Here is a 56452-nt window from a genome sequence, read left to right as displayed (position 1 = left end):
ATGGTCAGGACCACGTTGTGCTCGTGCAGCACCTTGTTGTGCTTGAGATTGTGCAGCAGCGCGGTCGGCACGAAGGAGGGATCGCTGGTCAGGAACACCGCGGTGCCCTTGACGATGTGCGGCGGCCGCTTCTCCAGGCTCCGGATCAGATCGTCCAGCGGCACCTCGATGCGGCGCGTTTTCTGGATCAGGATCCCCGACCCTCGCCGCCAGGTCCAGATTGTCCCGGCCATGATCACGCCGAACAGCAGCGGCACCCAGGCGCCTTCGAGCAGCTTCAGGAGGTTCGCGCTGAAGAAGCTGATGTCGACCACGACGAAGGGCAGGATCACCGCTGCGGCCGTCGCCGCGCGCCAGTTCCACAATTTCCAAATCACGATGAAGCCCATGATGCCGTCAGCAACCATGGTGGTGGAGACCGCAATACCGTAGGCCGAAGCCAGATTGGTGGGGGTGTGGAACAACAGCACCAGCAGCATCACACCGATCAGCAGCAGCCGGTTTACACGCGGCAGATAGATCTGGCCGGCATGAGTTTCCGAGGTGAAGCGCACCTCGAAGCGCGGCAGGAGGCCGAGCTGCACTGCCTGATAGACCAGCGAATAGGCCCCTGTGATCACCGCCTGGCTCGCGATCACGGTCGCCGCGGTCGCAAGTCCGACCAGCGGCAGCACGAAATGCTCGGGCACCATACGATAGAAGGAGTGTTCGATCGCACTGGGATCCGACAGCACCAGTGCGCCCTGCCCGAAATAGTTGATCAGGAGCGCAGGGAGCACGAAGAACATCCAGGCCGACTGGATCGGCTTGCGGCCGAAATGGCCGAGGTCTGCGTAAAGCGCCTCGCCGCCGGTCACCGCGAGGAACACCGCACCCAGTGTCACCAAGCCGATCGTGCCGTGCGACAGCAGGAATTCCAGCGCGTAATAGGGATTGATTGCTGCCAGCACCGACGGATCGTCGGCGATGTGAACGGCGCCCAACACGGCAAGGACGGTGAACCAGACGACCATCACCGGCCCGAAAGCCGAGGCGACCAGCGCCGTCCCCTTGCTCTGGACCGCGAACAGCAGCGCCAGGATGAGAACGGTCAGGGGAACGACGTAGTGCTCGAAGGCGGGTGTTGCGAGCTTCAGACCCTCGACCGCCGACAGCACCGAGATCGCCGGCGTGATCATGGAATCGCCGATGAACATGGAGGCGCCGACCACGCCAAGCGCCGTCAGGAACCAGCTCCGCCGCCCGAGCGCGCGCTGACCGAGCGCCATGAGGGAAAGCGTGCCGCCCTCCCCGTTGTTGTCGGCGCGCAGCAGCAGCAGAACGTATTTGGCGGTGACGACGATCAGCAGCGCCCAGAGGATCAACGAGAGCACGCCGAGCACCATGACCCGCGAGACCGGCTGACCGTGGGCCGCGCCCCTGACCGCCTCGTGGAATGCGTAGAGCGGCGAGGTGCCGATGTCGCCGAAGACGACGCCGATGCTCCCGAGCGTCAGGCCCCAGAAACCCGAGCTGACCGGTCCGTCCGGAGCTTCGGTCGATGTGATGCTCGCCGTCATATGAAACTGGAACGCTTTTGCCCGAGAATTGATCCGGCGCCTTTTGACGGTTCCGGCGCCTCTGTCAATCAGCACATCACCATAGCAGGCGCCGGGGCAGATGCTGTGACGGCGCAGCAACGGTCGTCGCCCACGCGACGACATGCCTCAGGTAAGACGGTGGCACAAGAGCCCTGAGCCTTTCCGTCCCCGATCGAAGGGGAATTGACTCTACATCCTTGTTTTGTCGCGGTTTCTTCGCGGGAAACAGGGCCCGCTTCGCTCGAATGCGCCCTACGGCTTCAGATTCGGTGGCAGCGGCGGATCTTCGCGCATCAGGGTGATGGTCACCCGCCGGTTGGCTGCGAGCGAGGGATCGTCCGGAAACAGCGGCTGGGTATCCGCCTTGCCGGCGACGGCGAAGACATGGGCGGCCGGCAGGCCCTCGCGTTCGAGGATCTGACGCACGGCATTGGCGCGGTCGGCCGACAGGTCGAAGGCGCCGTAGTCGCTGCGGGTCGGCACGAATCCAGCCGCGGTGTGGCCGGCGATGGAGACGCGCAGCGGCGTCGCCTTGAGCGGGACAGCGAGCTTCTCGATCAGGCGACGGGTGCGGTCATAGGGCACCTTGGAGCCGTCGGCGAACATCGAGCGGCCGTCCTGGTCCACGATCTCGAGATTGAGGCCCTGCTTGGTCTCCTCGAACATGATGTGCTTGGACATCTCGGTCAGTTCCGGCATGTCCTGCAACGCCTGGCGCAGCGAGGCCGCCGCCAGCGCAAAATTGCGGTCGACCTTGATCTTGGCGCCCGACGTGCGGTCCCGATCCTCCTGGTCCGGCGTGGGCGTGTTGGAGGAGTCCTCGGGCTGAATGTGATCGACGTTCTTCAGCCGAGGGCGGGTCGGCAGGCCGTCGGACTCGACGATACCGGAATAGCGCGCTTCGGTCTGGACACCGAAGGCGTCGCGCATGGAGCCTGCGACGACCTTGAGCTTGTTGGCATCCTGCGTCGAGAACGCGACGAGCATCACGAAGAAGCTCATCATCAGGCCCATCAGGTCGGCGAAGGTCACGAACCAGCCGTGACCGCCTCCGTGTGAATCGCCGCGCTTCTTCTTGGCCATGTCTCAAATCCCGACGCGCGGCCTCAGGCCGGCACCGGCTCGCCTTCGGCGTGGCGGTGCTTCTCGGGCAGGTAGGCCAGCAGCATTTCGCGGACCAGCGTCGGGCTCTTGGAGTCGCGGATCATCAGGATGCCGTCGATGATCAACGTGCGGTTGGTCTCTTCGTCCAGGAGCTTGCCATGCAGCTTGTCGGCGATCGGGGTACAGAACAGGTTGGCGACCAGCGCGCCGTAGAGAGTCGCGAGCAACGCGGTCGCCATGAACGGGCCGAGCTTTGAGGGGTCGGTCATGTTGGCGAACATCTGCACCATGCCGATCAGCGTGCCGACCATGCCGAAGGCCGGGGCGCAGTCGCCGATGGCGCGGTAGATCTTGCTGCCTTCGTCCAGATGCATCAAAAAATTATCGCGGTCGCGCTCGAGATTGTCGCGAATGAAATCAAGGTCATAGCCGTCGGCGACGTAGCGGATGCCCTTGGCGAGGAACGGCTCGTCGGTCTCGACTTTTTCCAGCCCCACCGGGCCCTGCTTGCGGGCGATCTCGGCGATACGGGCGAGCTCGTCGACCAGATCGTGCGCCGACAGACGGCTCATCGTGAAGGCAAACTTGGCGCCGAGCGGCAGGCCGTGGATCAGCGTCGAGAGCGGAAAGCGGATCATGGTCGCGGCCGTCGAGCCGCCGAAGATGATGATCATCGCATGCTCGGAGACGAACATGTGGAGATCGCCGCCCAGCAGCATCATCGTCGCGATGACGACAATACCCGCCACGAGCCCGATGCTCGTCATGATATCCATGGGAGACTCCAACGCGAACGCAACAACGGCCGTCCTGGCCGATGGCGCGGCCCAACCCCGAACCGCATCGGAAACCCTAGTGAGCCGCGATTAAAGACGCGTAAAGGTTAAGTTGAGCCGGCGCGCCTGGCGGCCGCAGCGCGCTGAAAGGCGCCGACTTTTGCCGAGTGCCGACAGGGATTTCAACATTTCGCTAACCATAGGGCGTTGCGCGCACCCCATCACCCAAGGCCGTGCGCGCGCGATCCCTTCGGCTGCGGCCCTGCGCCACATCGGGGCGACCCGATCAGTTGGTATTCTGGAGCGGGCCGGCTCCTCAGGGCGGAAGGCATCGCAATGGTGACGCTGTTCAGTCTTCTCACCGCGCTTCCCGCAGTGCTGGCGCTCCACATGCTCGAACCCGGGCTCGTCCTGCCGGCGTTCAGCGTGCTGCTCTTTGTGGAGGCGGCCCTGGCCGTGATCGCAGCACGCCTGATCCACATGCCGGACAATGCGGAAGATATCACCCTGTGGGATTTTGCCGGCGGCTTCACCTTGATCGGATGCGCTGCCGCGGTGCTCGGCGAGCCGGATCAGGCCGCCTTGTTCCTCACGGAACAGGGCAGCCTGCGAGCGGCTTCGCAACCGTAGATCATTGCGGTCCCGCCGTTAGTGGATCTCCGCTGAGCGCTTCAGCGCGGCCTTGAGCTTTTCCAGCGAGAAGTCGGGGCTGCGGGCGATCTCGAGGATCGGCGTCTCGCGACGGCCGCAGAGCTCGGCAGCCTCGGGCAGCTTTGCGGCGATATCGTGCGGGATCACGATGGCGCCGTGCTGGTCGGCATGGATCAAATCATCCGACTTGACGGTCATGCCGGCGACGCGCACTTCGCCGCCAAAGCTCTCGGCGTGCACCCAGGCATGCGACGGGCCGATCGAGCCGGCCAGTGCCTGGAAGCCCGGCGCCCATTGCGGAATGTCGCGGATCGAACCGTCGGTGATGACGCCGAGGCAGCCGAGCGCCTTGTGCACGTTGCTCTGCACCTCGCCCCAGAACGCGCCGTAGCCGACGTCGGGACCGTCGATGTCCTGGATCACCGAGATGCGCGGACCGTGGCCAGTCCCGACATATTCGTAATAGTCGATGCGGCGCTTGGACTGCTCTTCCGGCGGTAGCGAATTTTTCAGCACCGAGCGGATCGCGACCGTGCGGGCATAGCCGACGATCGGGGGCAGATCGGGAAATGGGCAGACCAATGGCTTGGTGGTGTAGCCGATTAGCCGGCGCTCGGGCGCCACGATCTCCATGGCATTGCAGATCGTCGGCGTGTCATAGCGGCCCAGCGCTTCGAGGACGGAAGCGGGCAGCGGCCCGGTCGCAGTATTCGTCACGGCGTTCTCTCCCAGATTGGCGGCCGCTGTTGGCGCGGTGCCGCCGGCACCGGGCGATATAGCCGAGATCGGGCCTCAACCCAACTCAGGGCGCCTCATGGCAGATATCCAGTCTCGCTGTTCAGCGCCTTGCTGCTTGGCCGTTCAGTGCAGCCGGTCGGGCCGGTCGTCTTCGCGCGGCGGCTCCGACAGGTTTGCCAGCGTCGGCGCCGACGGCGGCGAAGAGACCTCACCTCCAGCCGGCGCGGTGGCTTCCATCGCGCGCGCCTGGTCGCGATAGGATTTGTAGCCGAGCGGCAAAGCGAGGAGATACAGCACCGTTCCGATGGACAGCACGTGCCAGGGATAGGCGATCAGGATCGCGATGAACACGACCACCGCGACGAACGCCGGCAGCACCAGTTCGGGCGGCACGCGCATGCGCTTGGTCTTGCCGGAGAACACCGGCAGGCGCGACACCATCAGGAAGGCGATCAGCAGCGTATACGCAGCCGTCACCGCCGCAGGCAGCCGGCCGAGATCGAGGAAAGCGACATAGATCGGCAGCAGCACCGTGATCGCGCCGGCCGGCGCCGGCACGCCGGTGAAGAAATTCGCGGCAAAGGCCGGCTTGTTGGGATCGTCCATGGTGGCATTGAAGCGCGCCAGGCGGAGGCCACCGGAGATCGCGAACACCATGGCGGCGATCCAGCCGGCATTGCCGAGCTCGTGCAGCTGCCAGAAATACAGCATCAGGCCGGGCGCCACGCCGAAATTGACGAAGTCGGCGAGGCTGTCGAGCTCGGCGCCGAACTTGGACTGCCCCTTGATCATGCGCGCGATGCGGCCGTCGATGCCGTCGAGTGCCGCCGCGAACACGATGGCGTAGACCGCGAGCGACATCCGCCCCTCGATCGAGAGCCGGATCGAGGTCAGGCCGGCGCAGATCGCCAGCAGCGTGATGACGTTGGGCACCAGCATGCGCACCGGGATCGGGCGGAACCGCCGGCGGCGCACGTCTGGATCTCTAGAGTCATAGGGCGTCATGGCTCGTCCTCACCTTGGGGCGAGATATAGCAAGCCGCGTTCCCCTCCGCCATTGCGGCGGAAGGCCCCTCAGGACCGACTTATTGGTTAATTGGCACGGTAGGCGCGACTCGGGTCGTCTCCGGCGAGATCGGCCAGAATCGTCTCGCCGGCGATCGCGGTCTGGCCTTCCGAGACCAGCGCCTTGGTGCCCAGCGGCAGATAGACGTCGAGCCGCGATCCGAAGCGGATCAGGCCGAAACGCTCTCCGGCGCCGATCGCCTGCCCCTCCTTGACGAAGCAGACGATGCGCTTGGCGACCAGACCCGCGATCTGGATCACGCCGATCCGCGCCGTCGGCGTCGTGATCACCAGCGAGTTGCGCTCATTGTCCTCGCTCGCCTTGTCCAGCTCGGCATTGATGAACAGGCCGGGGCGGTAGGCGATACGGTCCACCCGGCCCGCGATGGGGCTGCGGTTCACATGGCAGTTGAACACGCTCATGAACACCGAGACGCGCGGCAGCGGCCGATCGCCGAGCCCGAGCTCGGCCGGCGGCAACGCCATAGTGATCATCGAGACGCGGCCGTCGGCGGGCGACACCACGAGCCCCTCGCGCACGGGGGTCACGCGCACGGGGTCGCGGAAGAACAGCGCGCACCACACGGTCAGGATGGTGCCGATCCACCCCAAAGGCGACCACAGCCAGAACAGGAGGAGGCTTGCCAGCGCAAAGCCGCCGATGAAGGGATATCCCTCCTTGTGGATCGGTGGGATCTGACGCTGGATCGAATCGAGAATGGACATCGCTATCTGCCGCTCAGGGTTGATGGCGCAGGTCGTCCCGCGCGGTGGTGTTGTTTAGGCCAGAGTTGGGACCGGAGACAAGGTCACTCCGCCGCCGCAGGCGTCGTCAGGACATCGGCGACCGGCGGTGGCTCCCGGTTGGGCGCCTCGTCAGGGTCGGCCATCCTGGCCAGTTTCTCGCGCGCCGCCTCGGCCTCGCGCTGCCTGTTCCACATGCTGGCGTAAAGCCCCCCCTCCGCGAGCAGTTTTGCGTGGGTGCCACGCTCGGCGATGCGGCCCTGGTCCAGCACGATGATCTCGTCGGCGCCGACGATGGTCGAGAGCCGATGGGCGATCACCAGCGAAGTGCGGTTCTTCGCCACGCGCTCGAGCGCACCCTGGATTTCGTGCTCGGTGTGGGTGTCCAGTGCGGACGTCGCCTCGTCCAGCACCAGGATCGGCGGCGCCTTCAACACGGTGCGCGCGATCGCGACGCGCTGTTTTTCGCCGCCGGACAGTTTCAGGCCGCGCTCGCCGACCTGGGTCTCGTAGCCTTTCGGCGCCATGCGGATGAAATGATCGATCTGCGCCAGCTGCGCTGCCTGCTCGACCTCGGTATCGCTGGCGTCCCAGCGACCGTAGCGGATGTTGTAGCGGATGGTGTCGTTGAACAGCACGGTGTCCTGCGGCACCATGCCGATGGACGCGCGCAAGCTCGCCTGCGTGACCTCGCGAATGTCATGGCCATCGATCAGGATGCGGCCGCCGGAGATGTCGTAGAGGCGGAACAGCAGCCGCGAGATGGTCGATTTGCCGGCGCCGGACGGGCCGACGATCGCCACCGTCTTGCCGGCCGGCACCTCGAAGCTGATGCCCTTCAGGATCGGGCGCGCAGGGTCATAGGCGAAGCGCACGTCCTCGAAACGCACATTGCCCGCTGAGACCACCAGCGGCTTTGCGTCCGGCGCGTCCTTGATCTCGGCCTCGCGCCCCAGCACGTTGAACATCTTCTCGATGTCGATGATCGCCTGCTTGATCTCGCGATAGACCATGCCCATGAAATTCAAGGGCTGGTAGAGCTGGATCATCATGGCGTTGACCAGCACGAAATCGCCGACCGTGTTGGTGCCGTTGCGGACGCCGATCGCGCACATCAGCATGGTCGCGGTCAGCCCCAGCGTGAAGATCACGGCCTGCCCGGTGTTGAGGACTGCAAGCGAAGTATAAGCCTGCACGCTCGACTCCTCGTAACGCGCGACCGATCCTTCGTAGCGCTGCGCCTCACGGGTCTCGGCACTGAAATATTTGACGGTCTCGTAGTTGAGCAGCGAGTCGATCGCCTTTGTGTTCGCCTCGGTATCGGCATCATTCATCTTACGGCGGATACCAATCCGCCACTCGGTCGCGATGTAGGTGTAGTACATGTAGACGGCGACAGTGACGAGGGTCGCGAGCACGTAGCGCCAATCGAACTGCCACAGCAGCACGGCCATCAGCAGCGAGACCTCGACGATGGTCGGGATCAACTGCAGGATCACCATGCGCACGATGACCTCGATGCCCTCGCGGCCGCGCTCGAGCACGCGCGTCAGGCCGCCGGTCTTGCGCTCCAGGTGGAAGCGCAGCGACAGCTCATGCATGTGGATGAAGGTGATGGTGGCAAGCTTGCGCACCGCGTGCATGGCGACGCGCGCGAAAATGCCGTCGCGCCATTGCGTCAGCACCGCCATCACGATGCGCATCACGCCGTAGCTGGCGGTCAGCAGCAACGGCGAGGCAATCACCCAGAGGTGCCAATTGTCGGCCTGAACCGGCGCCGTGTTGGCGCCGGTCAGCGCGTCGGTCGCCCATTTGAAGCTGAAAGGAACCGTCAGCGTGATCAACTTGGCCGCGAGCAGCAGCACCATGGACCAGACCACGCGCATCTTCAGGTCGAAACGGTCGCCCGGCCAGATATAGGGCCACAGATGCGCCAGCGTGCCCATCAGCGTGGCCCGCTCCAGCGGCCCTCCGGCGGGATCAGGAACGTTGGGGCCGGCGGGCGATTGAGCTTGGTCCATCAAGAAGCCTGAAAAGCCCGTCGGATGCGGGCTGCGTTGCCATTAAGGATTTTCGTTTGTCATATAGAGCCTTACCGATGCCCATGCACCCCGCCAGATGGCGAATCTTCGATTGTTCGCCGTCGTTTACCGGTAGATTTCCGGAAGTCCCGAATCACCGATTGGGCTTGACGCCTCTCCGCTGCAATGCATCATGGCACCAATGAGCACGATCAAAACCGTCTGTGTCTATTGCGGCTCCGGCCCAGGAACCAATCCACGTTTCACCGAAGGCGCCAAGGCGTTCGGCAAGGCGCTCGCCGAGAACAACATCCGCCTCGTTTACGGCGGCGGCTCGCTCGGCCTGATGGGCTCGGTCGCGACCTCCGTGCTCGATCACGGCGGCACCGTCACCGGCATCATCCCCGACTTCCTGCGGATGCGCGAAAACGCGCTGACGCGCGTGCAGGAGATGATCGTCACCCCCGACATGCACGAGCGCAAGCGCTTGATGTTCGAACGCTCCGACGCCTTCGTGGCGCTGCCGGGCGGCGTCGGCACGCTGGAAGAGCTGGTCGAGCAATTGACCTGGAAGCAGCTCGGACGTCATGCCAAGCCGGTGCTGCTGGCCAACATCGATAATTTCTGGGAGCCGCTCTTCTCGCTGCTGTCGCACATGCGTCAGACCGAGTTCATCCGCGCCGGGCTTTCGGTCGACATCCTCAAGGCCGATCGGATCGAAGAGATTTTGCCGAAGCTGAAATCGGCTGCAGCGCAGATCGAAGATGCGGAAAAGCAGCTCGCCCCGGAAATGGCGCGCAAGCTTTAGTCCGCAGGAAACGTCACCGCCTCGATCCGGTTGCCATCGGGGTCGACGACAAAGGCTGCGTAATAGCGCACGCGATCGTGCGGGCGGATACCCGGCGCGCCGTCGGACGCACCGCCGGCGGACAGCGCTGCGGCGTGAAATGCATCGACCTCGGCGGTCGTCCTGGCCCGCAGGCAGATATGCACGCCGCTCTCCGACGTGACGTGCGGCATGCCCTCGCGCAGATTGATCCAGAATTCGGGATAGGCCTTGCCGAAGCCGATCGTCCGCGGTCGCGTGACGACGCGCGCGAGTCCGAGGGCCCCGAGCGCCGCTTCGTAAAATGTCGCCGAGCGCTGCAGGTCGCTGACGCCGACGGAGATGTGGTCGATCATGGGTCGCGCTCCCCTCTCTCCTCGTCATTGCGTTCTTGGCGCCATGTCCCCTATGCCGGCGCGCCCGACTTCACCAGCTTGTAGATCACCGAATCCATCAGCGCCTGGAACGAGGCGTCGATAATGTTGGGGGACACCCCGACCGTGGTCCAGCTGTCGCCGTTCTCGTCCTCGCTCTCGATCAGGACGCGCGTGACCGCGCCGGTGCCGCCGTTGAGGATACGGACGCGATAGTCGATCAGCGTCAGGCCTTCGATATATTTCTGGTACTTGCCGAGATCCTTGCGCAGAGCGACGTCGAGTGCGTTGACGGGACCGTTGCCTTCGGCCGCCGAGATCAGATGCTCGCCGGCGACGTCGACCTTGACCACCGCCAGCGCCACGGTGACGCGCTCGCCGTGCGAATTGTAGCGCTGCTCGACATTGACGTCGAACTGCTCGACCTCGAAATAATGCGGCACCCTGCCGAGCGTGCGCCGCGCCAGCAGCTCGAACGAGGCGTTGGCGGATTCATAGGCATAGCCTTGCGCCTCGCGCTCCTTCAACTCCTCGACCAGCCGCGACAGCTTCGGATCGCTCTTCTCATAAGCGATGCCGGCGCGGTCGAGCTCGGCAATAACATTGGAGCGGCCGGCCTGATCGGACACCAGCACCTTGCGGTGATTGCCGACCAGCTCCGGCAAGACATGCTCGTAGGTCTGCGGATCCTTCAGCACGGCGGAGGCATGGATGCCGGTCTTGGTGACGAAGGCGCTCTCGCCGACATAGGCCGCATGCCGGTTCGGCACGCGATTGAGCATGTCGTCGAGCGTGCGCGACACCTTGACCAGGGTCGCGAGCTTCTCCGCCGTGACGCCGACCTCGAAGGCGTCGGCAAACTCGGCCTTCAGCTTCAAGGTCGGGATCAGCGAGCAGAGATTGGCGTTGCCGCAGCGCTCGCCGAGGCCGTTCAGCGTGCCCTGGATCTGGCGCGCGCCGGCGCGCACCGCCGCGAGCGAATTCGCCACCGCCTGTTCGGTATCGTTATGGGCGTGGATGCCGAGATGATCGCCGGGGATGTGCTTCGCCACCTCGGCAACGATCGCCTCGACCTCGTTGGGCATGGTGCCGCCGTTGGTGTCGCACAGCACCACCCAGCGCGCGCCGGCTTCATAGGCAGCTTTCGCGCAGGCGAGCGCGAAACCGGCGTCTTCCTTGTAACCGTCGAAGAAATGCTCGCAGTCGAGCATCACCTCGCGGCCGGCGGCCTTCGCCGCCGCGACGCTGTCGCGGATCGAGGCGAGGTTCTCCTCCTTCGTCGTCTCCAAGGCAACGCGCACCTGATAGGCCGACGACTTCGCCACGAAGCAGATCGCGTCGGCTTTGGCTTCCAGCAGCCCGGCCACGCCGGGATCGTTGGAGACCGAGCGTCCCGCCCGGCGCGTCATGCCGAACGCAGTGAAGCGCGCATGCGAAAACTTCGGCTTGGTGCCGAAGAACTCGGTGTCGGTCGGATTGGCGCCGGGATAGCCGCCCTCGACATAGTCGATGCCGAGTTCATCGAGCATCTGGGCGATGATTTGCTTGTCGGTCAGCGTGAAGTCGACGCCGTTGGTCTGCGCGCCGTCTCGCAGCGTAGTGTCGAACAGATAGAGGCGCTCCTTGCTCATTGCAGCGCTCCCGTCGCGGGTCCGCTGCCGAGCGTCTTCTGCATGGTGGTGTTGGCCAGCCACTCGTCATTGACGGTGATGCTGTTGCGCTGCATGGCGACGTAGCCGCGCTTGGCGAAAAAGCCCTGCGCGTTGTCGCTGGCGTCGACCGTCAGCTTGTCGGCACCGCGGCCGCCCGCAAGCTTTTCCAAGGCATCGACGAGCATCGTCGCCAGGCCCTGCCCGGCCACGGCTGGATGCACATAGAGCATGCGGACATGATCCTTGCCGCGCAGCGAGGCAAAGCCCACCGGTGATCCCTCCAGCGTCGCGATCAGCGTCAGGTCGGAGGCGAGCCGCTTGCCGAATTCTTCGTCCTCGGCCGCCGCCATCCAGGCCTGCTGCTGCGCTTCGCTATAGTCATCGCCGGTCAGCTCTTCGATGCTGGCCGTGAAGATCGCGGCAAGAACCGGCACGTCCTCCGGCAGGAAAGGCCGCAAACCAGGCTTTGGGAGTGCTTGTGCCATCGTCTTCACCACATCCCATAGAGTTTCAGCGCCAGCGCCACGGCAGCGCCGAGCAGCAAGATTTTCAGCGCGATGTAATAGAACCAGTGCCGCGGAAACGGTGTGTCGGGCTGCTTCATCGCGCGACCTCCCACGTCGTGCCTTCCTTGGAGTCCTTGATCGCAACGCCCATCGCGGCAAGCAGATCGCGGATACGATCGGACTCCGCAAAGTCTTTGCGCGCACGCGCCGCCGTCCGCTCCGAAAGCAGGCGCTCGACTTCCTTGGCATCGACGCCGCTCGCCTGCTGCTTGCGCCCTTCCCACTGCGCGGCACTCTCGGAGAGAAAGCCGAGCAGCCGCAACGAACCCGCGAGGGCACCAACGTCGCTGCCGCGCAGGCCATGCAGCGCCGCGATCGCCAGCGGTGTATTGAGGTCGTCGAGCAGCGGCTCGACCACTAAGGGGGCCGGCTTGCCGGGCGCGACGTCAGCCGCAACCCGATACCAGTCGTCGAGCGTCCTAGCGCTCTCCTCCAGCGACTTCATCGTCCAGTCGATCGGCGAGCGGTAATGCGTCTTGAGCATATTCAGGCGCAGCACTTCGCCCGGCCAGTCCGCGAGCAGCTCGTGAATCGTGACGAAGTTGCCGAGCGACTTCGACATCTTCTCGCTCTCGACCTGCAGGAAGCCGTTGTGCATCCAGTAGTTCGCCATGCGCTCCCGGTGGAAGGCGCAGCAGGTCTGCGCGACCTCGTTCTCGTGATGCGGAAACACGAGATCGATGCCGCCGCCATGGATGTCGAAGTGCTCGCCGAGATGCTTCCAGGCCATGGCCGAGCACTCGACATGCCAGCCGGGGCGCCCCTGCGCGGCGATACCGGCCGGTGACGGCCATGACGGCTCGCCGGGCTTGGACGGCTTCCACAGCACGAAGTCGGTGTTGCCCTTCTTGTAGGGCGCGACATCGACGCGGGCGCCGGCAACCATCTCGTCGAGCGAACGATTGGACAGGGCGCCATAGCGCGGCAGCCCGGAATCGGCCGCGTTCATCGCCTGCGGTGAGAACAGCACATGATCCTCGGCAGCATAGGCAAAACCGCCGGCGACCAGCCGTTCGATGATCTCGCGCATCTCGCCGATATGCTCGGTCGCACGCGGCTCGACGCTCGGCCGCAGCGCGCCGAGTGCGTCAACGTCGGCGTGAAACTGCTTGCCGGTCTGCTCGGTGACTTTCCGGATCGCCTCGTTCAGCGGCAGGCCGGGGAAATCACGTGCGGCGCGGTCGTTGATCTTGTCGTCGACGTCGGTGATGTTGCGGACATATTTGACGTGCGCCTCACCGTAGAGATGGCGCAGCAGCCGGAACAGCACGTCGAACACGATCACCGGCCGGGCGTTGCCGATATGGGCGAAGTCATAGACGGTCGGTCCGCAGACATACATGCGGACGTTCTTGGCATCGAGCGGCACGAAGATGCGCTTTTCCCGGCTCAGCGTATCGTAAAGGCGCAATTCCATAAGGATACCCGTCGGCTGTTGGCCGGGCGTCCAGTGCTCTCAATGGTTTTGAGAAAAGACGGCTCCAGCCAGCGAATCGCTAGCTCGTAATCTCGCGGCAAATGGCGCAAATGACGAGGAGACCGTTCATGACGGAACATATGGGCTATCAGGCGGCCCCGCGTCAAGAGAGCCGCGAAAATGCCGCTTTATCTCCGCAATGCGCAGCCGCCGCGCATAGATGGTTCATATCCTTAACCATTTGAGCCCATTCTGGAACTGGCAGTTTCTATTTTTTTGCCCCCGGTGTTTTCATGCGATCATTGCTCGCGCTCATTTCCTGCGCCTCCATCCTCGTCGTTTCCAACGCTCTCGCCGAGACCCGCGTCTTCATCATCCCCAACCAGGCGGATGGCTACGGCGTCGATCAGTGCCTGGCCAAAAGCGACAAATGCGGCGCGCAGGTCGCCCGCACCTACTGCCAGTCACGCGATTTTGCCCAGGCTTCGGCCTATCGCCGGGTCGATCCCGACGAAATTACCGGTTCTGTCCCCAAATCCGGCGCAAACTGCTCCCATGGCCATTGCGATGAATATGTCGCAATCACCTGCCAGCGCTGAATTCGCTCGGAACTGGCGTACCTTAGGTCCAATTCCTGGCCTCTGAAACGACGTGACGATGCCGCAGGAAGCGGCTATGGGAGGGCGCGCTTCGGCCCCCCACATCACGCGTGGCCGTGACCTCGCTAGAATGGCGGATATGCCTGAATTTTTCTCTCTCTCCCGTGCTCGCTCGATTCTTGCCTGCGCCGTGCTCTTGAGCACGGTCGCGCTCGCCAATAACGCGTTCGCACAGGCCGGCCCGCCGGGACCTCCGCCTCAGCCCGGCCAGAACGGGCTCGGACCCAACCCGATGTGCGCGCGCCTGGAAGGCCAGCTCGCCGGGCTCGATCGTGGCGGCGGCGGTGATCCCGCACGCGAAGACCAGATCCGCCGCTATCAGGAGTCCCAGACCAAGCAGCAGGCCGAGCTCGACCGCGTCACCATGCAGGCCAAGCGCATGGGCTGCGATTCCTCCGGCTTCTTCTCGCTGTTCAGCGGCCAGTCGGCGCAATGCGGTCCGGTCAACACCCAGATCCAGCAGATGCGCGCCAATCTGGACCAGATCACCGGCAATCTCGAACGCCTGCGCGGCGGCGCCGGCGGCTTCAGCCCCGAGCGTGACAACCAGCGCCGCTCGGTGCTGGCAGCGCTGGCGCAGAACAATTGCGGCCCGCAATATGCCAACGCCGCGCAGTCGCAAGGCGGCGGCAACTTCCTGAGCAATCTGTTCGGCGGCAACAACCCCAACAATCCGCAAGGCGTGCCGCCGTCCGATCTCGGCCCGCAATCAGGCACCTATCGCACCGTGTGCGTGCGCACCTGCGACGGCGCCTACTTCCCGGTCTCGTTTGCGACCGTGCCGGCGCGCTTCCCGGACGACGAGAAGACCTGCAAGGCGCTGTGCCCGGCCGCCGAAGCCGTGCTCTACACCCATCGCAATCCCGGCGAGGACATGAACTCCGCGGTCTCCACCAGCGGCCAGCCCTACACAGCGCTGCCGACCGCGTTCAAATTCCGCAGCGAGTTCAACCCGTCCTGCTCCTGCAAGGCCGCTGGCCAGACCTGGGCGGACGCGCTCAAATCGGCAGACGACAAGGCATCGGCCGAGCAGCAGGGTGACATCATCGTCACCGAGGAGAGCGCCAAGAAAATGCAGCAGCGGCAGCTCAACAAGGGCACGCCGGCCGCCAATGGCAAAAAGGGTGCGACGCCGACCACGGCGACTGCACCTGTCACGACTCCGCCTGCCGATACCGGCGCCGCGACGACCTCGTCCGAGAACAAGCCGATCCGTTCGGTCGGGCCAAGCTTCCTGCCGCAACAGCAGAAGTAGGCGGCACAACCGTCATGCCCCGCCAAGGCGGGGCATCCAGTACTCCGTGTCATCACTTGGGTTTCGACAACGTCCGCCGCGGCGTACTGGATCATCCGCCTTCGCGGATGATGACAGCGTCGTACGTGACGAACCGTCCATCCCACGACCTCCGGCCAGCCTCACCCCTCGAATGCGTCGATCGAGGCTTTGCTCCCACGCGACACCAGCGTCTCGTCCGGGGCGGCGAGCTGCTCGCCTTTATCGCGAAAACGGTTGGTAATGGGATAGCGGCGGTCGCGGCCGAAATTCCTGGCCGTCACCTTGACGCCGGGCGCGGCCTGGCGGCGCTTGTATTCGGCGACGTTGAGGAGATGGTCGATGCGGGTCACCGTCTCGCGGTCGAAGCCGGCGGCGATGATCGTGTCGAGCGGCTCCTCGCGCTCGATCAGACGCTCCAGGATGGCATCGAGCACGTCGTAGGCCGGCAATGAATCCTGGTCGGTCTGGTTCTCACGCAGCTCCGCGGTCGGCGGACGCGTGATGATGTCGGGCGGGATCACCTCGCCTTCCGGCCCCAGCGCCCCCTCGGGCTTCCACGAATTGCGCAAGCTTGCCAGCCGAAACACCTGCGTCTTGTAGATATCCTTGATCGGATTGAAGCCGCCGTTCATGTCGCCATAGAGCGTGGCGTAGCCGACCGACATCTCCGACTTGTTGCCTGTCGTCACCACCATCAGGCCGGTCTTGTTGGAGATCGCCATCAGCAGCGTGCCGCGAGTCCGGGCCTGGAGATTTTCCTCGGTGACATCGGGCGGCAGATTCTTGAAGACGCCGGACAGGATGGTCTCGAACCCGGCCACCGCTTCCGCGATCGGCAGCACCTCGTAGCGGATGCCGAGATGGCCGGCGAGCTCGCCGGCGTCCGCAATCGAGCTTGCCGCAGTGTAGCGATAAGGCAGCATCACGCCATGCACCTGATCCGCACCCAGCGCATCGACCGCGATCGCGGCGCACAGCGCGGAGTCGATGCCGCCGGAAATGCCGAGCAGCACACCGGGAAAGCCGTTCTTGGCGACGTAGTCGCGCAGACCCAGCACGCAGGCCGCGTAGTCGGCGTGGTCGCCCTCGGGCTGCGCGGCGATCGGACCGGTGCAGCGCCAATCGTCGCCGCTTCGTGTGAACCGCAGTGTGGTGACGCTCTCCGCGAACGCCGGCAATTGCGCTGCGAGCGAAAGGTCGCCGTTGAGCGCGAAGGAAGCTCCGTCGAACACCAGTTCGTCCTGCCCGCAAACCTGGTTGAGATAGACCAGCGGCAGGCCGCTCTCGGTGACGCGCGCGACCGCGACCGACAAACGCACGTCGGCCTTGTTGCGGGCATAAGGAGATCCGTTCGGCACAAGGATGATCTCGGCGCCGGTCTCGGCCAGCGTCTCGACCACGTTCTCGTAATCCTCGGACTCCTCCAGCCAGATGTCCTCGCAGATCGGCACACCGACGCGCACGCCGCGCACGGTGACGGGGCCGGCCGCGGGGCCACGCGAAAACAGCCGCTTCTCGTCGAACACGCCGTAATTCGGCAGATTGCATTTGAAGCGTAGGCCAGCGATACGGCCGCCATCGAGCAGCGCGCAGGCATTGTAGAGCCTGCCCTCCTCGACCCAGGGCGTGCCGACCAGCATGGCCGGCCCGCCATCGGCGGTCTCGCGCGCCAGCGCTTCGATCGCAGCGCGGCAAGCTGCCTGAAAGGAAGGCTTCTGCACCAGATCTTCCGGCGGATAGCCGGCGATGAACAATTCCGGAAACAGCACGAGATCGGCGCCGTCGGCGGCTGCCTGCATGCGCGCCGCGCGCGCTTTCGCGGCATTTCCGTCGATGTCGCCCATGGTCGGATTGAGCTGGGCGAGCGTGACCGCGAATGCGTTGAGACGTTCGGTCATGGCGCTCCGATCAGAGCATGATCCGGAAAAGTGTGAAGCGGTTTTCCGAAAAGATCATGCTCAAAAACAGTCTAAAGCGCGAGACGCGCTCTAGAGGAATCCCAATCGCTCGATGATGGCGATGATCCAGAACGCGCCGGCCATCAGCAGCGCAACACCGACCGCGGCCGACCCCATGTCCTTGACCCGTCCGATCTGCTTGTCGTGATCCATGGTCAGCCGGTCGGCAAGCTTCTCGATCGCCGTATTGAGCAGCTCGACCACCAGCACGAACGCGACCGCGCAGATCAGCTCGACCGCGCGCATCGCGGTCGCGCCGACCAACCATGCAAGCGGCAGCGACAAGAGGAGCGCAACGATTTCCTCGCGGACGGCCTGCTCCGAGCGGAACGCAAAGGCCAGACCGTTACGGGAATTGATCGTGGCCTTCCAGATCCGCAGCAAGGTTCTAGAGCCCCGCTGCGGCGGGCATCGGCCTGACCTTGCCGGCGCGTTCCTGCTTGAGCAGTTCTGCGACCAGGAAAGCCATGTCGATGGATTGCTCGGCGTTGAGCCGGGGATCACAGACCGTGTGATAGCGGTCGTTGAGATCCTCGTCGGTGATCGCGCGGGCGCCGCCGAGGCACTCGGTGACGTCCTGACCGGTCATCTCCAGATGCACGCCGCCGGCATGGGTGCCTTCCGCGGCGTGAATCGCGAAGAACGACTTCACCTCCGACAGGATGCGGTCGAAGGGCCGCGTCTTGTAACCTGACGTCGAGGTGATGGTGTTGCCGTGCATGGGGTCGCACGACCAGACCACCACTTTGCCCTCGCGCTTCACGGCGCGGATCATGTTCGGCAGGTGCTCGCCGATCTTGTCGGAACCGAAGCGGCCGATCAGCGTCAGCCGGCCCGGTTCGTTGTCGGGATTGAGCACCTCGATCAGCTTCAGCAGTTCGTCGGGCTTGAGCGACGGTCCGCATTTGAGCCCGATTGGATTCTTGATGCCGCGGAAATATTCGATATGGCCGTGGTCGAGCTGGCGGGTGCGGTCACCGATCCAGATCATGTGACCCGAGGTCGCGTACCAGTCGCCGGTGGTGGAATCGACGCGGGTCATGGCCTGCTCGTAGCCGAGCAGCAGGGCCTCGTGGCTGGTGTAGAAATCGGTGGCGCGCAGCTCCGGGTGGGCCTCGAGATCGAGGCCGCAGGCGCGCATGAAATTGAGCGCATCAGAGATGCGGTCGGCCAACTCCTTGTAGCGGCGGGACTGCGGACTATCCTTGAGGAAGCCGAGCATCCACTGATGCACGCTGCCGAGATTGGCGTAGCCGCCGGTCGCGAAGGCACGCAGCAGGTTCAGCGTCGCGGCCGACTGGCGATAGGCCATCAGCTGGCGCTGCGGATCAGGGACGCGCGCTTGCTTGGTGAAGGCGATGTCGTTGACGATGTCGCCGCGATAGCTCGGCAGCTCGACACCGTCGATCTTCTCCATCGGCGAGGACCGGGGTTTTGCGAACTGGCCGGCGACGCGCCCGACCTTCACCACCGGGACGGCGCCGGCATAGGTCAGCACCACCGCCATCTGGAGCAGCACGCGAAAGAAGTCGCGGATGTTGTTGGCGCCGTGCTCGGCAAAGCTCTCGGCGCAGTCGCCGCCCTGCAGCAGGAAGGCCTCACCGGCCGCGACCCGCGCCAGCGCCTTTTTCAGATTGCGCGCCTCGCCCGCGAACACCAGCGGCGGAAAGGTCGCAAGCTGCGCCTCGACGTCGGCCAGGGCCTTGGCGTCGGGATAATCGGGCACCTGTAGCACCGGCTTGCTGCGCCAGGACTCGGGCGTCCACCGCTCGGACATCGCAATCTCTCCGTGAAGCAAAAAGCACAACCTGATCTGTGGGTTGCGAGGGTCGCCTTATACACAGGCTGGCCACCGGCCGCCAGTTGTAAATCCATCTGGCACTGCAAAGCCTTGCGGGCAAAGCCAAATTCGCATTTGCTGGGAAACGGCTTGGAAACTGGCAAGATACCTTCGGCCCATGAACGTGGCACTGGACGACGTTTTCATCGACGAGATCAGCTTCCCGGCGACCGACGGGTATGCGCTGAGCGGTACGCTATTCTTGCCGCGCGGCACCAAACGTCATGCTGTGTTGGTCAATTCGGCGACGGCCGTCCCGCGAAAAATCTATCGCGGCTTTGCCTCCTATCTCGCCCATCGCGGCTGCGCGGTCCTGACCTACGACTATCGCGGCATCGGCGACTCCCGGCTGCCGGCGATGGTCGGCTACAACCAGCCGAAATCGCTGGTCGGCTTCAAGGCCTCGATGTCGGACTGGGCCGCGCTCGACGTCACCGCCGCAGTGCACTGGATGCGCGAGCGGTACAACACTCTCCCGCTCGCCTATATCGGCCACTCCTTTGGCGGCCAGGCCCTTGGGCTAATCGCGAACAACACGGAGATTTCGCGCGCCGCGTTCGTGGCCTCGCAGGCCGCGACCTGGCGGCTGATGACGTCGCCGGAAAAATACCGCGTCTTTGCCTTCATGAATTTTGTCGGTGTGCCGCTCGTGCACGCGCTCGGTTACGCGCCGGGCTGGGCCGGCATCGGTGAGGATTTGCCCAAGGGCGTCTTCCTGCAATGGGCCGAGTGGGTCTCGAGCCCCCGTTATCTCTTCGATTCAAAGCTGCCGGCGCTGGAGAATTTCGCCAGGTTCAAGGGCGAGTTGCGCACACTCTGCTTTTCCGACGATCCCTGGGCGACGCGGCCCGCGGTCGAGCTGCTTGCGAGCGGATTCACCGCGATCAAGCCGGAGGTGCTCAACGTGAAGCCGTCCGACGTCGGCGCCAAGGCGATCGGCCATTTCGGCTTCTTCCGCCCCGACCACCGCGACACATTGTGGCGCGGCGTCGCGGAATGGTTCCAGGGAGAGTAGACGGCGCTTACCGGAGGATCGTGGTCAGCGACGAGTAGCGCTTGTTCGGCTTGGCTTCGCCCGGCGCGAATTGCGCAAACGCCTCGCTGACGCGGACGGCTGGCGGCGTATCGCCGGCGAAACGAAACTCCTTTGGCCGCGGCGCGTAGAAGCTGGCGCTGTAATAGGCGTCGTCGAAGCGTGCCTCGCCGACCCCGAACACTGCGTCGCACGCGAACAGGAGCGCATAGACTCCCGCGACCGCGACGACGACCTCCCTGAGAACTGACATGCTGATGCCCCACCCTGTTGCAGGCAGGATGCACGCCGGTTCCAAAGCCGGAGTTTAAGGCCGCACAGTTCTTGTCCGCAGGGTTTGCCGCCGCTGAGCGGAATGCAGACAATTCTATCAACCTCGAAAAAAGAGCCCGCCTGCACGTGGGGGCAGGCGGGCTCCAGGCTTGGCCGCTCGGGAGGTATCAGACGGCCAGATTCATCCAGACAGCCTTGGGCTCGGTGAAATTGTCGAGCGCGGCGGTGCCATGCTCGCGGCCGAGGCCGGAGTCGCGCTCGCCGCCCCAGGGCAGCCGCACGTCGGTATAGCCATAGGTGTTCATCCAGACCGTGCCCGCGCGCGCCTGCTTGGCGAAGCGCTGCAGCTTGCCGATGTCGCGGCTCCACACGCCGGCGGCGAGGCTGTAGGCCGTGCCGTTGGCAATCCGCAAAGCGTCGGCCTCGTCCTTGAACTTGATGACGCTGACGACGGGCCCGAAGATCTCCTCCTGCGAGATCCGCATCTCGTGCGCGACATTCGCGAACACCGCGGGGCTGATGAAGTAGCCGCGGTCGCCGACCTTCTCGCCACCGGTGACGAGGGTCGCGCCCTCCTTCCGGCCGATCTCGACATAGTCGAGGATCGACTTCATCTGCTTCTCTGAGATCACGGGACCGAGCGTCGTCTTGCGGTCGAGCGGGTCGCCGATCCTGAGCGACTTCGCGCGCGCCGCCAGTCGCTCGACGACCTCGTCATAGGCCTTCTCCTGCACGAGCACCCGGGAGCCGGCCGAGCAGACCTGGCCGGCGTTGAAGAAGATGCCGGAAGCCGCAGCTTTCGATGCGGCTTCGAGATCGGCATCGTCGAAAATGACGTTGGCCGACTTGCCTCCCAGCTCGAGCGAGATGCGCTTGAAGTTGCTTGCGGCGGCCTTCATGATTCCCCGCCCCACACCGGGAGAGCCGGTGAAGGTGACCTTGTCCACGTCAGGGTGATTGACCAGCGCGTCGCCGACGACCCGGCCGGGGCCAGTGACGACGTTGAAGACGCCCGCCGGCAGGCCGGCTTCGAGCGCGAGCTCGGCGATGCGTAGCGCCGACAACGAGGTCAGCTCGGCCGGCTTCATCACGATGGTGCAGCCGCAGGCCAGCGCCGGCGCGAGCTTCCACATCCCGATCATCAGCGGGAAATTCCAGGGCACGATCGCCGCGACCACGCCGACCGGCTCGCGCACGGTGTAAGTCAGGGCATCATCGCGCACGGGCACGACGTCGCCGCTGATCTTGTCGGCCCAACCGGCGTAGTAGATCAGCGTGTCGACGGCGGCCGGAAAATCCTGCCGCGATGTCGCGGAGATCGGCTTGCCGGCGTCGATCGACTCGAGCTCGATGATCTCCTCGGCGTGGGCCTTGAGCAGGTCTGCCCAGCGCAGCAGGATCTGGCCGCGTTCGGACGCCCGCATCGTGCGCCAGGGACCTTCGAAAGCGCGGCGCGCGGCGGCGACCGCATGCTCCACATCGGCCTCGTTGCCTTCGGCGACGACGGCGATGACCTGCCCAGTGGCCGGATTGAGCGACTTGAAGGTGCGACCGGAGCTGGCGGGGACGCGGCGGCCGTCGATCAGCAGATGCTGTGGGCGGGACATCAACTCGCTCGCAGGCGAATGCACAAAGTCATATGCAGCAGACATCATATTTTCTCCAGTTCTGGTATACCAGACTAGGCGCCTAGGGGCGGGAGTAAATATGATATGGATTGCAAATGGACCACCATCATATGAAGTGCAGTTCATAAGGAAGACCGATGCTTCAGATCGAGATCGAGGCCGTCTGGCGGTTTCGCCGCGAGGGCAATCCGCGCACCGCCATCATCATGCTCGGCGTCCTCAACGAGATCAGGAGAACCGGGAAGATCACCAGCGCGGCCAGGGACGCGCATCTCTCCTATCGCCATGTCTGGAATCTGATCGAGCAATGGTCGGAGTTCTTCGGCACGCCGCTGGTCGAGACCCAGCGCGGCAAAGGCTCAAAGCTCACACCGTTCGGCGAGCGGCTGGTGTGGGCGGGCGAGCGCATGCAGGCCCGGCTCGGACCTCAGCTTGAAAATTTGGCGCAGGAGTTGGCAAGCGAGATCAAGCCATTCCTCGAGCAGCGCCCGTCGGTGATCCGCGTGCATGCCAGCCACGGCTTTGCGGTCGCAAAACTGCGCGAATTCCTCGACCGCGAGCCCGGCATCGGCGTCGATCTGCGCTATGTCAGCAACCAGCATTCGCTGGTCTCGCTGGCGCAGGGCGCCTGCGATCTCTCCGGCCTGCATCTGCCGCACGGCGCGCTGCGCGCCCAGGGCATCAAGGCTGCGCGCGAATGGCTCGATCCCCGCGAGGATCGCATCATCAGCTTCGTCACACGCGAAATGGGATTGATGGTCGCGCGCGGCAATCCGCTGCGCATCGCTTCGCTTGATGATCTCACCGGACCCAAAGTCCGCTTCGTCAACCGCGATCACGATTCCGGCACGCGGCTTCTGTTCGACCAACTGCTTGCGGCAAACGGAATCGACGAGAGCCGCATCAACGGCGCGCAGCAGATCGAATTCACCCACGCCGCGGTCGCAGCCTATGTCGCGAGCGGCATGGCTGACGCGAGTTTCGGCGTCGAAGCCGCGGCCCGGCATTTCGGCCTCGATTTCATCCGGCTCTTGACCGAGGATTATTTCTTCGTCTGCAAGCGCGCGTTCCTGGATACCGGGCCGATGCAGCGCATCCTGGAGATCATCCGCAGCGCCGATTTTCGCGCGGCCGTCGCGACACTACCCGGCTATGTGCCGTCGGACACGGGCACCGTCACCGGCGTGAAGGCGTTTCTGGAGATGCACGCCGTGCGATGATGCCGAAGGATGCCGTCGCCTTGTCCGCGCCGGTCAGATCGCCGGCTCGTCCTTCAGCGCCGACAGGACCCGCTCGCCCTGCGCGGTCAGCCGGTACGTCACCAGCGGACGGCTCGACGGCGGCTTTCGCGCGAGCTCGACGATGTAGCCGCGCACCATCAGGGCTTCGAAGCTGCCGTAATAGCCGAACATGCTGATCTGGTTCTGCCTGAGCAGCTTGAACTCGCGCAAGAGACGGATCTCGTTGCCCGAGAGCAGTGAGCGGCGCACGCGTTGAACGAACCGCGCGCGCTGCTCGAACCAGGCCTGGTCCGGCAGTTCGTGCGAGGCCGGTGCCGGGGCCCGTTCGCAGAGACGCGCGTCCTGCGCAATCTCAACCATCACCTGCGGCAGGCTCGGCATGGTGCTGCTGACAACCGCGTCCTTCGCAACGTCGAGCAACGCGAGCGGCCAGCGCCGCTTGTTGTCCACCATAACAGGCGGTGGCACGACGCTGTCGCGCACCAGTTGCTCGAAGCGTCCGGCGGTCACGCCGACATAGGCGGCCGCGCGACGGCGATCGACCAGGCGCGTGTCCGGCGCGACCTCGCAAACAATGTTCTCGTCCACCCCGAATCCCCTGGCGCCTCGTTGCGCATGGCATGACGGTCTGGCGGGACCGGCAATCCGGCGGCGAACCTAGGTGGGAGGAGCGCGCTCGAAAAGCACAGAATTTCGCACATGTTGATGCCGTTTCAGCAACAGCTATAGTCCAGCCGGGGGTCCCATGCGCTTTCACTCACCGGCCATCCAGTACTTCCACGCCGTTCGCCGCACCGGTTCGATCCGGGCCGCGGCGCGCCTGCTGAACGTTGCCTCGTCCGCCGTAAGCCGCCAGATTCTCAAGCTTGAACAAGAGGTTGGGTCACCGTTGTTCGAGCGCAATGCGCGCGGCCTGACGCTGACGACGGTCGGCGAGATGTTGGCCCGGCACGTCATGAACGTGCTCCAGGACCTCGACCGCTTCCGCTCGGACGTCGCGTCCCTGTCCGGGACGTGGCACGGCACTGTCAGCATTGCCTGCATCGAGTCGCTCACGGAGTCGGTGCTGCCGGACCTGATAGCCGCCCATCGCGGCCGCGCCCGGCGCGTCAGCTTCACCACCGAGGTGAAGGGATCGTCGGATGTGCTGGAGGCCCTGAGCCGCGGCGAGGCCGACATCGGTATCGCCATGGCGCTTCGCCATCCGCCGGATCTGCGCCAGGTCGCGTTGAAGCGGTTTCGCCTCGGCGCGGTCGTGGCGTGCGATCATCCCCTGGCGCGCGGCAAGACGGTCACGCTGACCCAATGTCTCGCCTTTCCAGTCATCCACGCGCTGCCGGAGCTATCGATCTACCATCTGCTCCAGCCGCTGATCGCGCAGCTGTCCGAGACGCCGGAGCCTGCCATCCAGGCCAACTCGATCGACCTGATGCGCGAGCTCGCCGCGCGCGGCGTCGGCGTCGCCTTCCAGACCCAGCTCGGCATCGACCGACTGTCGCGCGACAGCCGGCTCGTCTTCCTGCCGCTCGACAACGCCGGCAGTCCGGTGTGGTCAGATCTCGGCATCTACGTTCGCGCCGAGCGCACCCTGCCCGCCCACACGGAATCCTTCCTCCAGGAGCTGGTGCGCGAATTGGGCGAGCGCGAGCGGCGGGAAAACGCGGCCTATCCGCAGGTTGCGTGATGAAGCGTCGCAGTAGTCTTCCGGGATAGGGCCGATGGTCGACCATCTGATACCGTTTGTATTTTGCGGCTCATCCCTCACGCCAGGATTCCGAGATGCCGCTATGTCGGCTGAAGCCTTCGCGAATCCTCGGCATCGAGCGCTTCTCGGATTTCGCCGAGTTTCGCGCCAACGAGGTGCTCGGCCTCGGCATCAGCACGCCGCTCCGCCCGCGCGAATTCTCGCTGTCTCGCGCCATCCTGCCGCTCCAGGATGGGCTGTTCGTGCTCCAGCGCTCCTTTGCACGGCGGTTTGAGGCCGAGATCGGCACGGACAATGGTGTCGGCCTCGTTGTCCCCCTCGCGTTTCACTCCACCTCCAACGGCCGCGAGGTCGACAATTCCACGATTGCCATGATGCGCGGCAAAGCGCCCGTAGATGCGATCGAGCATCATCCCAACACTTACCTGATGCTGCGCTTCAACTCGGACATGCATCATCGCGGCTGGACGGATTTCGACACGGGCCTCGCATATGTTCGCGCGCGGGACCATCCGATGGCGCGCCTGCGTACCGCTATCCTGGAGATGTTCTCGCTCGCCTCGGCGTGCAACGATCCCCGGCAATTCGAGGCGCTCAACCGACCCATCCAGGAGACGCTGCTCGCCTGCCTCGACGATGCGCTCGCGCCGGCAGGCGGGCTAACCGCGCGACGCGGATCGTTCGCCAAGCACCGCAAGCTGATCGCGCGCCTCGACGAAATGGTCATGTGGTCCGGCAGCAGGGCACTCTACAGTGACGACCTCGCCTCTGCGCTCGGCGTATCGGTGCGTACGCTCCAGACGGCCGCGCACGCAGTGCACGGCGTGAGCCTGCACCACTATCTGCGCCTCAAGCGGCTGTGGTCCGCCCGCATCCAGCTCATGGTCGGAGGCGGTGGCATGAGCGTCAAGGCCGCAGCGCTCGGCAACGGCTTCTGGCATCTTGGTGAGTTCTCGCGCGGCTACAGATTGGCGTTCGGCGAGACGCCCTCCGAGACGCTGGCGCGGAGCCGACGTCCCTGAGCGCAGCCTTCGGTCTTTGAGCGGCCGTGTGTCACGCTCAGCCGTGGCCGGCTCCCTTGCGCTGGCCGCTATCGCCGAGGCGGTCGACCCAGGCGATGCCGATCGCGGAGATGATGAAGGTCAAGTGGATCAGCACCTGCCACATCACGCCGCTCTCGGTGAAATTACTCCGCGTCGTGCCGAGATTACCTGCCTCGATGAAGGTCCTGAGCAGAGAGATCGAGGAGATGCCGATGATCGCCATCGCAAGCTTGATCTTGAGCACGCTGGCGTTGACGTGGCTGAGCCATTCGGGCTCGTCCGGATGACCGCTGAGGTTCAGGCGCGAGACGAAGGTCTCGTAACCGCCGACGATCACCATCACCAGCAGGTTCGAGATCATCACGACGTCGATCAGCCCGAGCACGACCAGCATGATCTGCTGCTCGCTGGCGTCGAACGAGTGCACGACCAGGTGCCAGAGCTCCTTCAGAAACAGCAGCACATAGACGGCCTGCGCGACGATCAGGCCGACATAAAGCGGGACCTGCAGCCAGCGCGAGCCAAAGATGAGTTGGGCAAACGCGCCGATCTGCGGCGCCGGCACGGAAACCGCCGAAGGTGCTTTGGGTTCGGACGTCATTGATCACTCCGGATGATGGACAGGCACGTTGCCTCAGAGACTCGCGATCACAGGCGCGAGCTCGAGCGACCCGCGATAGATCATCTCGAAGGCGACGTAAACGATGATGGCGAGGCCGACATAGCCGATCCAGCGCTGCTTCTGGAGCACGCGGCCGAGCAAATCGGCGGCAACGCCCATCAGCGCGACCGACAATAACAGGCCGAAGGCGAGGATGTAGGGATGCTCGCGCGCAGCCCCCGCGACCGCGAGCACGTTGTCGAGTGACATCGAGACGTCGGCGGCGACGATCTGCACGGCCGCCTGTCTGAAGGTCTTTCGGGAGGCAGGAGCAGCGCTACTGCCGCCATGGCTGAAAGCGAGTTCGTTCGCATGCGCGGACTGCTCGCGCAGCTCCCGCCACATCTTCCAGCAGACCCAGAGCAGCAGCACGCCGCCGGCGAGCAACAGCCCAATCACTTGCAGAAGCTGGGTCGCGACGCCGGCAAAGACGATGCGCAAGACGGTGGCGGCGATGATGCCGACGACGATGGCGCGCCGGCGCTGCTCGGCCGGCAGGCCGGCTGCGGCAAGGCCGATGACGACGGCATTGTCGCCGGCGAGCACGAGGTCGATCAGGACGACCTGAAGCAGCGCGGTCAGCGCTTCGGTGGTGATGAATTCAGTCATGATTGGTCATTTTTCGGTGCGGCAGGATCGAGCCATTGCGGCTTCTTCCGCTCGACCCAATCCAAAACCTTGCCGCGCGAGGATCGCAGTGCGGGAACGTCTTCCGCGAGCAAAGCGAGGCCGAGCGGGAGCATCCAGATTCCGAGCACCGGCAGGAAGGAGAGTACGCCGCCGACAATGAGCAAGGCGCCCGAGGGGATTCTCACCCAGCGGCTGGACGGCTTGAGCAGATAGGTGACGGTGTCACCCATGCGCGGCGGGAGGCGACGGACGAGCTTGTCGAGGCGCGGGTCGCCGCCGGCCATCTGGCCGGTAGCACCCGCAGTCCCTGTCTTATCTTCGTCCGAAACTACGCTCATGCTTACTCCTCGGCGGCGATGCGTTGTTCGGCCCGCACTGCACCCGGCGCCACCTGCTTTGCGCGCGGCAGCACCAGCGTCAGCAGGCGCAACAGCTTGATCGCCTGCACTTCGTGGGGATGCACGTCCTCGTCGGCGGCCGCGACGCGCTCCGACAGTTCCATCAAATGAGCCGACAGCGGCAGGTCCGAAACCGGACGCAAATTCTCGATCACCACATTGGCGAAATCCGGCTCCTCGAGTCGTTCGGCAAGCTCGTCGAACATGGCGTAGAGCCGGTCCTCCGATATGTGCGGTGCGAGCTTGCGATCCCGGATGAAACGGACGACCTCGTCGCGTTCGACCGGCGAAACTTGGCGGTCGGCAACCGCAACCAGCGCGCCGACGATCACCAGCGCCACCGCAGCCTGCTCGTTCAGGCTGGACGGCTCGGTGATCTCGATTTCGATCGGATTGGAATGCTTGGCGTCGGACATCGTTGCTCCCTTATCTTGCGAAATGACCGCACGGAGCTGCGATGGGGACGATTGGGTCGGAGAGACTCTCAAGAAGGCCCGACGATCGGCCGATCCATCGCATTCGCGCGGGACAGGTCATCCGACATCACGAGGTTTGCCGACGCGTCGGCGTCCTCGCCAGAGGGGCCCGGATTCTTGTTCCTTCCACACATAAAGATGGGACTGTCGGAATCAAGGCGACGCGACTGCGACCAGCCGCCGCATCGGGTTCCGTGTGTTACTCCACCCGCTCGACAAGATGCGCCCGCGAGGGCGAGGGCTCGAACCTGTCGCCGAAATACTGCGTCTCGTGCGCCACCAGGCCGTCGCGGAATTCCATGATGCTCACCACGTAAGACGGCACCCCGTCATAGGTCAGCACGAATTCGCTCACCCAGAGATCGTTACCGCCGACGATTCGCCGAACCGTGAAGCGCTTCTTGTTCGGTTGCACGAACCGGCTCTGCTGGATGTTGCTGCGACCGCGGATGCGCTCGCCGGATTGCGGATAGTCGAGCACCGCGTCCCCGCGATAGATGTCGTGCTCGGCCTCGAAATCGTTCGCATCCGAAGCGTCCCAATGCCGCTGGAGCGCGGCCAGCTTGCCCTGATCATCCATCGTGGCCTCCCGTTGTCCCGATTGCGTTGGCGTTACGGCATCTCAGATTGGCCTCAGGGCCGCCGGTGGCAAGGCTTGCTCGCAACCTCTAACAACGACTAACGAGCCAAAAACGCCCTCTTGCTGCAAGGATGACGGCAGAACCGCGCAGCCAGATCGGGAACAATGGCACGTCTGCTTTCAATCAATGTCGGCCTGCCGCGCGACGTCGCCTGGCAGGGTCGGACCGTCCACACCGGCATCTGGAAGGCGCAGGTCACAGGCCCGCGCAGGGTGCGCCGGCTCAACATCGATGGCGACGGCCAGGGCGATACGGCCGGTCATGGCGGCGAACATCGTGCCGTATTCGTCTATCAGAACGAATCCTATCGGTACTGGCAGGAGCATCTCGGTCGATCGAACCTCGTTCATGGCCAGTTCGGCGAGAACTTTACGGTCGAGGGCCTCGCCGACACCAACGTGTGCATCGGAGACCGCTACAGGATCGGCTCTGCCCTGTTCGAAGTGACGCAGCCGCGCGTCACCTGCTACCGGCTCGGCATTCGGATGGACGAGCCGGACATGGCCGCGCTGCTGGTCAGGCACGGGCGGCCCGGATTCTATTTCCGTGTGCTCGAGGAAGGCGACGTCGAAGCCGGTGACGAGATCAAACAGATCGCTGTGGGACCCGAGCGCATGAGCGTGTTCGAGGTCAATGCGCTGCTTTACCTGCCGCCGCATCCGCGCGAACGCCTGGAGCGCGCGCTGCGGATTCCCGCGCTGAGCCGCGGGTGGCAGCGTTCATTCGCGGCGCTGCTCGAGCAGCAGAAGGACAACAAGATCGCGGGAAACGCCGGACTTGGGCCGGCGGCGAGCCCTCCTCCGGCCTGGCGCGGATTCCGCTCATTTCGCGTGGCGCGCAAGATCGCCGAAAGCGGCAACGTGACGTCGCTGATCCTCGAACCCGCCGACGGACATCCCGTGGCGGCCGCCCTGCCCGGTCAATTCGTCGTCATCAGGCTCGAACCTTCCGCTGCGCAGGCGATGACGCGCAGCTATTCGCTCTCGAGCGGCGCCGATGCCGCGTCCTATCGCATCAGCGTCAAGCGAGAAGCGCACGGCGCCGCCAGCCGCTACATCGCCGACGAGCTGGTGGACGGCGCTGCCGTGCAGCTCGGTGCGCCACGCGGCAGTTTCACGCTCCGGCAAGATGCGCGCCCCGTCGTCCTGCTGAGCGCCGGCATCGGCGTCACCCCGGTACTCGCAATGCTCCACGCCCTCGCCGCCGAAGGGACGACGCGGGACGTGTGGTGGCTGCACGGCACCCGCAACGGCCGCGAACATGCATTCGCCGCCGAGGCGCGCGAGTTGCTAGGTGGGCTCTCTCGTCACCATAGCCACGTCTGCTACAGCGCGCCTGACCCGGACGATCGTCTCAATGTGGCGTTCGATACAGCCGGACATCTCGACGGACGCTTGCTCCAGACCCTGAGCGTGCCGCGTGACGGCGATTTCTATCTGTGCGGACCGGCAGCTTTCATGAGCGATCTGAAAGCTGGCCTCGCAACGCTGGGCATCGCACCGGATCGCATCCACACGGAATTGTTCGGCGCCGGACCATCCTTGACGCCCGGCATAGCGTCCTCCCCGCAGAAGCGAGCGCACTCGCCGGTTGGCGCTCCTGGCCCCGGCCCGATGGTTTCGTTCGCCCGCAGCGGCCTCAACGTGTGCTGGGGACCGGCCTACGCCAGCCTGCTGGAATTGGCCGAAGCTTGCGACGTCCCCGTGCGCTGGTCGTGCCGGACCGGCGTCTGCCATAATTGCGAGAGCGGATTGATCGCGGGGACGGTCGACTATGCGCCGGATCCGCTCGATCCGCCGGCGGACGGCAATGTCCTGATCTGCTGCTCGCGGCCCCGAAACGACGTCGTGATTGATCTGTAAAACTGGGAGAGCGTAATGCGACCTGACATGATACCGGGAGTAACTTTCCCTGATTACGAGCTCAGCGACCACACCGGCAAACATCGAAAGCTCTCCGAGCTGCAGGCGGGCGATCCGATGGTACTCGTGCTCGGCCGCGGTGGATTTTGTCCCAAGGATCGCCGCCAGGCCGAAGGCTTGCTGCAACTCCATCGCGAAATGGAGGTGGGCTATTGCCGGATGGTCACGATCACGACCGACAATATCACCCAGACCAGTGAATATCGCAGCGGCGTCGGAGCGCACTGGCCCTTCCTCTCGGATTCGCGGCGCCTCGTTCAGAAAGATCTCGACATCGCCGAATACACCGACCCCGTCCATAATCCGATGATTCCGCACGTGGTCGTGCTCGAGCCCGGCCTTGTCATTCACAAGATCTATAACGGCTACTGGTTCTTCGGCCGTCCAACCGTCGAAGAACTCCGCCAGGACCTCAGGGCAGTCGGCATGAAGTGCCGGCCGGATTGGGACATCGCGGCGCCCGGCCTCAGGGCACTGTGGGACCAGGGCCGCAAGGAGCATTTTCATCCCTACGGCAAGGCTTACGTCGAAACTCTCGGCGAACGGGACTAGAACCACATTCCGACATCGTCCGCTCGGGCGAATGCCGGCTTGGAATGTGGATGATCCAGATGAAGACCAATCCTGCTCTCCGTGCCGACCGCATGGGCGCGCGCCAGATCTACGAGGCCTTGAGAGATCAGATCCTGGCGCGGGTGTACGGGATCGACGGGTTGCTGCCGTCCTCGCGCGCGCTGGCCGGCGAAATGGGCGTGGCACGCTCGACCGTCACGATCGCCTACGAACAGCTCGCCGCCGAGGGCTTCATCGAGACACGCCATGGCGCGCGGCCGCGGGTGGCCCGCGCCGTCGTCGAGCGGGGACACGCGCGCGTAGTGTCGCGAGCGTCGGCGCGGAAGGTGCGGCTGTCGGCCTTCGGGGACCGGTTGCTTCAAGACCCGCCGCGCTGGACCGAGCCGCCGCGCGGGCTCGTCGCCAACTTCCGCTATGGCGAGCTCGCACCGTCGGATTTCCCGGTAGTGGCCTGGAAGAAGGCCGTGACTGCTGCGATGGCGCGCAAGCCCGAGCGGCTGGCCTATGACGATCCCTGCGGCGCGCTGCGGCTGCGGACCGCACTCCAAGGCTATCTCTGGCGGTCGCGCAGCGTCCGCTGCGAGGTCGATCAGATCGTCGTCGTCAACGGCTCGCAGCAGGGCCTCGACATCTGCGCGCGCCTGCTGCTCGACGCCGGCGAGCGCTTCGTGATGGAGGATCCCGGCTACCAGATGGCGCGGCACACCTTTGCGGCGACGGGCGCCGAGACGATCCCGATCCCGGTCGACGCGGATGGACTGGAGACCACGCGGCTCGACGGCGTTGAAGCCCGCCTCGCCTATGTCACGCCGTCGCACCAATATCCGCTCGGCGGCGTCATGCCGATCGGACGCCGGCACCAATTGCTCGCCTGGGCCAGGGCAAACGACGCCTACGTGATCGAGGATGATTACGACAGCGAGTATCGCTACGACACCAAGCCGATCCCGCCCCTGCACGCGCTGGCAGGCGGCGGCAATGTGATCTATCTCGGCACCGTCTCCAAGACGCTCTCGCCGACCTTGCGGATCGGCTATCTTGTTGTGCCCGCCGCCCTGCGATCCCTGTTCGCCGCGGCCAAGCAGATCATGGACCGGCACACGCCGCTGATCGAGCAGGACGCTCTCGCGTCGATGCTCGAAAGCGGCGCCTATGACAGCCACATCAGGCGCGTGCGCCGGCGCAACGCCGAACGCCAGCGAGCGCTGCTCGACGCGCTTCGCCGCCGGTTCGGGGATCGCGTCCGGATCGAGGGCACTGCCGCCGGCCTGCACATCGTGGCGTGGTTCGACGACCTGCCGCAGAAGCGAGAGGACGCGTTGATCAAGGAGGCCCATTCCAAGGGCGTCGGCATCTATCCCGTCTCGGCACTGTTCGTCGGACCTCGCCGACCGCGCAAGACAGTCGGCCTCGTTATGGGCTATTCGGCACTGGAGGTCGCACAAATCGAGCGCGGCTGCAGGCTTCTTGCACAGGCCGTCGCCGAACTGGACTGATCAAATAGACGATAACTGGCAGTTTCTTACAGGCCAGATTTTGGCTATCTCCAGACCAACATCGGAGATAGACCATGTACATCCCTCCCGCCTTCAAGGACGACATCGAGAGCATCCGGGCGACCATTCACGGCGCCCGCCTCGCCAGCCTGGTCACGGCCACCAGCGAAGGCCCCGTCGCCACGCCGCTGCCGCTCTTTCTCGACGAGGGCGAAGGCGAGCATGGCGTGCTGTACGGACATGTGGCGAAAGCCAATTCGCAATGGAAACTGCCGCCGATCGGAGAGGCGCTGGCGATCTTTGGCGGTCCCGACGCCTATGTGACGCCGTCCTGGTATGCGACCAAGCAGGAAACCGAAAAGGTCGTGCCGACCTGGAACTACGTCGCCGTGCATGCCTACGGCCCAGTCGAATTCTTTCAAGACCCCGAGCGCCTGCTCGACGTCGTGACGCGGCTCACGAACAGGCATGAAGGATCGCGTGCCAAGCCTTGGGCCGTTACGGATGCCCCTGCCGATTTTATCGCCGCGCAGTTGCGCGGAATCGTCGGCGTGCGCATTCCCGTCGTGCGGTTCGAAGGCAAGCGCAAGATGAGCCAGAACCGTCCCGAGGCCGATCGCGTCGGCGTCGCACAAGGTCTCGCAGCGAGCGAGAATGCAGATGATCGCGAAGTTGCGCCATTGATTCCGGTTCCGGTGTAGTGGCCACTTGGTTCCCGACACTCGCTGTCGGGAACCATCGTCCTGTCAGGTTCGTTGATACATTTCAGCAAGCATCTCCTGACAGGATTCCCATGTGTCGCTGGATCGCATACCGGGGCGAGACCACGTCTTTCGAACCCTACGTCACCGAGCCCGAGCATTCGCTGATCGCGCAAAGCATCCGCTCGCTCCAGTCGACCGCCGGCTCGAATGGCGACGGCTTTGGTCTCGGCTGGTACGGCGAGCATCCGGAGCCTGGTCTTTATCGTGAAACACGCCCGGCCTGGTCGGACGAGAATCTCCGCTACCTCTGCCGCCATTTGCGCTCGCATCTGTTCTTCGCTCATGTGCGCGCCGCCACCGGCACGGCAGTGACGCGGCAGAACTGCCATCCCTTTGCCTGCGGCCAGTGGATGTTCATGCACAACGGCTTCGTCGGCAGCTGGAACCGCCTGCGGCGCAAGGTCGAGGCGCTGATCCCCGATGCCTACTACCCCTCGCGGACAGGCACGACCGATTCGGAAGCCGTGTTTCTCGCCATGATGGGCGCGGGACTCGATGCCGATCCACTCGGCGCTACGCATCGCGTGCTGCGATCCCTCGTCGGCCTCGTCAACGAAGGCGAGCTTCGTGAGCGGCTGCGCTTCACCAGCGCCATCGCCAACGGCCGGGATCTCTATGCCTTCCGGGTCGCCGTCAACGATGCCGCCAACACGCTGTATTTCCGCGAGGCCGGCGGCCAGGTCATCGTGGTGTCCGAGCCGTTCGACAAGGAAACGGACTGGACAGAAGTGCCCCCGAATCACGCGCTGGTCGCACGTGCGTCCGAAAGCGCGAAAATTGTTCCGTTCGACCTTGCAATTTCCGGTGGGGCCGACGCGGAACCCGCCCCTGTCAGAAGGATTATCGCCCGCAGGTAAATACCTTGGCCGGGTGGCACAATGACATTTGCATCAGACGTTTTGAAACTTCTGCGGCTCGATTCCTCGGAAGACAAGCAGCACCTCGTCATTCGCTCCGCCGGCGGACGCGGCAAAGCCGCGGAATATTCGTTCGGCATCGAGGAGGAATACTTCCTCGCCGATCGGCGCAGCCTTGAGGTCGCGATCCAGACCCCGAATGAGCTTTTCGAATCTGCGAACTGGTCCACCGGCGGCCAGGCGATGCGGGAGATGTTGCAGTCGCAGCTCGAGGTCGCCACCAACGTTCATGTCGACGTCGCCGACGCGCGCGAAGAGCTTCGCTTCCTGCGTCGCGAAGTCGCAAACGTCGCGGCACAATACGGCTTCGTGATCATGGCCTGCGGCACACATCCGACCGCGGTCTGGCGCATGTCGCAGCCGAGCCCGAAGCCGCGCTACGAGGAGATGATCGAGGATCTGCGCAGCATCGGCCACCGCAACCTGATGTGCGGCATGCATGTCCACGTCCAGCTGCCCGATCCGGACAAGCGCATGGCGGTGATGCGAGCGATGCTGCCGCATCTGCCGTTGTTTATCGCCCTGTCGGCCTCCTCCCCGTTCTGGAATTCACACAAGACCGGGCTGAAGGGCTATCGGCTCGCCGCCTATTCCGAGCTGCCGCGCACCGGCCTGCCAGAATTGTTCGAGAGCAGGCAGGATTACGACGAATATGTCGGCGCGTTGCAGCGCTCCGGCGTGATCCCCGATGAAAGCCACATCTGGTGGGCCATGCGCCCCTCCATGAAGCACCCGACGCTCGAGCTGCGTGCGCCCGATACCTGCACCTTCGTCGACGACGCCGTTGCCATTGCCTCGCTCTATCGCTGCCTGACCCGCTATCTCTACCTGCGGCCTCATCTGTCGAAAGAGGTCACCGCGGTGGAACGCGCGATCGCGGTGGAGAACAAATGGCGCGCCCAGCGCTACGGCACCGATTGCATCTTTGCCTCCAAGGACGGGCCGGTCGAGATCTCCGAGCTGCTCTCCCGCGTGATCGAGGACATCGCCGAAGACGCCGCCGCGCTGAACTGCGCCGCCCAGGTCGAACACTGTCGTACCATCGTCGAACGTGGCAGCTCGGCTGAATTCCAGCTTCGCGCCTTCCGCGACAATGCGGAGGACATCGCCGCGGTGTCGCGCTGGATCGCAGACGCGACGATCTCGGGGACGAGCACCCCGGCCGCAGGCGTTCCCGCGCCCTCATAGCGCCCGCGCAAGCTTCGGGAGCAACGATGTCGCTCCTGAATCCGGAAAGTCGCGGAGAGAACCATGAATCGCGTCAAATGTTGCGCCGGCTGTGGCCATGGCCTCATTCCGATGCTCTCGGCCAAAGGTCTCGCGGAGCTCAGCTGCCTGTGGTGCGAGCTCATCGAGGCGCGTGCAGTGGACATGGCGAAATGGGCTGACAGCCCGTACGGCAAGCCCGAGCGGACCCTCCGTCGATCTTTCGAATGAACGGCTTCAGACATCCGGCCGCCGACTTCCTCTGATCGGCGCAGCTGCACGTCCGCGCCAGGATGCCGACAAATTAGACAAGACACGTTTCGTGGCGAGGTTTGCAGACCGGGCGAACATGGCCATGCAGGCTGGCGAAGGGTGTCAGCTAACCTCAGGTGCAACCTCGATTTTTCCTCGCGTGGCGGCGAGTCGCCAAACCTTGCGTGTCGCACAGCACCTCGACTGGCCCAAAATTCGCAAGGCAGCATCAGTCCTGATCCCCTGCTCTCCCGATTGGAGCGGCAAGAAGCGTGCGCCGAGAGAGGGTGAGCGGGCCAGATCGGAGAATGCCATGAACGTGCATGCCGCCGGCGATCTCAAAATCACCGGCCTCACCCGTCCGGACGGCGCGCCCCTTCGCCTCAACGATCAGGAGTTCGTGGCGATCGATCGCGACCGGAATGCGAAGTTCGAGGCAACGTACCGGCCGCAGGCCCTCTACAATCGCGCCAACGAGGGCTTTCACGCCAACAACGAAACCTTCCTGCTGCACGAGGTCGCGACCAATCTGCCGATCTACCTGCCCGACACCGGCCCGACCGACTTCCATCTTCATCTGCCGCCGGGCGGCTTTCAGCTCGTGCTGGTCACCTCGGGCGCGTTCACCTTCGACTATGACGGGCGCTTCTACAATGTTGGCCCCGGCGCGGTGATGCTGCAAAGCGCGATCGTGCACCGCCAGCTGTTCTACACTTGGTCGGGACTGTCGACCGAAGAGAATTTGAAGACGCCGCAGACGGTGGTGCCGGATCCGATCTCGATGGGCTATTCGGGCAAATTCCTCGAAGCGTTCATCACTGACCCGACGACGTTTCCAAACCCGACCATCGTCGGTCCCGACCAGATCAACGAGGCCGAGACGCCGCGGGTGGCCTGGAGCCATTCCCTGCACGATCGCCCGGTCGATGCAGGTTTCTGGCTTCAAGACCCCTTGGCGCTCGATGCGCTGTTCAAGCCGCTCACCGACAGCCCGATCAAATCGGCCATGCCGGTTTACGTGCGCGATATCGGGATCGAAGTCCCGAGCGGCCATCTCGTCACCGGCCACATCATCGCAACCGATCCGCGCGGCCAATCGCTCTTGCCCAAGAGCGCGTCGGCAGCAGCCAACACTACATGTTTCGCCAAGGGCGAGGTCGTGATCTACCGCGTGATCCGCGGCACGGCCGAATTCAGGAACAAGACTGGTGAGACCTTTGAGCTCACGGCCGGCGATGTGGTGACAGCGGGCAAGAACGCCACAAGTCTCGTCGGCGTGGGTGAGAACACGCAGGTCCTTCGGCTCGGCCTCCTCAAAGGCATGAACGACCTCCGCAGTTGGACGCCGACGCAACGCGACGAGATCGACGGCCTCGCCGGTCAGATCATCTCACAGAAGGACATCCGTCCCCTGCGCACCGAGGGCAAGCCAGTCGGTTACCTCTACGGCTGAGCGGAGTTACTCCGCCGCCTGGCGGACGTGGCGTGCGGTCGGTGTGCGCATGGTGACGAGCTCTTCGGCCGCGCTCGGATGCAGCGCGATCGTCGCATCGAAATCGGCCTTGGTCGCCTTCATCTTCACCGCAATCGCGACCGCCTGCGTGATTTCGGCCGCGGCATCGCCGACGATGTGACAGCCGAGCACGCGATCGGAGGCGCCGTCGACGACGAGCTTCATCAGCACGCGGGTATCGCGGCCTGACATCGTCGCCTTGATGGGGCGGAACGTGGTCTTGTAAATGTCGACATGGCTGAATTGCGCGCGCGCCTCGGTCTCGGTGAGGCCGACGGTGCCGACCTCCGGCTGCGAGAACACGGCGGTCGGGATGTTGGCGTGATCCACCTGCACCTCGCGCTTGCCGAACACGGTGTCGGCGAACGCGTGGCCCTCGCGGATCGCGACCGGCGTCAGGTTGAAGCGATGGGTGACGTCGCCGATCGCATAGATGCTGTCGACCGAGCTCTTCGAGAAATGGTCGACCGCGATGCCGCCGTTCCGCGGGTTGATGGCGACGCCGGCCTTCTCCAGGCCGAGATTGGCGACGGCGGGATGGCGGCCGATCGCGAACATCACCTGGTCGGAGGCGAGGCTCGATCCGTTCGACAGATGCGTGGTGAATTCCTCGCCGTGGCGATCGACCCTCGCCACCGTGCAGCCGGTGAGGATGGTGATGCCCTGCTTCTCCATCTCGGCGCGGACGTGGGCGCGAACATCCTCGTCAAAACCGCGAAGAATGTTGTCGCCGCGATAGATCACCGTGACGTCGGAGCCGAAGCCGGCGAAGATGCCGGCGAACTCCAGCGCGATGTAGCCGCCGCCCTGGATCACGATCCGCTTCGGCAGCCTGGTTAGGTGAAACGCCTCGTTGGAGGAGATCACGTGCTCGATGCCGGGAATCGGAGCGCCATGATTGGGCGCGCCGCCGGTAGCGATCAAAATGTATTTTGCGGTGATCTTCTTGTCGTTCTCGAGCAGGCGGACAGTGTGCTTGTCCTCGATCACCGCGCGGCTCTTGACGATTTGCGCGCCCGACTTCTCGACATTGGCGGTATAAGCCGCCTCCAGACGCGCGATCTCCTTGTCCTTGTTGGCGATCAGCGTCGGCCAGTCGAAGGTCGCAGGCGGAACGGTCCAGCCAAAACCGGCGGCGTCCTCGATCTCATGGCGGAAATGCGAGCCGATGACGAACAGCTTCTTCGGCACGCAGCCGCGGATCACGCAGGTCCCGCCCATGCGGTACTCTTCCGCGATCATCACGCGGGCGCCGTAACCAGCCGCGATGCGGGCGGCACGCACGCCGCCCGAACCGCCACCGATGACAAAGAGGTCGACGTCGAATTCAGCCATTGTCCACTCCGACCTCTTCAGAACATGATCCGGATTCTGATCAGATAGGGACTGTCAGATTTCCTTGCCACGCTTGCGCATCTCGGCGCGGAAGTTGCCCATCACGGTCTCGGAGAAGTTCTGGGCCCAGGAGTTCATGAAGGCCATGCTCAGCCCGATGGCGCGCGGCTCGGCCTCGATCAGCTTCTTGCCCAGCGGCGACTTGTAGAAAGTGACGAGATCCTTCAGCTCCTGCTCGGTGAACTCGCTGGCATAGACCTGCGCCATGCCATCGCCGATTTCGCTTTCGCGGCCCTTGAGCTGCTGGGCTACGATCTGGGCGACCTCGGTGAGGTCCTTCTGGTAGTTGAGGTTCTGCTGGATCAGCGCGATCTTGGTCTTATCGACCAGGCCAGGCACGGCGTTGGCGTACATCGCACTGGCGTTCTTGATCGTCAGGATCTCCTTGGCCGCCGCCACGGCGGCCGGCGACGATTTCGGCGCCGCTGCCTGCTGGGCCCCGGCCGGGGCGACCGAGAGGGCCAGTCCCACAGCGAGGGTCACGACCGGCAACAATTTCAAAACGCTCTTCATTCCTAGTCTCCTTTCGGCTTTCGCCGTTCAATCACGCGAATTCCCTCGCCACCGGCCAAAACAGCCGAGCTGGCCAAGCCAATGAACAAACCATGCTCGACGACGCCGGGGATCGCGCTCAACGCCGTGGCGAGGCGGGCGGGATCCTCAATCTTTTCGAGCTGGGCATCGACGATCCAGTGGCCGCCATCGGTGACGAAAACGTGGCCGTCCTTGCCCTTGCGGACCGCCATCTGCCCGGAAACGCCGCATTCCGCAAACGCCTTCTCGATCGCGCGTCGCGTTGCGCCGAGCCCGAACGGGATGACTTCGATCGGTAGCGGAAAGCGGCCGAGTGTCGGCACCCATTTGGTGTCGTCGGCAATCACGATCATGCGATCCGAGGCGGCCGCCACGATCTTCTCGCGCAACAGCGCGCCGCCGCCGCCCTTGATCAGATTGAGTTCTGTGTCGATCTCGTCGGCGCCGTCGACGGTGATGTCGAGATGGTCGATCTCGTCCAGCGTGGTCAGCGGCACGCCGCAGCGAATTGCATCGAGGCGCGTCGCCTCGGAGGTCGGCACGCCGATCACTTTCAGTCCGGCGCGGACCCGCTCGCCGAGCAGCTCGACGAAATGTTTTGCGGTCGAGCCGGTGCCGAGCCCGAGCTGCATGCCGTCTCGGACGTCCTCGAGGGCGCGCGCCGCAGCCTGCCGCTTCAACTGGTCCATGTTCACGTTTGCGCCGTCCCTGAATTACGAGTGTGCTGCCCGATAGGCTTGCGGCGGCTTGTGTAGCCTCGTTTTCCCTCGGAGAACAGGGTCTGGGGGAACAGGCCTCCGGGCCCACCTTATAAGGTGATCTTATGGCTTCGGCCCTTGCGCGGGCGGGGCCGGGCCGGTAGCGCTGGACCATGACCTCCTCCCACACCATCGTCTTCGATCTCGACGGCACCCTTGTGGATACGGCGCCCGACCTGATCACCGCGCTCAATTACGTGCTCGACCGCGAAGGGCTGCCGCCCGTGCCGATGGCCTCGGCCCGCAACATGATCGGCGCCGGCGCCCGCAAGCTGATCGAGCGGGGGCTGGAAGCCGAGGGCCGCAGCGTCACGGTTGCCGACATGGACCGGATGACGGCCGATTTCATCGCCTATTACGCCGACAATATCGCCGTCGAATCCCGGCCGTTCGAGGGGCTGGAGGCCGCGCTCGACCATTTTGCGGCCCGGGGCCATCGCCTCGCCGTCTGCACCAACAAGCTGGAATGGCTGTCGAAGCGCCTGCTGGATCAGCTCGACCTGAGCCGGCGCTTCGCGGCGATCTGCGGCGCTGACACTTTTGGCGTCCAGAAGCCCGATCCGACCATTTTCCGGGAAACGGTGGCGCGGGCCGGCGGCGAGGTCAAAGCCAGCATCATGGTCGGCGATGCCGGACCCGATGTCGGCGTGGCCCGGCGCGCCGGAGTTCCCGTGATCGGGGTCAGCTTCGGCTATACGGACGTGCCGATCGCCGAGCTGAAGCCGGACCGGCTGATCCACCACATGCGCGACCTTCCGGCCGCCGCCAGCAGCCTGATGACTGCGCAGGAAGCTCTCAAGTAGCTGAAATATCTTGATTATTCCAGAATCCCGCGTTAACCATCTACTAACTATGCGCGGCCGGCCGGTTGCTTGCTTAGAACGACGCTCCTAACTTCGCCCGGGGATGTGGCGGTTCGTCGCACTAGGTGGATGTCATGCGTCGTGTCATCTCGTTTGCGTTAGCTGGAGTAAGCGTCATCGGGGCAACAAGTCTTGCCGGCTGCTCCTCAATGTCTTCGACTTCCTGGGACATGTTCAAATCGGCCCCGCCGACCGTTCAGGTCCGGCTCGAATCCAATCCCCCGGGCGCTGACGCCACGACCTCACTGGGTGCAGGCTGCAAGACCCCCTGCTCCGTCTCGGTTCCCGCCCCCGAGGTCCCCTTCACGGTCGCTTTCGCGCTGCCGAAATACCAGCCGGTGAGCGTGCCGGTGAATGTCATCAGGAATCCCGGCGACTTCACCACCCCCGCCTCGGTCACCACCGACCCCAACCCGATTTTCGCGGAGCTCCAGGCGGCCGTGCCGCCGAAACCGGTCCGCAAGCCGCACCGGCCGAAGAGGCCGAAACCGGTGGCGCCCGCCGCTGCCCCGGCTGCTGCTGCACCGGCCGCGGGCTCGCCGTTCCCCGATCCGAACACCGGCAAGCGCTGACCTCCGTCATCCGCCCAATTGTCTCTGACGCGTTCGATGCTTAGATTGCTTCCAGGACGCCGCTGAAGCAAAACTGCTCGCGTTGCCGCAAGTGACAAGGCATTTGGTATGAACGGACTTTCCGCGAGCCCCCGCGCCGCGCTGTCGAGCGCGATGACCGATCCGTTCGGACGGACCATCTCGTATTTGCGCGTCTCCGTCACCGACCGCTGCGACCTGCGCTGCTTCTACTGCATGTCGGAAGACATGACGTTCCTGCCCAAGGCGGACCTGCTGACGCTGGAGGAACTCGACCGGCTCTGCTCGGCCTTCATCGCCAAGGGCGTGAAGAAGCTGCGGCTCACCGGCGGCGAACCGCTGGTCCGCCGCAACGTGATGACGCTGGTGCGCTCGCTGTCGCGGCATCTCAAGAGCGGCGCGCTGAGCGAGCTGACGCTGACCACCAACGGCACCCAGCTTGCGAAATACGCCAGCGAGCTCGCCGATTGCGGCGTCCGCCGCATCAACGTCTCGCTCGACACGCTCGACCCGCAGAAGTTTCGCGAGATCACCCGGTGGGGCGAGATCGACAAGGTGCTGGAGGGCATCGAGGCGGCGCGCGCTGCGGGCCTCGCGGTCAAGATCAACGCCGTTGCGCTGAAGAACCTCAACGAGGACGAACTTCCCGACCTGATGCGCTGGGCCCACGGCAAGAGCATGGGGCTGACGCTGATCGAGGTCATGCCGATGGGCGAGATCGGATCGGGACGAATCGATCAGTATCTGCCGCTGTCGCTGGTGCGCGCGCGCCTCGCCCAGCAGTTCACGCTGACGGATCTGGCCGAGAGCACCGGCGGGCCGGCGCGCTATGTCAGCGTCGCCGAGACCGGCGGCAAGCTCGGCTTCATCACCCCGATGACTCATAATTTCTGCGAATCCTGCAATCGCGTGCGCGTCACCTGCACGGGAACGTTGCACACCTGCCTCGGCCACGAGGATGCCTCCGATTTGCGCAAACCTTTGCGTGCATCGGACGACGATTCGCTGCTTGCGGATGCGATCGACCGCGCCATTGGGCTCAAGCCCAAGGGCCACGACTTCATCATCGACCGCCGCCACGACCGCCCCAGCGTCAGCAGGCACATGAGCGTCACCGGCGGCTAGCATCGGCTGGCCGGCCGCGGCTTATTCCCCTTAACTATCAACAAACTTCCGATTGACTGGCGGCAAACTCGCTGGTTTGGTGCGGCTGCCTCATGCCTGCGCGGCGAGACAAGCCAACGCGCCACTCGGCGCAGTCAAGACGGCCGGGGCAAATCGGGGAGGACCAATCTTGCAAGCGCTCCTGAAGCTGAGCAATGGAATTGACGCGTTCACACGTTGGACCGGCAAGCGTCTGGCTTGGCTGATCCTGCTCGCCGTGATCATCTCGGCGCTGAACGCGATCATTCGGAAGACGTTGGACACGTCCTCCAACTCGTGGCTCGAGCTGCAATGGGTGCTTTTCAGCATCGTGTTCCTGCTGTGCGCGTCCTGGACGCTGCTCGACAACGAGCACATCCGGATCGACATCTTCAACAGCATGATGCCGAAGCGGGCTCGCAACATCATCGACATCATCGGGCACATCTTCTTCCTGATCCCGCTGACCGTTGTCATGATCGTCACCGGGGTACCGTTCTTCCTGCGCTCGCTCCAGATCAACGAGCAATCCGGCAACGCCGGCGGCCTGCCGCAATGGCCGGCCAAGTCGCTGATCATGGTCGGCTTCGCCCTCCTGCTCGTTCAAGGCATCTCCGAGCTGATCAAGCGGATCGCCATCATGCGCGGCATGATCCCGGACCCACACGAGTCGCAGGTGTCCGCACTGGAGGCCGAGGTCGAGCACCTCGTCGAAGCGATCGAAAAGAAGTAGCCGTTGGCGACGGTTTAGGGGGAAGTCATGACCGCGTTTATTATCGCCAATCTGGCGCCCATCATGTTCGCGACGCTCGTCGTCGTGCTGCTGCTCGGCTATCCGGCGGCATTTTCGCTCGGCGCCGTCGGCTTGTTCTTCGCCATCATCGGCGTTGAGCTCGGACAATTCCACCCGGACTTTCTCCAGGCCCTGCCGGAGCGCGTCTACGGCGTGATGAACAACGACACGCTGCTCGCCATTCCCTTCTTCACCTTCATGGGACTGGTGCTCGAGCGCTCCGGCATGGCGGAGGATCTGCTCGACACCATCGGTCAGTTGTTCGGCACCATCCGCGGCGGCCTCGCCTACGCGGTGGTGTTCGTCGGTGCCCTGCTCGCGGCGACGACCGGCGTCGTGGCGGCTTCGGTGATCTCGATGGGCCTGATCTCACTGCCGATCATGCTGCGCTACGGCTATGACCGCCGCGTGGCGACCGGCATCATCGCGGCCTCCGGCACGCTGGCGCAGATCATCCCACCCTCGCTCGTTCTGATCGTGATGGCCGACCAGCTCGGCAAGTCGGTCGGCGACATGTACGAGGGCGCGTTTATTCCGGGCTTGGTGCTCGCGGCCCTCTACGCGGGCTACGCGTTCCTCGTGACCCTGATCTTCCCGAACGCCGCCCCGGGCCTGCCGAAGGAAGCCATCGGCTTCCGCGAGGAAAGCGGTGACCGCGGCCTGAGGTCGCTGGGCGTGCTGTTCCTGGCGAGCTGCGTGTTTGGCTGGTTCATGATGCGGAATTCGGAGACCCACGGCGCCGACTTCGTCGTGCTCAGCATGTTCTTCGGCATCCTCTTCGCCTTCTTCGTCGCGATCGCGAACTGGGCCATCGACAAGCTCACGGGCTTCCGTTTCCTCTCGAAGATGGCGCAACAGACCACCTTCGTGATGGTGCCGCCGCTGTTCCTGATCTTCCTGGTGCTGGGCACGATCTTCATCGGTGTCGCGACGCCCACCGAAGGCGGTGCGATGGGCGCAGCCGGCGCCCTCATTCTCGGTGCCATGAAACGTCGGCTGACCTGGGACCTCGTTCGTCAGGCGGTCGAATCGACGGCAAAGCTCTCCGCCTTCGTCGTCTTCATCCTGGTCGGGGCACGCGTATTCTCGCTCACCTTCTACGGCGTCAGTGGCCACGTCTGGGTCGAGCACCTGCTGACCTCCCTACCCGGCGGCCAGGTTGGCTTCCTGATCTTCGTCAACGCGTTCGTGTTCGTGCTGGCGTTCTTCCTCGACTTCTTCGAGCTCGCCTTCATCGTGATCCCGCTGCTCGGGCCCGCGGCGGAGCATCTCGGTATCGACCTGATCTGGTTCGGCGTCATTCTCGGCGTCAACATGCAGACGTCGTTCATGCACCCGCCGTTCGGATTTGCGCTGTTCTATTTGCGCTCGGTCGCGCCAAAGGAACGTTATACCGATCGCGTCACCGGCAAACGCATGGAGCCGGTCACGACAGGACAGATCTATTGGGGCGCGGTTCCGTTCGTCGTCATCCAGCTCATCATGGTGCTGCTGGTGATCACGTTCCCGTCGATGGTGATGCACTACAAGGGCGTGCAGTCCACAGTCGATCCCAACAGCATCAAGATCGATATTCCCCAGATCGATCTGCCGCCGCTCGACTTCGGCCAGCCGAAGCAATAGCGCCCGGCCCGTCCGCAAAAAAGAACCCGGAGCTTTCGCTCCGGGTTCTTTCGTTTGGGCCGATAGCGCCCGGCGATCAGCTCTGCGAATTGCGCGCCATGAAGTTGTCATAGCCGACTTCGGCGACCTGGAACCACTGATATCCGTTGTTCGAGAACGCGGTCAGCGATTCATAAACCTTCTTGAAGTCCGGATTGGTGGCCGAGACTTCGGTGTGCAGCTCCTTTGATGCCTTGAAGCAGGCCTGCATGACCTCGGGCGAGAACGGATGCAGCTTGGCGCCGGCCGCGAGCAGGCGCCGCAGCGCCGGCGGATTGGCCTGGTCATACTTCGCCATCATCCAGTTGTTGGCGTAGTGCCCTGCCTGCTCGAGGATGCTCTGATAGTGCTTCGGCAGCGCATTCCACTTGTCCTGGTTGACAAAGGCCAGAAGCATGGGCCCGCCTTCCCACCAGCCCGGGAAGTAATAATGCGGCGCGACTTTCACGAAGCCGAGCTTCTCGTCGTCATACGGTCCGACCCATTCCGCGGCGTCGATGGTGCCCTTCTCCAGCGCCGGATAAATGTCGCCTCCGGCGATCTGCTGCGGCACCGCGCCGAGTTTGGCCATCACTTTTCCGGCGAAGCCGCCGATGCGGAATTTCAACCCGCTGAAGTCCTGGGGCGTCTTGACCTCCTTGCGAAACCAGCCACCCATCTGACAGCCGGTGTTGCCGGCAAGCAGCGAGACGACGTTGTACTTCTTGTAGAACTCGTTGAGGATCTCCCTGCCGCCGCCCAGTGTGTACCAGGCCTGGTTGATGCGCATGTTCGGTCCGAACGGCACCGACGATCCGAAGGTGAAGGTCGGGTCCTTGCCAAAATAATAGTAGGACGCGGTGTGGCCGATTTCGCAGGTGCCGTTCTGCACGGCATCGAGCACCTGGAGGCCCGGCACGATCTCGCCGCCGGCAAATGTCTGAATCTGGAATTTGTTGTCGGTCGCTTCCGCGACCATCTTGGCCATCATCTCGGCACCGCCATAGAGCGTATCGAGTGATTTCGGCCAGCTCGTCGGCATGCGCCATTTGATCTCGGGCGTCGTCTGCGCGATCGCTGGAGCGGCGAGCGTCGCGACACCCGCCGCACCAAGCCCGGTGACCTTGATGAAATCTCGTCTTTTCATGATTTCCTACCCTGATGGATTGTGACGGTGGGCCTTCTTGCCGAGGCTTGGAGGCCAGCATGGAACATGTGTCGTCCGATTTCCATCCCCATCCGATCCTACGACTTTAGACTTAGGCGACCGACCCTCGCCCTCCACGTCACGTTCGCCTCGGCGGTGCCTGATGGGTGTGCCGGGCGCGTGACAAGCGCCGGAAACACGGGCATACCGCGCCATCCCCCCAATCTAAGGCTACTACGCATGTCTCGATCGCACCCTGCTCCATCGCTCGTTGGTCCGTTGATCGCGTCGCTCTGGCTGGCCTGTGCGGCAATGCCGGCCCACGCCGAGCCCGGCGCGAATGTCATGGCCGACGTCCATGCGCTGGCGCAAAAGGAGCAGCAGCCGCTGCTCGACACGCTGCGCGATCTCGTCAGCATCGAATCCGGCAGCAAGGATGTCGAAGGCCTGAACCAGATCGCCGAGCGCGTTGCCGGCCAGCTCAAGCAGCTCGGCGGCACGGTGCAAATCCTGCAACCCACAGACGTCTATCGCCTCGACGACACACCCGAGAAGATCGGCCCGGCCGTACACGCCGTATTCAAGGGCACAGGCAGCAAGAAGATCATGCTGATCGCCCACATGGACACCGTGTACCTGAAGGGCATGCTGAAGGATCAACCGTTCCGCATCGACGGCGACAAGGCCTACGGCCTCGGCATTGCCGACGACAAGCAGGGCGTCGCGCTCATTCTCCACACCGTTGCGTTGCTGCAGAAGCTGAGCTTCCGGGATTACGGCACGCTCACGGTGCTCACCAACGGCGACGAGGAGATCTCCTCACCGGGCTGGCGCAGCACCATCACCAGATTCGCCTCGGATCAGGACGTGGTGTTCTCGTTTGAAGGCGGCGGCACCGACGGCACGCTGCGGCTGGCCACTAGCGGTATCGGCTCGGCCTATCTCACGGTGCAGGGCAAGTCCTCGCATGCGGGCTCACGGCCCGAGGGCGGCGTCAACGCGCTGTACGAACTCTCGCACCAGCTGCTGCAGATGAAGGACCTGTCCAAACCAGAGCAGGGCCTGAAACTGAACTGGACCGTCTCCAAGGCCGGCACCAACCGCAACGTCATCCCCGCGGAGGCCACGGCCCAGGCCGACGCACGTGCACTCAAGGTCGCCGATTTCGACGAGCTCGAGAAGACACTTCAGGAGAAGATCAAAAATCACCTGCTGCCCGATTCCAAGGTCGCGCTGAAATTCGAGGTGCGCCGTCCGCCGCTTGAGGCTAACGACGCCTCACGTCGCGTCGCGGCCCACGGCAAGACGATCTATGGGGAGATCGGACTGCCCCTCAAGGTCGACGAGAAGGCGACCGGCGGCGGCACCGATGCGGCGTTTGCCGCACTCAAGGCCAGCGCAGCCGTCGTGGAAGGCATGGGCCTGTCGGGCTTCGGCGCGCATTCCAACGATGCCGAATATGTGCAGCTCAACAGCATCGTGCCGCGTCTTTATCTGACCACGCGCATGATCATGGATTTGTCCACCCGCAAGCTGAAATAGTGCTCGCAAGGGTGCAGCGTCAGTGCCGCACCGCGTTCAATTCAACGTCGCCCGGCTTCTCTGCCAGCCTGAACCGCAGCGTGAACTGCGCGCCGCCGCCCGGAAGATTCTCCACCGCAACCGTCGCCGCGTGATCATCCGCTACCGCGCGCACGATCGACAGCCCGAGGCCGGCGCCGTCGCTGCGCTGGCGGTCGGCGCGCCAGAAGCGAAGGAAGATCAATTCGCGCTCGCCTTCCGCAATTCCCGGTCCGCAATCGCGCACGCGCACCGCGCCGTCCTCGCTCACATCGACATCGACCGACGTGTCCTTTGCCGTGAACTTGATGGCGTTTTCGGCGAGATTGAAGATCGCGCGCTGGAGCATCACGGAATTGCCGTGGATCAGCACCGGCGCCTCGGTGCCCCTCAGCGCGATGTCCTTGTGCTGCGCGATCGCGAGCGGCGCGATCGAACCGACCACCTCGGCGCAGACCGCGCGCAAATCCGCGGTCTCGCCGGGATCGAGCACCAGCGTGTCGAGCTCGGCGATCTCCAGCAGCTGCGCGACGATGCGGCTCATGCCCTCGATGTCGGCATGCAGCGCCTGCCGTGCAGCGCCGTCGCCGAGCGTCTCGATTCGCGTGCGCAGGATCGCGAGCGGCGTGCGCAATTGGTGCGCGGCGTCGGCGGTGAACTGCCGCTGCACCCGAAAGCCGTCCTCGAGGCGGTCGAGCGCCTGGTTGACGGCGGTGACGAGCGGCATGATCTCGCGCGGGATCTGCTCCGTCGGCAGGCGGATGTCGGTGCGCGCCGGACCGATATTGCTTGCCTCCTCGGAGGCCTTCCACAGCGGCGCGACAGCGCGGCGAAAGATGATGATGTCGATGGCGAGCAGGACCAGCAGGATCGGAATGGTGATCCAGCCGACCCGCCGGAAGAAGTTCGACACGATGTCGTCGATGATGACGTCGCGGTGCGCGAGGTCCTCCGCGACGCGAATGCGTATCACCTTGCCGTCTATGGTGCGGGTGACGCCAGCGCCGGAAATCGTCTCGGAGAGCGGCGGTGGCGCGACCGTGGCAGTGCCGGTCTTGCGACGCGACGAGAACAGCAGATGTCCCTCGGCATCGCGAATGTCGTACTGGTAGCGGCCATAGGCTTCCGAATATAGGCCCTTGAGACTGTCCGGCAGGTTGAACGTCAGCAGCCCGTCGGGCTGGACGACGATGCGCTCGGCCAACACCTCGGCCTGGGCGCGCATGGCGTCGCGGTGCAGCTGGTCGATCTCGGAGTTGAGCAGCCAGAACAGCACCAGCGGCAGGAAGATCGCGACCACCGCGACCGCCACGATGTGCAGGAACACGATACGCCAGATCAGCGATTTGAATGTGGGCGACCTCGCATGGATCCCGGCGCGGAATCCGGCCTGAGATCCGATCCGGGCCACGCTATTTCTCCTCGGCCATGAGATAGCCGACGCCACGGATGGTGTGGATCACGACCTTGGCGCCGTGCTCGGCGAGCTGCTTGCGCAGCCGCGAGACGTAGACCTCGACCGCGTTGGAGGCGACCTCGCCGTCGAGGCCGAAGATGTGGTCCTCGACGTTCTTCTTCGGCACCACCCGCCCCTGCCGGCGCAGCAGGATCTCGAGCACCGAGGTCTCGCGCGCGGAGATGATGCGCGGCTGGTCGTCGACGAAGATCTGGCGGCTTTCGGTGTCATAGACAAGGTTGGCGAGGCGCAGCGAGCGGCCGAGCAACTGGCCCGGACGGCGCAGGATCGCCTCCAGCCGCGCCACCAGCTCCTCCATCGCGAAAGGTTTTGCGAGATAGTCGTCGGCGCCGCTGCGCAGGCCGCTGACGCGGTCCTGCAAGCCGCCGCGCGCGGTCAGCACCAGCACCGGCAACGGCTCCATCTGCCGGCGCAGCTCGCGCAGCACCGACAGGCCATCGCCGTCGGGCAGTCCGAGGTCCAGGATCATCGCGGCATAGCTGACGCTGCTGACCGCCTCGCGCGCTTCGGCGACGCTGCCGACGATGTCGCTCTCATAGCCGGCCGCCGACAGCCCGCCGGCAACGAGCCGCGACAGCTCGGCATTGTCTTCGACGATCAGAAGGCGCATCGCATTTTCCCGCGGGATGTTCCGGTGCAAGCACGGCTCGCGCCGCATCTACGACCTCTTCCACCATCCGCACGATTTCGGCCAGAACACAAGCGAGCCCGGTTTCGCTTTTAACTTTGTCAGGTTGGTGTAAGCTAGTCGGGCCGGTGCCCATATGGCCGCGCATGTCGGCTGCTGGGCTGCAGGCAAGGAATCCGCGGCTCGATCAAACGTTACCGCTTCTGGCCCATTCTGACATCAAGCGGCCCACGGCTATTCGCCGGAACGCGAACCCTTTCATGCTTCCGATCCGCCGGTCGCCCTAGGCTTTTTGGATAACGATGAGGCTGTTCTCAAAGAGGAGGAAGCTGCAATGCGTGAACCAGACCTTGAAAAGCTGAACGCGCTGGTAGGAAAGCTGGTCGGCGACCTCGGCATCGCGCTTGGCGGCGCCAGCATACTGCTCGGCGATCGCCTCGGACTCTACAAGGCGATGGCGGATGGTGCCATGATCACTCCGTCCGAGCTTGCGAAGAAGACCGGACTGCATGAGCGTTACGTGCGCGAATGGCTGTCCGGACAGGCCGCCTCCGGATACATCGACTACCATCCGGAAAAAAATGCGTTCTCACTCTCGGCGGAGCAAGCCATGGCGTTCGCCGAAGAGGGGTCGCCAGCCTTCTTTGCAGGCGCATTCGATGTCGTGCAATCCACCTATCTCGACGAACCCAAAGTCGCCGAAGCGTTTCGAACCGGGAAAGGCGTTGGTTGGCACGAGCATTCGAAGTGTCTTTTCTCCGGCACCGAACGCTTCTTCAGGCCGGGCTATAACGCCAATCTGGCTTCGAACTGGATTCCGACGCTCGAAGGCGTCGAAGCGAAACTGAAAGCCGGCGCCAGGGTAGCCGACGTCGGATGCGGCCACGGCGCCTCTACGATTGTGATGGCGCAGGCCTACCCCAATTCAGAGTTCTTCGGGTTCGATTACCATAAGCCTTCGATTGAACGCGCCAAGGTCCTGGCACAAGAAGCGGGCGTTGGAGACCGCATCACGTTCGCGCAGGCCAGTGCCAAGGATTTTCCAGCCAAAGACTATGATCTGGTGGCGTTCTTCGATTGCCTGCATGACATGGGCGATCCCGTGGGTGCAGGCAAGCATGTCAAGGAAACGCTAGCCAAGGATGGGGCTTGGATGATCGTCGAGCCGTTTGCTCATGACAATCTCAAGGACAATCTCAACCCGGTCGGATGCGTCTACTACCACGCCTCGACATTCATTTGTACGCCGGCATCACTGTCTCAGGAAGTGGGCTTGGGGCTCGGCGCACAGGCCGGTGAAAGCAGATTGCGTCAAGTGGCGACTGAAGCGGGCTTCAAGCGCTTCCGCCGCGCCACCGAGACGCCGTTCAACATGATCTTCGAAGTGCGTCCTTGACCGATCCGGCCGTTGCCTCGGTCCTGCAAGCCGCCGCGCGCTAATGGACAGATGCCCCGGCGTCGCGGCGCGCGCTAGCAACTTCTAAGTCGGTATCGCATTGGTCCGTGCCCTGACGAACTGAGGAGCTTGCCGGTGATAACGATTCCAGAACTGACGTCCCAGGCGCTCGGTGCGTTCCTGATCTCGGAGACAAGAGGCCGCTTCGGCTCGTCGCATGCCACCTTACCGGAATTGCTCCCCTACGCGGCAAAGCTTGCCCTGGAATGTATCGGCAACAGCGATGCATTATACCACAATGTCGAGCACACGTTGTTGGTCACGCTGGTCGGGCACGACATTCTGATCGGCCGCTCCCTCCTGAGGCCGACGACGGCGAGCGACTATGCTCACTTCATCCTGGCCTGTCTGATTCACGACATCGGCTACGTTCGGGGAATAATCCATGGAGACCAAGAGGGAGCCTATGTCGTTGATGGTACCGGCCGAACGGTGGAGTTGCCGATCGGCTCCTCCGATGCAGCGCTTGCACCCTATCACGTGGACCGCTCGAAATTGTTCGCCGCGGAGCGTCTCGACGCCGTCGACCAGATCGACGCCGCTCGCGTTGCCAGGACCATCGAATATACCCGTTTTCCCTATACGGACGAACCAACGAGCGAACTCAAGGATGACTTGGACGAGGAGGAAGGTTTGCTGCTCCGCGCCGCTGATCTGATTGGTCAGCTCGGCGATCCGAACTACATGAAAAAGTCAAATGCGCTCTTCTATGAATTTGAGGAGATCGGGCTCAACAAATCGCTCGGATACGCCACGCCCGCGGATGTGGTGTACAAATACCCTCAATTCTACTGGACCAAGGTTGCACCCCAAATCCAGGCTGCCATCCGCTGCTTGAATGTAACCTCGAGCGGACGGCAATGGATCAGCAGCCTGTATGGCAATGTCCTACGCGCTGAGCGAGAAGTCAGACTGTCTGGTCCACAGCTATAGATCGGCGTTCTAAACCGTGGTTTTCGGCAAAGAGGCCGGCGCGGCCTGAGGGGGCGCCGTTATCGGCTACTCGCGCCCCGTATTGCACGCGCGAGTCTGCACCAACGCCAAAGGCCGTTCGCCGGAACCTCGCGCCGGCTCGGACGTCTGCTTTTCATCGAGGAACCAAACACCCCGCATCCCCGTTTGCCTCGGCTGCAACATTTCTCACTTGCATGAGGCGTCGTGCAGACCACCGAAGGTAATGCACATGCGGGTTGCACGACGAACACGTTCCCCCTCGCTTCTGTCCGACTGCCTGGCCGCCCTCACGCGACATCCGGGCGCCACCGCATTTGCTGCCGCAGGTACTCTCATCGCGGCTACCGCAATCATAAACCGGCGGCTCGCGAACAAAGCGCAACGCGATAATCCTCCGCAGGGGCGGTTCATCGACGTCGAGGGGGTCCGCCTGCACTATTTGGAACGCGGCAGGGGCAAGCCGCTGGTCTTGTTTCACGGCAATGGCAGCATGGTCCAGGATTTCGACGCGAGTGGATTGATCGATCTCGCGGCCGAGAACTACAGGGTCATGGTGTTCGATCGTCCCGGTTTTGGGCATAGCTCGCGGCCGAGGCACGTCGTCTGGACCCCGGATGCCCAAGCGGACCTGTTCAAGAAGGCGCTCGATCAGTTGGGGGTCTCTCAAGCGATTGTCCTTGGCCATTCGTGGGGAGCGTCGGTTGCGGTTGCGCTGGCGACAAGACATCCCTCGTTCGTGCAGGCTCTCGTGCTGGCCTCGGGCTATTATTTCCCGACTCCCCGCGCGGACAGCGCCGCGTCGGTGCTGTCCGCCCTACCAGTGGTCGGGGACGTCATCAGCTCCACGATTTCGCCGCTAGCCGGTCGGATGATGTGGCCCGCGATGTTGCGCAAGCTGTTTGGCCCCCGGCCGGTCCCGAACAAGTTCGCGGGCTTTCCGAAAGAAATGGCGCTCCGCCCATCACAGATGCGGGCCACAGCGGCTGAAGCGACGATGTTGATCCCCGCCGCATTCTCAGGTTCGAAGACTTATGCAGAGCTCAAGATGCCGACGATCATTATCGCAGGCCAGGACGATCGTCTGATCGATATCAAGCAGTCGGTCAGGCTGCACGGCGAGGTCAAGCAGAGCAAATTGCGCCGGATCGACGGAGCGGGACACATGATTCATTATTCCGCAACTGCTGACGTGATGGCAGCCATCGACGAAGCTGCTGCCGAGGCCGTGTTGATCCATGGAAAAGAGGGTCCGGGCGTACAACAGCCCCGGGAGACTACCGGCGCCTGACGGGCAGATTGTTGGCGAGAAAGCGGCGGCACGGAATTTCCGAATAAAATGCCGAGCGCCCCAAAGGACGTGATGACCCGGCATCTCGCCAACGGTTTGTGGCGATGCCCATCGGTTCGTAGATGTGTTCAATCGGCACCAGCTCAAATTGCTGAATGAAGGTTCGCGAAGCAATGCGTAGTCGCAGACGAACAGCGCCACTTATGGCCGTCGGCGAGCCTCATGGCTCGTTTGAGGATCGCTTCTGAGCCAACTCGGGCACGGGACCACACTTCAACCCGCCCTCCCGGTCGAACCGAGACCTTTTCTACGGGGTATGGTATCTGTCGATCGCCCGTCGGCAGAGATGCCGATCTGGTCGGATCAGCAGGAAAGCAAAGCGCGATGTTTCCTAGCCAGGTGACGATGCCGTTGTGGCACGAAAGGCACCTTCGGGCTGCCACTCGCGCGGCCGGTGTCGCTCTATGGTCCTGGAACGTTGATACCGACGCCATCACCATGGATGAACCCGCGTACGACCTCTGGGAGGTGTCCAAGGACGAGCAGAACATTACGTTCGAAATACTCTCCAAGAGTATCCACCCGGCCGATCTTGAGAGGGTCAGATCAGCATTTGCGGCTACTCGCGCAGTCGTGGGCTCTTACGAGATCGATTTTCGTATTCTAACCGGAAGCGATATTCGTTGGATTTCCGCTCGGGGCCAAGGCGACGACGCCGACATAGCGGATCGAACTATGTTCGGTATTTTCCTGGATGTCACCCAACGCAAGCAAGCTGAGGAAGCCAACGAGCTACTGGCGGGCGAGATGAGCCACCGGCTGAAAAACCTTCTCACCGTCGCAACGGCGCTGACTCAAATCAGCTCACGCTCGGCAGCATCAAAAGAAGATATGGCCCAGGAGCTGACCAGCCGCCTGATCGCTCTTGGACGTGCTCAGGACCTCGTTCGCCCGGTACCAGGACACAACAGAGGGGGGACGCTGCTTGGAGACCTCATCTCCGTTCTGCTTGCGCCGTACGACGAGGAGGGAGCCAGTGTTCGTATTCGCGTCTCGGTCCCCAAGATGAACGTGGGAGAAGCTTCCAGCACAGCACTCGCCTTGGTGATGCACGAACTGGCAACCAACTCTGCGAAATACGGTGCGCTGTCGCTTTCGAGTGGCACCTTGGACGTATCGTGCAACGCCCACGAGGACGAGGTGTTGGTCAAGTGGACGGAGCGGGGTGGTCCCCCTGTTGTCGCTCCAACAAAGCTCGAAGGCTTCGGAAGCCAGTTGGTGCACCGAAGTATGGCCGCCCAGCTTGGCGGGGCTATAAGTTTTGACTGGTCGGAAGAGGGTGTGGTGATCATCCTGCGCATGAGCAAAGACCGCCTTGCGAATTGATGCTCAGCTGATTTCCCGCGCCCACTCCTGTCACCCGTCTGCGATTGATGCGATTGTAAAAATGGTCGCCGGCCGGAAGCGGCGTCTTCAGCAAGTCGCCGCCGAAGAGCTCGTGAATCAATAGCGAAGTGACGTTGCATTGTCCTGCCGCCGGATGCTCGCCGTCCATTGTCTGGCGGTTGCCAACGACCAGCCCTTGCGCAGCGCGCTTTGAACCTCATCGGGATCGAAGCTCATCGTCACCCAGGCTGACCACCGAGGCGCCAATTTCGGATTATACGATAATGCCTTTCTGCCACTGTTTTGCCCGACGAGTCAAACGGTCTCGCTGAAGCAGTCGCTTCGTACGCCTGACCCACCCCGCTTTTGGCTCCCAAAATGCCAAGTTGCCATCGACCGCGCGATGCCCGGGCCTGCCTGCCATTAACTCCATCGCATCAAGCTGTTGGCTGCACTCGCAGCGCCTTGTCCTCTCGCCCCTCGTCTACTGTGCATGGGGTTGTTTTTCAGATTTTTTGCTGGACGCCCCGCCCCTACCGCGGCGACAACGCCGCTCCGCGGTGTCGCCCCAAAGAAAAAGCCCGGCCTCGCGAACGAGACCGGGCGTGTCGTCTTGCGACTTGCTCGAAGATCAGCCGCGGGTGCGCGAGCGGATCATGAAGCTGTCGTAGGTGTATTCGGCGACCTGCCACCACAGATATTCGTCGGAGCGGTAGGCCTGCATGGCGTCGATCGACTTCTTGAAGTCGGGATTCTTGGCCGAGATCTCGCCCCACAATTCGTTGGTCGCCTTGAGACAGGCTTCCAGAACTTCATTGGTGAACGGGCGAAGCTGCGTTCCGCCGGCGACCAGACGCTTCAGCGCGCCGGGGTTCACCATGTCGTAGCGCGCGGCCATCCAGGTGTTGGTGTTGACGGTCGCGTTGGTGAGGATCGCCTGGTAGTTCTTCGGCAGCTCGTTCCACTTGTCGATGTTGGCGAAGGCGTGAACGGTCGGACCGCCTTCCCAGAAGCCCGGGTAGTAGTAGTACTTGGCGACCTTGGCGAAGCCGAGCTTCTCGTCATCGTAGGGGCCGACCCATTCGGCCGCGTCGATGGTGCCCTTCTCGAGCGACGGATAGATGTCGCCGCCGGCGAGCTGCTGCGGCACCACGCCGACCTTCTGCAGCACCTGGCCGGCAATGCCGCCGATGCGCATCTTGAGGCCCGAGAGGTCGGCA

At 63.9% G+C, this 56452-nt stretch carries 54 protein-coding genes and 2 pseudogenes (1 of these 56 cut by a window edge); 26 read left to right on the top strand and 30 right to left on the bottom strand.

The window, feature by feature from the left end; translation table 11 throughout:
- The 3 genes from IVB47_RS34165 to IVB47_RS34155 form a co-directional block, all read right to left on the bottom strand.
- Positions 1-1559: the 5' portion of a potassium transporter Kup gene (locus tag IVB47_RS34165; protein WP_027569443.1), read on the bottom strand. Its footprint begins 340 nt before the window's first position; only the first 1559 of its 1899 coding nucleotides appear in the window; its start codon is at positions 1557-1559; its stop codon lies off the left edge, out of view.
- A gap of 273 nt (positions 1560-1832) precedes the next feature.
- Positions 1833-2663, bottom strand: coding sequence for a flagellar motor protein MotB (locus IVB47_RS34160; RefSeq protein WP_007592497.1), 831 nt, complete (start codon positions 2661-2663; stop codon positions 1833-1835).
- Positions 2664-2686: 23 nt separating this feature from the next.
- Entirely contained in the window at positions 2687-3460 is a 774-nt protein-coding gene (locus IVB47_RS34155; protein ID WP_018459340.1) for a MotA/TolQ/ExbB proton channel family protein, read from the bottom strand.
- 336 nt (positions 3461-3796) lie between these two features.
- Here IVB47_RS34155 and IVB47_RS34150 point away from each other — a divergent pair, with 336 nt between their 5' ends.
- Positions 3797-4090 (top strand): hypothetical protein, encoded by a 294-nt coding sequence (locus tag IVB47_RS34150; RefSeq protein ID WP_027569442.1) that lies wholly within the window; start codon positions 3797-3799, stop codon positions 4088-4090.
- 18 nt (positions 4091-4108) lie between these two features.
- Here the strand turns inward: IVB47_RS34150 and IVB47_RS34145 are convergent, their stop codons facing one another.
- The 4 genes from IVB47_RS34145 to IVB47_RS34130 form a co-directional block, all read right to left on the bottom strand.
- Positions 4109-4828, bottom strand: coding sequence for an RraA family protein (locus tag IVB47_RS34145; RefSeq protein WP_027569441.1), 720 nt, complete (start codon positions 4826-4828; stop codon positions 4109-4111).
- Between the two features lie 144 nt (positions 4829-4972).
- Positions 4973-5854, bottom strand: coding sequence for a phosphatidylcholine/phosphatidylserine synthase (locus IVB47_RS34140; RefSeq protein WP_247408117.1), 882 nt, complete (start codon positions 5852-5854; stop codon positions 4973-4975).
- Between the two features lie 87 nt (positions 5855-5941).
- A complete protein-coding gene (locus tag IVB47_RS34135; protein ID WP_256374445.1) occupies positions 5942-6646 on the bottom strand; it encodes a phosphatidylserine decarboxylase in 705 nt (234 codons plus the stop codon).
- A gap of 77 nt (positions 6647-6723) precedes the next feature.
- Positions 6724-8679: an ABC transporter ATP-binding protein/permease gene (locus IVB47_RS34130; RefSeq protein WP_247468114.1), complete on the bottom strand. Its 1956-nt coding sequence runs from the start codon at positions 8677-8679 to the stop codon at positions 6724-6726.
- A 202-nt stretch (positions 8680-8881) separates the two neighbouring features.
- Between IVB47_RS34130 and IVB47_RS34125 the strand changes: the two genes are divergently transcribed.
- Positions 8882-9487: a TIGR00730 family Rossman fold protein gene (locus IVB47_RS34125; RefSeq protein ID WP_018459347.1), complete on the top strand. Its 606-nt coding sequence runs from the start codon at positions 8882-8884 to the stop codon at positions 9485-9487.
- Here IVB47_RS34125 and IVB47_RS34120 read toward each other — a convergent pair.
- The 4 genes from IVB47_RS34120 to cysS all read right to left on the bottom strand — a co-directional run bounded on the left by IVB47_RS34120 (position 9484) and on the right by cysS (position 13514).
- Entirely contained in the window at positions 9484-9861 is a 378-nt protein-coding gene (locus IVB47_RS34120; RefSeq protein ID WP_027569438.1) for a VOC family protein, read from the bottom strand. The two genes, IVB47_RS34125 and IVB47_RS34120, sit on opposite strands and share 4 nt — an antisense overlap.
- A gap of 50 nt (positions 9862-9911) precedes the next feature.
- Positions 9912-11510 (bottom strand): citramalate synthase, encoded by a 1599-nt coding sequence (cimA, locus tag IVB47_RS34115; RefSeq protein ID WP_027569437.1) that lies wholly within the window; start codon positions 11508-11510, stop codon positions 9912-9914.
- Positions 11507-12016 carry a GNAT family N-acetyltransferase gene (locus tag IVB47_RS34110; protein ID WP_247408114.1) on the bottom strand — a complete coding sequence of 170 codons (510 nt, stop codon included), beginning with the start codon at positions 12014-12016 and terminating at the stop codon, positions 11507-11509. Before IVB47_RS34110 ends, cimA begins: the two co-directional genes overlap by 4 nt.
- A 115-nt stretch (positions 12017-12131) precedes the next feature.
- On the bottom strand, positions 12132-13514 hold the full coding sequence (gene cysS / locus IVB47_RS34105) for a cysteine--tRNA ligase (RefSeq protein WP_247468109.1): 1383 nt from the start codon (positions 13512-13514) through the stop codon (positions 12132-12134).
- 293 nt (positions 13515-13807) lie between these two features.
- On the opposite strand from cysS, the gene IVB47_RS34100 reads away from it, so the two are divergent.
- A complete protein-coding gene (locus IVB47_RS34100; RefSeq protein WP_247468106.1) occupies positions 13808-14113 on the top strand; it encodes a hypothetical protein in 306 nt (101 codons plus the stop codon).
- A gap of 130 nt (positions 14114-14243) precedes the next feature.
- On the top strand, positions 14244-15428 hold the full coding sequence (locus IVB47_RS34095; protein WP_247468103.1) for a DUF2865 domain-containing protein: 1185 nt from the start codon (positions 14244-14246) through the stop codon (positions 15426-15428).
- A 161-nt stretch (positions 15429-15589) separates the two neighbouring features.
- On the opposite strand, the gene IVB47_RS34090 is transcribed toward IVB47_RS34095, so the two are convergent.
- From IVB47_RS34090 to IVB47_RS34080, 3 genes are all read right to left on the bottom strand, one after another.
- Entirely contained in the window at positions 15590-17347 is a 1758-nt protein-coding gene (locus IVB47_RS34090; protein WP_247468100.1) for an NAD+ synthase, read from the bottom strand.
- Between the two features lie 90 nt (positions 17348-17437).
- Positions 17438-17791, bottom strand: coding sequence for a diacylglycerol kinase (locus IVB47_RS34085; RefSeq protein WP_085395859.1), 354 nt, complete (start codon positions 17789-17791; stop codon positions 17438-17440).
- A 4-nt stretch (positions 17792-17795) separates the two neighbouring features.
- On the bottom strand, positions 17796-19184 hold the full coding sequence (locus IVB47_RS34080; RefSeq protein ID WP_247286686.1) for a 3-deoxy-7-phosphoheptulonate synthase class II: 1389 nt from the start codon (positions 19182-19184) through the stop codon (positions 17796-17798).
- A gap of 181 nt (positions 19185-19365) precedes the next feature.
- Between IVB47_RS34080 and IVB47_RS34075 the strand changes: the two genes are divergently transcribed.
- Entirely contained in the window at positions 19366-20262 is an 897-nt protein-coding gene (locus IVB47_RS34075; protein WP_247468096.1) for an alpha/beta fold hydrolase, read from the top strand.
- A 7-nt stretch (positions 20263-20269) separates the two neighbouring features.
- Here IVB47_RS34075 and IVB47_RS34070 read toward each other — a convergent pair whose 3' ends face one another.
- Positions 20270-20533 carry a hypothetical protein gene (locus IVB47_RS34070; RefSeq protein WP_027517277.1) on the bottom strand — a complete coding sequence of 88 codons (264 nt, stop codon included), beginning with the start codon at positions 20531-20533 and terminating at the stop codon, positions 20270-20272.
- Between the two features lie 187 nt (positions 20534-20720).
- Positions 20721-22205, bottom strand: coding sequence for an aldehyde dehydrogenase family protein (locus IVB47_RS34065; RefSeq protein WP_247468195.1), 1485 nt, complete (start codon positions 22203-22205; stop codon positions 20721-20723).
- Positions 22206-22318: 113 nt separating this feature from the next.
- On the opposite strand from IVB47_RS34065, the gene IVB47_RS34060 reads away from it, so the two are divergent.
- Complete coding sequence (locus IVB47_RS34060) at positions 22319-23401, top strand: substrate-binding domain-containing protein (RefSeq protein WP_247468095.1); 1083 nt, start codon at positions 22319-22321, stop codon at positions 23399-23401.
- A 33-nt stretch (positions 23402-23434) separates the two neighbouring features.
- Here the strand turns inward: IVB47_RS34060 and IVB47_RS34055 are convergent, their stop codons facing one another.
- On the bottom strand, positions 23435-24010 hold the full coding sequence (locus IVB47_RS34055; protein ID WP_247468093.1) for a hypothetical protein: 576 nt from the start codon (positions 24008-24010) through the stop codon (positions 23435-23437).
- Positions 24011-24167: 157 nt separating this feature from the next.
- Here IVB47_RS34055 and IVB47_RS34050 point away from each other — a divergent pair, with 157 nt between their 5' ends.
- Both IVB47_RS34050 and IVB47_RS34045 read left to right on the top strand, forming a co-directional pair.
- Entirely contained in the window at positions 24168-25106 is a 939-nt protein-coding gene (locus tag IVB47_RS34050; RefSeq protein ID WP_027569426.1) for a LysR family transcriptional regulator, read from the top strand.
- 95 nt (positions 25107-25201) lie between these two features.
- Positions 25202-26149, top strand: coding sequence for a helix-turn-helix domain-containing protein (locus tag IVB47_RS34045; RefSeq protein ID WP_247468091.1), 948 nt, complete (start codon positions 25202-25204; stop codon positions 26147-26149).
- A gap of 37 nt (positions 26150-26186) precedes the next feature.
- On the opposite strand, the gene IVB47_RS34040 is transcribed toward IVB47_RS34045, so the two are convergent.
- The 5 genes from IVB47_RS34040 to IVB47_RS34020 all read right to left on the bottom strand — a co-directional run bounded on the left by IVB47_RS34040 (position 26187) and on the right by IVB47_RS34020 (position 28915).
- Positions 26187-26771 (bottom strand): TIGR00645 family protein, encoded by a 585-nt coding sequence (locus IVB47_RS34040; RefSeq protein ID WP_027517271.1) that lies wholly within the window; start codon positions 26769-26771, stop codon positions 26187-26189.
- Between the two features lie 33 nt (positions 26772-26804).
- A complete protein-coding gene (locus IVB47_RS34035; protein WP_027569424.1) occupies positions 26805-27440 on the bottom strand; it encodes a TerC family protein in 636 nt (211 codons plus the stop codon).
- Complete coding sequence (locus IVB47_RS34030; RefSeq protein WP_027569423.1) at positions 27437-27799, bottom strand: hypothetical protein; 363 nt, start codon at positions 27797-27799, stop codon at positions 27437-27439. Before IVB47_RS34030 ends, IVB47_RS34035 begins: the two co-directional genes overlap by 4 nt.
- Before the next feature lie 2 nt (positions 27800-27801).
- The gene (locus tag IVB47_RS34025; protein ID WP_027569422.1) at positions 27802-28275 is read right to left on the bottom strand and encodes a tellurite resistance TerB family protein; all 474 of its coding nucleotides are present in this window, start codon (positions 28273-28275) and stop codon (positions 27802-27804) included.
- 259 nt (positions 28276-28534) lie between these two features.
- Entirely contained in the window at positions 28535-28915 is a 381-nt protein-coding gene (locus IVB47_RS34020) for a nuclear transport factor 2 family protein (RefSeq protein ID WP_027569421.1), read from the bottom strand.
- A 165-nt stretch (positions 28916-29080) separates the two neighbouring features.
- On the opposite strand from IVB47_RS34020, the gene IVB47_RS34015 reads away from it, so the two are divergent.
- From IVB47_RS34015 to IVB47_RS33980, 8 genes are all read left to right on the top strand, one after another.
- Entirely contained in the window at positions 29081-30838 is a 1758-nt protein-coding gene (locus IVB47_RS34015; protein ID WP_247468089.1) for an MOSC and FAD-binding oxidoreductase domain-containing protein, read from the top strand.
- Between the two features lie 15 nt (positions 30839-30853).
- The gene (locus IVB47_RS34010; protein WP_247286700.1) at positions 30854-31450 is read left to right on the top strand and encodes a redoxin domain-containing protein; all 597 of its coding nucleotides are present in this window, start codon (positions 30854-30856) and stop codon (positions 31448-31450) included.
- A gap of 50 nt (positions 31451-31500) precedes the next feature.
- Complete coding sequence (locus tag IVB47_RS34005) at positions 31501-32967, top strand: PLP-dependent aminotransferase family protein (RefSeq protein WP_247468087.1); 1467 nt, start codon at positions 31501-31503, stop codon at positions 32965-32967.
- A 74-nt stretch (positions 32968-33041) separates the two neighbouring features.
- The gene (locus IVB47_RS34000) at positions 33042-33668 is read left to right on the top strand and encodes an FMN-binding negative transcriptional regulator (protein ID WP_247408094.1); all 627 of its coding nucleotides are present in this window, start codon (positions 33042-33044) and stop codon (positions 33666-33668) included.
- A 92-nt stretch (positions 33669-33760) separates the two neighbouring features.
- Positions 33761-34588 carry a class II glutamine amidotransferase gene (locus tag IVB47_RS33995; RefSeq protein ID WP_247286706.1) on the top strand — a complete coding sequence of 276 codons (828 nt, stop codon included), beginning with the start codon at positions 33761-33763 and terminating at the stop codon, positions 34586-34588.
- 21 nt (positions 34589-34609) lie between these two features.
- Entirely contained in the window at positions 34610-35836 is a 1227-nt protein-coding gene (locus IVB47_RS33990; protein ID WP_247468086.1) for a carboxylate-amine ligase, read from the top strand.
- 63 nt (positions 35837-35899) lie between these two features.
- Complete coding sequence (locus IVB47_RS33985; RefSeq protein ID WP_247433640.1) at positions 35900-36085, top strand: hypothetical protein; 186 nt, start codon at positions 35900-35902, stop codon at positions 36083-36085.
- Positions 36086-36419: 334 nt separating this feature from the next.
- Positions 36420-37559, top strand: a complete 1140-nt coding sequence (locus IVB47_RS33980) for a glucuronate isomerase (protein WP_247433636.1) — start codon at positions 36420-36422, stop codon at positions 37557-37559.
- Between the two features lie 6 nt (positions 37560-37565).
- On the opposite strand, the gene gor is transcribed toward IVB47_RS33980, so the two are convergent.
- The 3 genes from gor to rpiA are packed head-to-tail and all read right to left on the bottom strand — an operon-like array spanning position 37566 to position 40243.
- On the bottom strand, positions 37566-38954 hold the full coding sequence (gene gor / locus IVB47_RS33975) for a glutathione-disulfide reductase (protein ID WP_247468084.1): 1389 nt from the start codon (positions 38952-38954) through the stop codon (positions 37566-37568).
- A gap of 54 nt (positions 38955-39008) precedes the next feature.
- On the bottom strand, positions 39009-39527 hold the full coding sequence (locus IVB47_RS33970; protein ID WP_027569412.1) for a DUF2059 domain-containing protein: 519 nt from the start codon (positions 39525-39527) through the stop codon (positions 39009-39011).
- Between the two features lie 2 nt (positions 39528-39529).
- Positions 39530-40243: a ribose-5-phosphate isomerase RpiA gene (gene rpiA / locus IVB47_RS33965; protein ID WP_247286714.1), complete on the bottom strand. Its 714-nt coding sequence runs from the start codon at positions 40241-40243 to the stop codon at positions 39530-39532.
- A gap of 176 nt (positions 40244-40419) precedes the next feature.
- On the opposite strand from rpiA, the gene IVB47_RS33960 reads away from it, so the two are divergent.
- The 5 genes from IVB47_RS33960 to IVB47_RS33940 all read left to right on the top strand — a co-directional run bounded on the left by IVB47_RS33960 (position 40420) and on the right by IVB47_RS33940 (position 45318).
- A complete protein-coding gene (locus IVB47_RS33960) occupies positions 40420-41109 on the top strand; it encodes an HAD-IA family hydrolase (RefSeq protein ID WP_247468082.1) in 690 nt (229 codons plus the stop codon).
- A gap of 134 nt (positions 41110-41243) precedes the next feature.
- Complete coding sequence (locus IVB47_RS33955; protein ID WP_247468080.1) at positions 41244-41741, top strand: hypothetical protein; 498 nt, start codon at positions 41244-41246, stop codon at positions 41739-41741.
- Between the two features lie 108 nt (positions 41742-41849).
- The gene (gene moaA, locus IVB47_RS33950; protein WP_247360364.1) at positions 41850-42884 is read left to right on the top strand and encodes a GTP 3',8-cyclase MoaA; all 1035 of its coding nucleotides are present in this window, start codon (positions 41850-41852) and stop codon (positions 42882-42884) included.
- A 169-nt stretch (positions 42885-43053) separates the two neighbouring features.
- Positions 43054-43635 carry a TRAP transporter small permease subunit gene (locus IVB47_RS33945; RefSeq protein WP_027569408.1) on the top strand — a complete coding sequence of 194 codons (582 nt, stop codon included), beginning with the start codon at positions 43054-43056 and terminating at the stop codon, positions 43633-43635.
- A 27-nt stretch (positions 43636-43662) separates the two neighbouring features.
- The gene (locus IVB47_RS33940) at positions 43663-45318 is read left to right on the top strand and encodes a TRAP transporter large permease subunit (RefSeq protein ID WP_027569407.1); all 1656 of its coding nucleotides are present in this window, start codon (positions 43663-43665) and stop codon (positions 45316-45318) included.
- A gap of 76 nt (positions 45319-45394) precedes the next feature.
- Here IVB47_RS33940 and IVB47_RS33935 read toward each other — a convergent pair whose 3' ends face one another.
- Positions 45395-46483 (bottom strand): TRAP transporter substrate-binding protein, encoded by a 1089-nt coding sequence (locus IVB47_RS33935; RefSeq protein ID WP_027569406.1) that lies wholly within the window; start codon positions 46481-46483, stop codon positions 45395-45397.
- 240 nt (positions 46484-46723) lie between these two features.
- On the opposite strand from IVB47_RS33935, the gene IVB47_RS33930 reads away from it, so the two are divergent.
- The gene (locus IVB47_RS33930) at positions 46724-48025 is read left to right on the top strand and encodes a M20/M25/M40 family metallo-hydrolase (protein ID WP_247468078.1); all 1302 of its coding nucleotides are present in this window, start codon (positions 46724-46726) and stop codon (positions 48023-48025) included.
- A 19-nt stretch (positions 48026-48044) separates the two neighbouring features.
- Here IVB47_RS33930 and IVB47_RS33925 read toward each other — a convergent pair whose 3' ends face one another.
- Positions 48045-49454, bottom strand: coding sequence for an ATP-binding protein (locus tag IVB47_RS33925; protein ID WP_247468076.1), 1410 nt, complete (start codon positions 49452-49454; stop codon positions 48045-48047).
- A 1-nt stretch (position 49455) separates the two neighbouring features.
- A complete protein-coding gene (locus IVB47_RS33920) occupies positions 49456-50130 on the bottom strand; it encodes a response regulator transcription factor (protein ID WP_027569404.1) in 675 nt (224 codons plus the stop codon).
- A 352-nt stretch (positions 50131-50482) separates the two neighbouring features.
- Here IVB47_RS33920 and IVB47_RS33915 point away from each other — a divergent pair, with 352 nt between their 5' ends.
- The 4 genes from IVB47_RS33915 (at position 50483) to IVB47_RS33900 (ending at position 55232) form a co-directional block, all read left to right on the top strand.
- Positions 50483-51544, top strand: a complete 1062-nt coding sequence (locus tag IVB47_RS33915; RefSeq protein WP_247408078.1) for a class I SAM-dependent methyltransferase — start codon at positions 50483-50485, stop codon at positions 51542-51544.
- Between the two features lie 135 nt (positions 51545-51679).
- Positions 51680-52537, top strand: a complete 858-nt coding sequence (locus IVB47_RS33910; RefSeq protein WP_247468073.1) for a metal-dependent phosphohydrolase — start codon at positions 51680-51682, stop codon at positions 52535-52537.
- Positions 52538-52787: 250 nt separating this feature from the next.
- Positions 52788-53846 (top strand): alpha/beta hydrolase, encoded by a 1059-nt coding sequence (locus tag IVB47_RS33905; protein ID WP_027569401.1) that lies wholly within the window; start codon positions 52788-52790, stop codon positions 53844-53846.
- Positions 53847-54230: 384 nt separating this feature from the next.
- Complete coding sequence (locus IVB47_RS33900) at positions 54231-55232, top strand: sensor histidine kinase (protein ID WP_247468071.1); 1002 nt, start codon at positions 54231-54233, stop codon at positions 55230-55232.
- A 46-nt stretch (positions 55233-55278) separates the two neighbouring features.
- Here the strand turns inward: IVB47_RS33900 and IVB47_RS33895 are convergent.
- A pseudogene (locus IVB47_RS33895) lies at positions 55279-55469 on the bottom strand (hypothetical protein); the annotation flags it as partial.
- Positions 55470-55863: 394 nt separating this feature from the next.
- Positions 55864-56452, bottom strand: a pseudogene (locus tag IVB47_RS33890) (ABC transporter substrate-binding protein); the annotation flags it as partial.

This window comes from Bradyrhizobium sp. 62 (genome assembly GCF_023073035.1).
Lineage (GTDB): Bacteria > Pseudomonadota > Alphaproteobacteria > Rhizobiales > Xanthobacteraceae > Bradyrhizobium.
Note: the sequence above shows the minus strand (reverse complement) of the source record. Positions and strands in the feature narration are given on the sequence as shown.

Excerpts from the sequence above, each read along its gene's own strand:
- IVB47_RS34130 (WP_247468114.1), bottom strand. The coding sequence starts at position 8,679 with ATGGACCAAGCTCAATCGCCCGCCGGCCCCAACGTTCCTGATCCCGCC.
- IVB47_RS34020 (WP_027569421.1), bottom strand. The coding sequence starts at position 28,915 with ATGGATGATCAGGGCAAGCTGGCCGCGCTCCAGCGGCATTGGGACGCT.
- IVB47_RS34075 (WP_247468096.1), top strand. The coding sequence starts at position 19,366 with ATGAACGTGGCACTGGACGACGTTTTCATCGACGAGATCAGCTTCCCG.
- IVB47_RS33970 (WP_027569412.1), bottom strand. The coding sequence starts at position 39,527 with ATGAAGAGCGTTTTGAAATTGTTGCCGGTCGTGACCCTCGCTGTGGGA.
- IVB47_RS34090 (WP_247468100.1), bottom strand. The coding sequence starts at position 17,347 with ATGACCGAACGTCTCAACGCATTCGCGGTCACGCTCGCCCAGCTCAAT.
- IVB47_RS33990 (WP_247468086.1), top strand. The coding sequence starts at position 34,610 with ATGACATTTGCATCAGACGTTTTGAAACTTCTGCGGCTCGATTCCTCG.
- IVB47_RS33905 (WP_027569401.1), top strand. The coding sequence starts at position 52,788 with ATGCGGGTTGCACGACGAACACGTTCCCCCTCGCTTCTGTCCGACTGC.
- IVB47_RS33995 (WP_247286706.1), top strand. The coding sequence starts at position 33,761 with ATGTGTCGCTGGATCGCATACCGGGGCGAGACCACGTCTTTCGAACCC.
- IVB47_RS33935 (WP_027569406.1), bottom strand. The coding sequence starts at position 46,483 with ATGAAAAGACGAGATTTCATCAAGGTCACCGGGCTTGGTGCGGCGGGT.
- IVB47_RS34100 (WP_247468106.1), top strand. The coding sequence starts at position 13,808 with ATGCGATCATTGCTCGCGCTCATTTCCTGCGCCTCCATCCTCGTCGTT.
- IVB47_RS33920 (WP_027569404.1), bottom strand. The coding sequence starts at position 50,130 with ATGCGCCTTCTGATCGTCGAAGACAATGCCGAGCTGTCGCGGCTCGTT.
- IVB47_RS34050 (WP_027569426.1), top strand. The coding sequence starts at position 24,168 with ATGCGCTTTCACTCACCGGCCATCCAGTACTTCCACGCCGTTCGCCGC.
- IVB47_RS33985 (WP_247433640.1), top strand. The coding sequence starts at position 35,900 with ATGAATCGCGTCAAATGTTGCGCCGGCTGTGGCCATGGCCTCATTCCG.
- IVB47_RS34060 (WP_247468095.1), top strand. The coding sequence starts at position 22,319 with ATGCTTCAGATCGAGATCGAGGCCGTCTGGCGGTTTCGCCGCGAGGGC.
- IVB47_RS34150 (WP_027569442.1), top strand. The coding sequence starts at position 3,797 with ATGGTGACGCTGTTCAGTCTTCTCACCGCGCTTCCCGCAGTGCTGGCG.
- IVB47_RS34070 (WP_027517277.1), bottom strand. The coding sequence starts at position 20,533 with ATGTCAGTTCTCAGGGAGGTCGTCGTCGCGGTCGCGGGAGTCTATGCG.
- IVB47_RS34030 (WP_027569423.1), bottom strand. The coding sequence starts at position 27,799 with ATGAGCGTAGTTTCGGACGAAGATAAGACAGGGACTGCGGGTGCTACC.
- IVB47_RS33930 (WP_247468078.1), top strand. The coding sequence starts at position 46,724 with ATGTCTCGATCGCACCCTGCTCCATCGCTCGTTGGTCCGTTGATCGCG.
- IVB47_RS34160 (WP_007592497.1), bottom strand. The coding sequence starts at position 2,663 with ATGGCCAAGAAGAAGCGCGGCGATTCACACGGAGGCGGTCACGGCTGG.
- IVB47_RS34025 (WP_027569422.1), bottom strand. The coding sequence starts at position 28,275 with ATGTCCGACGCCAAGCATTCCAATCCGATCGAAATCGAGATCACCGAG.
- IVB47_RS34045 (WP_247468091.1), top strand. The coding sequence starts at position 25,202 with ATGCCGCTATGTCGGCTGAAGCCTTCGCGAATCCTCGGCATCGAGCGC.
- IVB47_RS34125 (WP_018459347.1), top strand. The coding sequence starts at position 8,882 with ATGAGCACGATCAAAACCGTCTGTGTCTATTGCGGCTCCGGCCCAGGA.
- IVB47_RS34000 (WP_247408094.1), top strand. The coding sequence starts at position 33,042 with ATGTACATCCCTCCCGCCTTCAAGGACGACATCGAGAGCATCCGGGCG.
- moaA (WP_247360364.1), top strand. The coding sequence starts at position 41,850 with ATGAACGGACTTTCCGCGAGCCCCCGCGCCGCGCTGTCGAGCGCGATG.
- IVB47_RS34140 (WP_247408117.1), bottom strand. The coding sequence starts at position 5,854 with ATGACGCCCTATGACTCTAGAGATCCAGACGTGCGCCGCCGGCGGTTC.
- IVB47_RS34120 (WP_027569438.1), bottom strand. The coding sequence starts at position 9,861 with ATGATCGACCACATCTCCGTCGGCGTCAGCGACCTGCAGCGCTCGGCG.
- IVB47_RS34110 (WP_247408114.1), bottom strand. The coding sequence starts at position 12,016 with ATGGCACAAGCACTCCCAAAGCCTGGTTTGCGGCCTTTCCTGCCGGAG.
- IVB47_RS33900 (WP_247468071.1), top strand. The coding sequence starts at position 54,231 with ATGTTTCCTAGCCAGGTGACGATGCCGTTGTGGCACGAAAGGCACCTT.
- IVB47_RS34035 (WP_027569424.1), bottom strand. The coding sequence starts at position 27,440 with ATGACTGAATTCATCACCACCGAAGCGCTGACCGCGCTGCTTCAGGTC.
- IVB47_RS33940 (WP_027569407.1), top strand. The coding sequence starts at position 43,663 with ATGACCGCGTTTATTATCGCCAATCTGGCGCCCATCATGTTCGCGACG.
- cimA (WP_027569437.1), bottom strand. The coding sequence starts at position 11,510 with ATGAGCAAGGAGCGCCTCTATCTGTTCGACACTACGCTGCGAGACGGC.
- IVB47_RS34080 (WP_247286686.1), bottom strand. The coding sequence starts at position 19,184 with ATGTCCGAGCGGTGGACGCCCGAGTCCTGGCGCAGCAAGCCGGTGCTA.
- IVB47_RS34005 (WP_247468087.1), top strand. The coding sequence starts at position 31,501 with ATGATCCAGATGAAGACCAATCCTGCTCTCCGTGCCGACCGCATGGGC.
- IVB47_RS34065 (WP_247468195.1), bottom strand. The coding sequence starts at position 22,205 with ATGTCTGCTGCATATGACTTTGTGCATTCGCCTGCGAGCGAGTTGATG.
- IVB47_RS33980 (WP_247433636.1), top strand. The coding sequence starts at position 36,420 with ATGAACGTGCATGCCGCCGGCGATCTCAAAATCACCGGCCTCACCCGT.
- IVB47_RS33915 (WP_247408078.1), top strand. The coding sequence starts at position 50,483 with ATGCGTGAACCAGACCTTGAAAAGCTGAACGCGCTGGTAGGAAAGCTG.
- IVB47_RS33960 (WP_247468082.1), top strand. The coding sequence starts at position 40,420 with ATGACCTCCTCCCACACCATCGTCTTCGATCTCGACGGCACCCTTGTG.
- IVB47_RS34015 (WP_247468089.1), top strand. The coding sequence starts at position 29,081 with ATGGCACGTCTGCTTTCAATCAATGTCGGCCTGCCGCGCGACGTCGCC.
- IVB47_RS34095 (WP_247468103.1), top strand. The coding sequence starts at position 14,244 with ATGGCGGATATGCCTGAATTTTTCTCTCTCTCCCGTGCTCGCTCGATT.
- gor (WP_247468084.1), bottom strand. The coding sequence starts at position 38,954 with ATGGCTGAATTCGACGTCGACCTCTTTGTCATCGGTGGCGGTTCGGGC.
- IVB47_RS34010 (WP_247286700.1), top strand. The coding sequence starts at position 30,854 with ATGCGACCTGACATGATACCGGGAGTAACTTTCCCTGATTACGAGCTC.
- IVB47_RS34040 (WP_027517271.1), bottom strand. The coding sequence starts at position 26,771 with ATGACGTCCGAACCCAAAGCACCTTCGGCGGTTTCCGTGCCGGCGCCG.
- cysS (WP_247468109.1), bottom strand. The coding sequence starts at position 13,514 with ATGGAATTGCGCCTTTACGATACGCTGAGCCGGGAAAAGCGCATCTTC.
- IVB47_RS34155 (WP_018459340.1), bottom strand. The coding sequence starts at position 3,460 with ATGGATATCATGACGAGCATCGGGCTCGTGGCGGGTATTGTCGTCATC.
- IVB47_RS33955 (WP_247468080.1), top strand. The coding sequence starts at position 41,244 with ATGCGTCGTGTCATCTCGTTTGCGTTAGCTGGAGTAAGCGTCATCGGG.